The 57,671-nt window shown below is 38.6% G+C and carries 47 protein-coding genes and 1 other RNA gene (1 of these 48 running past the window's edge); 34 read left to right on the top strand and 14 right to left on the bottom strand.

Annotated features, from left to right (window positions below; genetic code table 11):
• Window positions 1-300, top strand: the 3' end of a protein-coding gene (locus FCS21_RS14330) for a DUF432 domain-containing protein (RefSeq protein WP_138624247.1). The gene continues 489 nt to the left of window position 1, outside the view; the window shows 300 of its 789 coding nt (coding positions 490-789); its start codon lies beyond the left edge, outside the window; its stop codon occupies window positions 298-300.
• 22 nt (window positions 301-322) lie between these two features.
• A complete protein-coding gene (locus FCS21_RS14325) occupies window positions 323-1,288 on the top strand; it encodes a mechanosensitive ion channel family protein (RefSeq protein ID WP_138624245.1) in 966 nt (321 codons plus the stop codon).
• A gap of 109 nt (window positions 1,289-1,397) precedes the next feature.
• On the opposite strand, the gene FCS21_RS14320 is transcribed toward FCS21_RS14325, so the two are convergent.
• Complete coding sequence (locus FCS21_RS14320) at window positions 1,398-2,252, bottom strand: universal stress protein (protein ID WP_138624244.1); 855 nt, start codon at window positions 2,250-2,252, stop codon at window positions 1,398-1,400.
• 255 nt (window positions 2,253-2,507) lie between these two features.
• Here FCS21_RS14320 and FCS21_RS14315 point away from each other — a divergent pair, with 255 nt between their 5' ends.
• From FCS21_RS14315 to FCS21_RS14305, 3 genes are all read left to right on the top strand, one after another.
• Entirely contained in the window at window positions 2,508-4,226 is a 1,719-nt protein-coding gene (locus tag FCS21_RS14315; RefSeq protein ID WP_246047272.1) for an autotransporter assembly complex protein TamA, read from the top strand.
• Window positions 4,223-8,149, top strand: coding sequence for a translocation/assembly module TamB domain-containing protein (locus FCS21_RS14310; RefSeq protein WP_138624240.1), 3,927 nt, complete (start codon window positions 4,223-4,225; stop codon window positions 8,147-8,149). The genes FCS21_RS14315 and FCS21_RS14310 overlap by 4 nt, the downstream gene beginning before the upstream one ends.
• Before the next feature lie 189 nt (window positions 8,150-8,338).
• Window positions 8,339-9,265 (top strand): bestrophin family protein, encoded by a 927-nt coding sequence (locus FCS21_RS14305; protein WP_138624239.1) that lies wholly within the window; start codon window positions 8,339-8,341, stop codon window positions 9,263-9,265.
• A gap of 385 nt (window positions 9,266-9,650) precedes the next feature.
• Here the strand turns inward: FCS21_RS14305 and FCS21_RS14300 are convergent, their stop codons facing one another.
• The 3 genes from FCS21_RS14300 to maoP all read right to left on the bottom strand — a co-directional run bounded on the left by FCS21_RS14300 (window position 9,651) and on the right by maoP (window position 11,956).
• Window positions 9,651-10,307, bottom strand: a complete 657-nt coding sequence (locus FCS21_RS14300; protein ID WP_138624237.1) for a glucosaminidase domain-containing protein — start codon at window positions 10,305-10,307, stop codon at window positions 9,651-9,653.
• Between the two features lie 187 nt (window positions 10,308-10,494).
• Window positions 10,495-11,604 (bottom strand): glutamate 5-kinase, encoded by a 1,110-nt coding sequence (proB, locus tag FCS21_RS14295; protein ID WP_138624236.1) that lies wholly within the window; start codon window positions 11,602-11,604, stop codon window positions 10,495-10,497.
• A 49-nt stretch (window positions 11,605-11,653) separates the two neighbouring features.
• Entirely contained in the window at window positions 11,654-11,956 is a 303-nt protein-coding gene (gene maoP / locus FCS21_RS14290; RefSeq protein ID WP_138624234.1) for a DUF413 domain-containing protein, read from the bottom strand.
• A gap of 106 nt (window positions 11,957-12,062) precedes the next feature.
• Between maoP and FCS21_RS14285 the strand changes: the two genes are divergently transcribed.
• The 4 genes from FCS21_RS14285 to FCS21_RS14270 all read left to right on the top strand — a co-directional run bounded on the left by FCS21_RS14285 (window position 12,063) and on the right by FCS21_RS14270 (window position 16,563).
• Window positions 12,063-12,935, top strand: coding sequence for a LysR family transcriptional regulator (locus FCS21_RS14285; RefSeq protein ID WP_138624232.1), 873 nt, complete (start codon window positions 12,063-12,065; stop codon window positions 12,933-12,935).
• Between the two features lie 160 nt (window positions 12,936-13,095).
• Window positions 13,096-13,347: a PA3496 family putative envelope integrity protein gene (locus tag FCS21_RS14280; protein WP_138624230.1), complete on the top strand. Its 252-nt coding sequence runs from the start codon at window positions 13,096-13,098 to the stop codon at window positions 13,345-13,347.
• Window positions 13,348-13,547: 200 nt separating this feature from the next.
• A complete protein-coding gene (locus FCS21_RS14275; RefSeq protein ID WP_138624229.1) occupies window positions 13,548-14,585 on the top strand; it encodes a glutathione synthase in 1,038 nt (345 codons plus the stop codon).
• Window positions 14,569-16,563 carry a flavohemoglobin expression-modulating QEGLA motif protein gene (locus FCS21_RS14270; protein ID WP_138624227.1) on the top strand — a complete coding sequence of 665 codons (1,995 nt, stop codon included), beginning with the start codon at window positions 14,569-14,571 and terminating at the stop codon, window positions 16,561-16,563. The genes FCS21_RS14275 and FCS21_RS14270 overlap by 17 nt, the downstream gene beginning before the upstream one ends.
• Window positions 16,564-16,923: 360 nt before the next feature.
• On the opposite strand, the gene FCS21_RS14260 is transcribed toward FCS21_RS14270, so the two are convergent.
• Window positions 16,924-17,799, bottom strand: a complete 876-nt coding sequence (locus FCS21_RS14260) for a LysR family transcriptional regulator (RefSeq protein WP_138624224.1) — start codon at window positions 17,797-17,799, stop codon at window positions 16,924-16,926.
• A 356-nt stretch (window positions 17,800-18,155) separates the two neighbouring features.
• On the opposite strand from FCS21_RS14260, the gene FCS21_RS14255 reads away from it, so the two are divergent.
• The 6 genes from FCS21_RS14255 (at window position 18,156) to FCS21_RS14230 (ending at window position 25,919) form a co-directional block, all read left to right on the top strand.
• A complete protein-coding gene (locus FCS21_RS14255) occupies window positions 18,156-19,286 on the top strand; it encodes an S-(hydroxymethyl)glutathione dehydrogenase/class III alcohol dehydrogenase (protein ID WP_138624222.1) in 1,131 nt (376 codons plus the stop codon).
• A 104-nt stretch (window positions 19,287-19,390) separates the two neighbouring features.
• Entirely contained in the window at window positions 19,391-20,239 is an 849-nt protein-coding gene (gene fghA, locus FCS21_RS14250; protein ID WP_138624221.1) for an S-formylglutathione hydrolase, read from the top strand.
• 383 nt (window positions 20,240-20,622) lie between these two features.
• Window positions 20,623-21,978, top strand: a complete 1,356-nt coding sequence (gene mgtE / locus FCS21_RS14245) for a magnesium transporter (RefSeq protein WP_138624219.1) — start codon at window positions 20,623-20,625, stop codon at window positions 21,976-21,978.
• Window positions 21,979-22,143: 165 nt separating this feature from the next.
• The gene (locus FCS21_RS16915; RefSeq protein WP_187695301.1) at window positions 22,144-22,497 is read left to right on the top strand and encodes a hypothetical protein; all 354 of its coding nucleotides are present in this window, start codon (window positions 22,144-22,146) and stop codon (window positions 22,495-22,497) included.
• 281 nt (window positions 22,498-22,778) lie between these two features.
• A complete protein-coding gene (locus FCS21_RS14235) occupies window positions 22,779-24,440 on the top strand; it encodes a diacylglycerol kinase family protein (RefSeq protein WP_138624217.1) in 1,662 nt (553 codons plus the stop codon).
• Between the two features lie 63 nt (window positions 24,441-24,503).
• Window positions 24,504-25,919, top strand: a complete 1,416-nt coding sequence (locus FCS21_RS14230) for a DUF2254 domain-containing protein (RefSeq protein WP_138624216.1) — start codon at window positions 24,504-24,506, stop codon at window positions 25,917-25,919.
• 62 nt (window positions 25,920-25,981) lie between these two features.
• Here FCS21_RS14230 and FCS21_RS14225 read toward each other — a convergent pair whose 3' ends face one another.
• From FCS21_RS14225 to smpB, 4 genes are all read right to left on the bottom strand, one after another.
• Complete coding sequence (locus tag FCS21_RS14225) at window positions 25,982-26,902, bottom strand: mechanosensitive ion channel family protein (protein ID WP_138624214.1); 921 nt, start codon at window positions 26,900-26,902, stop codon at window positions 25,982-25,984.
• Between the two features lie 12 nt (window positions 26,903-26,914).
• Window positions 26,915-29,350 carry a fatty acid cis/trans isomerase gene (locus tag FCS21_RS14220; protein WP_138624212.1) on the bottom strand — a complete coding sequence of 812 codons (2,436 nt, stop codon included), beginning with the start codon at window positions 29,348-29,350 and terminating at the stop codon, window positions 26,915-26,917.
• Between the two features lie 471 nt (window positions 29,351-29,821).
• Window positions 29,822-30,171: a transfer-messenger RNA gene (gene ssrA, locus FCS21_RS14215) on the bottom strand.
• Between the two features lie 167 nt (window positions 30,172-30,338).
• Complete coding sequence (gene smpB, locus FCS21_RS14210; RefSeq protein WP_138624269.1) at window positions 30,339-30,827, bottom strand: SsrA-binding protein SmpB; 489 nt, start codon at window positions 30,825-30,827, stop codon at window positions 30,339-30,341.
• A 208-nt stretch (window positions 30,828-31,035) separates the two neighbouring features.
• Between smpB and FCS21_RS14205 the strand changes: the two genes are divergently transcribed.
• Window positions 31,036-31,476, top strand: a complete 441-nt coding sequence (locus FCS21_RS14205; protein ID WP_138624210.1) for a type II toxin-antitoxin system RatA family toxin — start codon at window positions 31,036-31,038, stop codon at window positions 31,474-31,476.
• A 2-nt stretch (window positions 31,477-31,478) separates the two neighbouring features.
• Complete coding sequence (locus tag FCS21_RS14200; protein ID WP_371287247.1) at window positions 31,479-31,883, top strand: RnfH family protein; 405 nt, start codon at window positions 31,479-31,481, stop codon at window positions 31,881-31,883.
• 54 nt (window positions 31,884-31,937) lie between these two features.
• On the opposite strand, the gene FCS21_RS14195 is transcribed toward FCS21_RS14200, so the two are convergent.
• The 3 genes from FCS21_RS14195 to nadK form a co-directional block, all read right to left on the bottom strand.
• Entirely contained in the window at window positions 31,938-32,309 is a 372-nt protein-coding gene (locus FCS21_RS14195; RefSeq protein WP_138624207.1) for an outer membrane protein assembly factor BamE, read from the bottom strand.
• Between the two features lie 119 nt (window positions 32,310-32,428).
• Window positions 32,429-34,114: a DNA repair protein RecN gene (gene recN, locus FCS21_RS14190; RefSeq protein ID WP_138624205.1), complete on the bottom strand. Its 1,686-nt coding sequence runs from the start codon at window positions 34,112-34,114 to the stop codon at window positions 32,429-32,431.
• A gap of 152 nt (window positions 34,115-34,266) precedes the next feature.
• Complete coding sequence (nadK, locus tag FCS21_RS14185) at window positions 34,267-35,148, bottom strand: NAD(+) kinase (protein WP_138624203.1); 882 nt, start codon at window positions 35,146-35,148, stop codon at window positions 34,267-34,269.
• Between the two features lie 158 nt (window positions 35,149-35,306).
• Between nadK and grpE the strand changes: the two genes are divergently transcribed.
• The 4 genes from grpE to dnaJ all read left to right on the top strand — a co-directional run bounded on the left by grpE (window position 35,307) and on the right by dnaJ (window position 40,348).
• Window positions 35,307-35,942 carry a nucleotide exchange factor GrpE gene (gene grpE, locus FCS21_RS14180; RefSeq protein ID WP_138624201.1) on the top strand — a complete coding sequence of 212 codons (636 nt, stop codon included), beginning with the start codon at window positions 35,307-35,309 and terminating at the stop codon, window positions 35,940-35,942.
• A gap of 228 nt (window positions 35,943-36,170) precedes the next feature.
• Window positions 36,171-36,662, top strand: coding sequence for a TlpA disulfide reductase family protein (locus tag FCS21_RS14175; RefSeq protein ID WP_138624199.1), 492 nt, complete (start codon window positions 36,171-36,173; stop codon window positions 36,660-36,662).
• A gap of 388 nt (window positions 36,663-37,050) precedes the next feature.
• Window positions 37,051-38,970, top strand: coding sequence for a molecular chaperone DnaK (dnaK, locus tag FCS21_RS14170; protein WP_138624198.1), 1,920 nt, complete (start codon window positions 37,051-37,053; stop codon window positions 38,968-38,970).
• 250 nt (window positions 38,971-39,220) lie between these two features.
• On the top strand, window positions 39,221-40,348 hold the full coding sequence (gene dnaJ / locus FCS21_RS14165; protein ID WP_138624196.1) for a molecular chaperone DnaJ: 1,128 nt from the start codon (window positions 39,221-39,223) through the stop codon (window positions 40,346-40,348).
• A gap of 343 nt (window positions 40,349-40,691) precedes the next feature.
• Here the strand turns inward: dnaJ and FCS21_RS14160 are convergent, their stop codons facing one another.
• Complete coding sequence (locus tag FCS21_RS14160) at window positions 40,692-41,159, bottom strand: Lrp/AsnC family transcriptional regulator (protein ID WP_138624195.1); 468 nt, start codon at window positions 41,157-41,159, stop codon at window positions 40,692-40,694.
• Window positions 41,160-41,478: 319 nt separating this feature from the next.
• Here FCS21_RS14160 and FCS21_RS14155 point away from each other — a divergent pair, with 319 nt between their 5' ends.
• The 9 genes from FCS21_RS14155 to FCS21_RS14115 all read left to right on the top strand — a co-directional run bounded on the left by FCS21_RS14155 (window position 41,479) and on the right by FCS21_RS14115 (window position 49,603).
• Window positions 41,479-44,271: a monovalent cation/H+ antiporter subunit A gene (locus FCS21_RS14155; RefSeq protein ID WP_138624193.1), complete on the top strand. Its 2,793-nt coding sequence runs from the start codon at window positions 41,479-41,481 to the stop codon at window positions 44,269-44,271.
• Window positions 44,271-44,639 carry a Na+/H+ antiporter subunit C gene (locus tag FCS21_RS14150; protein WP_118056212.1) on the top strand — a complete coding sequence of 123 codons (369 nt, stop codon included), beginning with the start codon at window positions 44,271-44,273 and terminating at the stop codon, window positions 44,637-44,639. Before FCS21_RS14155 ends, FCS21_RS14150 begins: the two co-directional genes overlap by 1 nt.
• The gene (locus tag FCS21_RS14145) at window positions 44,636-46,153 is read left to right on the top strand and encodes a monovalent cation/H+ antiporter subunit D (protein ID WP_138624192.1); all 1,518 of its coding nucleotides are present in this window, start codon (window positions 44,636-44,638) and stop codon (window positions 46,151-46,153) included. Before FCS21_RS14150 ends, FCS21_RS14145 begins: the two co-directional genes overlap by 4 nt.
• Entirely contained in the window at window positions 46,153-46,689 is a 537-nt protein-coding gene (locus tag FCS21_RS14140; protein ID WP_138624191.1) for a Na+/H+ antiporter subunit E, read from the top strand. The genes FCS21_RS14145 and FCS21_RS14140 overlap by 1 nt, the downstream gene beginning before the upstream one ends.
• Window positions 46,683-46,952: a K+/H+ antiporter subunit F gene (locus FCS21_RS14135; RefSeq protein WP_138624190.1), complete on the top strand. Its 270-nt coding sequence runs from the start codon at window positions 46,683-46,685 to the stop codon at window positions 46,950-46,952. The genes FCS21_RS14140 and FCS21_RS14135 overlap by 7 nt, the downstream gene beginning before the upstream one ends.
• Window positions 46,953-46,958: 6 nt before the next feature.
• Window positions 46,959-47,294 (top strand): Na+/H+ antiporter subunit G, encoded by a 336-nt coding sequence (locus FCS21_RS14130; protein WP_171035716.1) that lies wholly within the window; start codon window positions 46,959-46,961, stop codon window positions 47,292-47,294.
• Window positions 47,295-47,466: 172 nt separating this feature from the next.
• Entirely contained in the window at window positions 47,467-48,066 is a 600-nt protein-coding gene (locus FCS21_RS14125; RefSeq protein ID WP_138624188.1) for an elongation factor P hydroxylase, read from the top strand.
• Window positions 48,053-49,213 (top strand): ATP-NAD kinase family protein, encoded by a 1,161-nt coding sequence (locus FCS21_RS14120; RefSeq protein WP_138624187.1) that lies wholly within the window; start codon window positions 48,053-48,055, stop codon window positions 49,211-49,213. The genes FCS21_RS14125 and FCS21_RS14120 overlap by 14 nt, the downstream gene beginning before the upstream one ends.
• 36 nt (window positions 49,214-49,249) lie before the next feature.
• On the top strand, window positions 49,250-49,603 hold the full coding sequence (locus FCS21_RS14115; protein WP_138624186.1) for a YfcL family protein: 354 nt from the start codon (window positions 49,250-49,252) through the stop codon (window positions 49,601-49,603).
• A gap of 43 nt (window positions 49,604-49,646) precedes the next feature.
• On the opposite strand, the gene mnmC1 is transcribed toward FCS21_RS14115, so the two are convergent.
• Complete coding sequence (gene mnmC1, locus FCS21_RS14110; protein WP_138624185.1) at window positions 49,647-50,987, bottom strand: FAD-dependent 5-carboxymethylaminomethyl-2-thiouridine(34) oxidoreductase MnmC1; 1,341 nt, start codon at window positions 50,985-50,987, stop codon at window positions 49,647-49,649.
• Window positions 50,988-51,249: 262 nt separating this feature from the next.
• Here mnmC1 and fabB point away from each other — a divergent pair, with 262 nt between their 5' ends.
• From fabB to FCS21_RS14090, 4 genes are all read left to right on the top strand, one after another.
• Complete coding sequence (gene fabB / locus FCS21_RS14105; RefSeq protein ID WP_138624184.1) at window positions 51,250-52,461, top strand: beta-ketoacyl-ACP synthase I; 1,212 nt, start codon at window positions 51,250-51,252, stop codon at window positions 52,459-52,461.
• 214 nt (window positions 52,462-52,675) lie between these two features.
• Window positions 52,676-53,872: a 4-phosphoerythronate dehydrogenase gene (locus FCS21_RS14100; protein ID WP_138624183.1), complete on the top strand. Its 1,197-nt coding sequence runs from the start codon at window positions 52,676-52,678 to the stop codon at window positions 53,870-53,872.
• A gap of 17 nt (window positions 53,873-53,889) precedes the next feature.
• A complete protein-coding gene (locus tag FCS21_RS14095; protein WP_138624182.1) occupies window positions 53,890-54,909 on the top strand; it encodes an aspartate-semialdehyde dehydrogenase in 1,020 nt (339 codons plus the stop codon).
• Window positions 54,910-55,559: 650 nt separating this feature from the next.
• Window positions 55,560-57,671, top strand: a 2,112-nt coding sequence (locus FCS21_RS14090) for a FimV/HubP family polar landmark protein (RefSeq protein WP_138624181.1), incomplete at its 3' end; no start/stop codon positions are given.

Here is a 57,671-nt window from a genome sequence, read left to right as displayed (position 1 = left end):
CTAGATTTACACAGCCATAAGGCGACAACGTCTATTATAGTGGTTAACAATCATGATCAACCCTTCACCATCAATAGAATTAACGTGCCGGTAAATCATTTACATTTATATAGTGATGAACAAAATAATTTATGGACTTCTCGGCTCACTATTGAAATAAAAAATGACTCAAGTGATGTCGAGTTAATTGTTGATAAAAGTGTGTCGTCTGAATTAGCACCATTAACGTTTATCAGTAGCCCGCGGGTATCGTTAGGTCATGGGAAGTTGATTCGTAGAATTAGTAACCTCCTTGGATAAATAACATTGGATAAATAGCAATATGGCAGTCATCACTGAGTTTTTTAATATTTTTATAACATCACATTTGTATACCCTGATACAGGCATTAATTTTATTTGTATCGGGTTACCTTATTGCCAAAGTCATCAGTAGTGCAGTGGCGAAAGTGGCAGAAAAAAAAGCGACCAAACACGGACTTTTCCTTTTAAAAAGAACCATTTTTTATACCCTGTTAGGCTTGTTTACTTTATCGGCATTAAAACATATTGGTGTTGATTTAACGATATTACTTGGCGCTGCTGGTATTTTCACAGTAGCGCTTGGCTTTGCTTCACAAACTTCTGCCTCTAACTTGATCAGTGGTTTGTTTTTGATGATCGAAAGACCTTTTTCTATTGGCGACTCTATTAAAGTTAACGATATTTTAGGGGAGGTTATTTCAATTGACTTATTATCAGTTAAATTAAGAACATTCGATAACTTATTTGTCAGAATACCCAATGAAAGCATGATAAAAAGCGCAGTAACCACCTTGACCAAGTTTCCTATTCGAAGAGCTGATTTAAAGTTTGGCATAGCTTACAAGGAAGATATTGAAACGGTCAGGACTGTTTTATTAAAAATAGCAGAGCAAAATGTTATTTGTTTAGAAGAGCCTGCGCCCCTTTTTATATTAACTGGTTTTGGTACTTCGTCTGTCGATATTCAATTCTCAGTGTGGTCAAAAAGAGAAAACTTTTTGATGCTTAAAAATCAAATGTATCAAGATATTAAAAAGACGTTTGATGAACAGGGTATTGAAATCCCATTTCCTCACGTTAGTCTTTATGCGGGGAGTCGAAGTAAACCTTTTGATGTCGTTAACATACCAGCACAAGCACCTGTGCCGATGGAGCAGACTTCAACAACCGCTAAAGTGGCGACACCGTCAGCCCCAGGTGCTTTAGCAACTGCCCCACCATCATCGCAGTCATCACAACACAGTGACGCTGATTCAGCAACATAACAGTTAACATAGCAGTTTATATAAGGGTCAATAAAAGGATTATTATTGACCCTTGTTGTTTATGGTCTAAGTCTAAGTTTAACTATTAGACATTCGGTAAGTTTTATTTTTACTGTTTAATCAGTAGTAAATCGCATGGCGGCTCATATAAAAAGTGTGAGGTAGTACTGCCGACCCAGAGTTTATCAAGCATACTCCTGTTAACTAAACCGATGCATAATATGTCGATATTGTTTTTGTTAATAAAAGCTTTTAACGCTTCTTCAGGCAAGCCTTCAAGTAAAATATATTGCGTTTTTTTGACAAGAAATTGTTCAGCAAACTCTTGTAAACCTTCTTTGTGCATTAACAATACTTTATTTTTATATTCATATAAAACCGATGAAATATAGCAACAATGTACCAGAGTCCACTGAGCTGACAATGCTTTATGCCAAGCTTTTAACTGCTTAACAATACTGTCATCAATGTGAGCTGGGCGATCATTTTCATGTAAAGGATCCACAGCGCCAATAATATTGAGTGGCTTTTTCCAAGGGCTATTACTTAATAACAATACTGGGGAATTGATTTCGGTAAGCGCTTGGAATAACGGGTGCCTTTTTTTCGGTGGCGTATCTTCTAAAATTAATAAACTATTATTTTTTTTGGCTAGTTCAGTATTGATGACGGTTATGTGATCAGCCGATTGCGTCACTATAACCTCAGCCTCAATTGCTTTTGTGGCTAACGCGTCCAGCAAATCTTGTTTTTTAGTGTTTATTGTTGCTAATTCTTTATTGACGCTACTTGTATCTTTATTTATGGAATGCCAATACCAGCGCTCTGTTGATTTGACACGAACATCAATAATTATTTTAAGCGGCTGCTGGTGAGCGGTAGCTAACGTTATTATTTTATCTAAAGTAATAGTATTATAAAAATAACGACCATCGATAAACCATACTAATTGCTCATTTATCATTTTTTATTCCTTATAAATTAATCCTAGGGGCATAGCAGCACATTGCTTTATAACACTATAGCTATTTATTTATTGATATAGTTTATTGATCATCATAAGCGCTATAGAATAACGTTTATCATGAAAAACTTAGCGTAGAGCACCCCTATTTACTGTTATGCTAGGGTTCTACTTTTTGATTCATCTATGTATTAATAATCTACCATAATGCAATATCGAGCCTTTCTACTACTTTTATTTTTTGTGATCTCTCCGATGGCGTTATCAGCGCCGCTGGTAGTAGTGCTTTCAGAAGGTTTACCGAAAGAAATAAAGCAAAATATACAGGCTCATTTAGGTGCATTACCTGATAATGATAGCGAACGTGCTGCCTTTATCTTGATGGCGAAAAAGAAGACCTTAAATGCGCTTAATGCCCTAGGGTACTATCGCGCTTCAGTGACTAGCTTAACCAGTGAACCGCGCGATAATAACGAAATAACGCTAACGATTAATGTGGTGTTAAATCAACCGACCCTAATCAATAAGGTTGATGTTGTGCTAGCCGGTGACGCTCTTAACGACAGTGCTTTTACTGAACTTATTAGTGACTTGGCTATTCGCTCTGGTGATATCTTACATCATGGTGCTTATGAGAAGCTTAAAATTGATTTAGCCTCGCTTGGCTTAGAGCGCGGATACTTTACTAATAAATTTACTAAAGCCACTATCGCTATTCATAGAAACCTAAAAACCGCTGATATTATTATTCATTATGATAGTGGTCCTCGTTATCAATTTGGCGAAATCACCTTTAATTACTTAGGCATTAACCCCAGTGTTCTAAAACCTTTAGTGCCTTTTAAAGTGGGGGATTTTTATCAACAACGTTTGCTACAAAATTTACAAAATGAACTAGATGAAACGCAATACTTTAGTAACGTTGTGGTGCGACCCAGCACTGAAAAAAGTACAGAAGCCAATAATGCTAGTATTTTAGCTATTGATATTTCATTAAAAAAAGCTAAAAGTCATCAATTAGATTTAGGGCTAGGTTATGCGACCGACACGAAAGAGAATTTTTCTTTAGTGTGGAAAACGCCAGCGGTAAACAACTATGGCCATAAGCAAGAAACCAGGTTGTCTTATTCAAAAATCAATCCTACTGGGAGTTTTGTTTACAGCATTCCATTAACGCATCCCAATAATGATATTTTCCAATTTAAAGCATTACTAGAAGAAAATGATTTTGCCGATTTAACCAGTAAGTTTACTTCTTTTCAAATGGGGCGTGTTTACTTAGAGGATGAAATTTTACGTCAACCTTATGTTCGATATCTTAACGAAAAGTGGGATGTCGATGGTGCTATGTATGATAATGCTAATTATTTTATTCCTGGCTTTACTTGGTCAGATAAAACTTGGCAAGGCTCAGTGTTAGATCCTAGTAATGGCTTTCGACAATATTATAATGTAGAGGGCAGTTATGAAGCGCTAAATTCTGAAACATCATTTTTACGCTTTAACGCTCGCTGGAAATACATTGCCTTAGTTGCCCCTAAACACCGTGTAGTGACCCGAGCGGAGTTAGGCTATATCATCACTAAAAATAATGTCGGTGCAGAGCTTTCGCCATCGCTTCGTTTTTATGCCGGAGGTGATCAAAGTATTCGAGGTTTTGCTTATCAATCAATTGGACCTAAAACTGAGCTTTTACATGGACCGAACCAAGGCGATGAGATTGTCACCGGTGGTACGAATATGATTGTTGCTAGTATTGAGTATCAATACTATTTTACTAATGAATGGCGCGGCGCACTCTTTAGTGATGGCGGGAGTGTTAACAATACCGACAAGCTAAACCTTGCTTACTCTGTTGGTACCGGTATTCACTATATTTCTCCTATTGGACCGATTCGATTTGCCTTAGGTTACCCGTTAAGTGAGCAAGATAAGTCATGGCGCATTCACTTTAGTATTGGAGCTGACCTATGAACTACAAAGGTGTGAGCTTAGGCGTATTAACTCTACTCACCAGCATATTGTGTTTCTTCACCCTATTACTGTCAACGCCGTGGGGGACTCAGCTCACTCTTTTCCTTATTAATGGTCAATCGTTACAGGTCGAATATCGAAGTGGCGCACTATTAAACGATTTACACCTAACAGAGTTAACCATTAAAAACGAGGCGTTAGTGGTTAAAGCAAATAATATAAAGCTACAACTGCATTTGCGCTGCCTGTGGAAAAAACAATTCTGTGTTGATACGTTACGTATTGACGCTTTGCATGTAGACATAAAAGATAACGGTGCTAGCTCTGCTGATGAGTTACTGGAAGAGGTAATGATTCCCGCGTTTTTACCTTTGCCTTTTGACCTTAACATGAAGCAATTTTCATTAGCAAAGGCACAGATACAAAATGATAATATCGCCATTTCGTTAGCGCACTTTTCAAGCGGGTTAATGATTAAAGATAACGTAATAACCATTGAAAAAGCACTATTAGCGAGTGCAACGATTACCTTAACGAAAAGTACGTTAGCGAACAGTGAAACACGGCAAACCCAGCCGATAAAAAAAACTAGCGAACCGTGGCCTTTAGCTACATTACCTAAGGTATCGCTACCTTTTAATTTAACGATAAAATCGTTTGCTGTTAAAGAGTTTATCCTTAATGAGCAGTCAGTTGAGAAAACTACTCAAGAAAAAGTCAAAAATAAAGCAAAAGCCGAGCAAGCTACTAAGGCAAACACAGCAAGTAACTCAGACTTTGTTGAAAAAATACCGCTGCTCGAGATAGAAAACCTCATCACTCGCTTATCTTGGTTTAAAACCAAACTGAGTATTGATACGTTGTCATCAACAGCAATAGCGGTGGGCGATTTTTCTTCACAGACGTTCTCTTTACACGCTATTTCTTTACAAGGTAACGTTGAACTACTAGCACCTTATAGTGTCGATTTAACCTTACTTAATACCATTCAAAGCAATGAAGTGTTACCTCAACTGAACGACTCTTCTCAAAAAATAGCCGTTAAAGGTGATTTATCACGCTTAGCCATTACTGCAAGTAGTGAAGGCGCTTTAGCGTTAACAACAGACGCATTAGTTGATATTACCAAAGCCAGTTTACCCTATAAAATAGCGGTTAATGTGAGTAAGTTAACCTTGGCGACTGAGGTTAGCCAAGTGCTTAATTCAACCAGCTTTTCATTAAAAAGTCAGGGCGATATTAGCCAACAAACGCTAGCGCTTAATACTCACTTTAGCGGTTTGGGCTATGACAATGTAGCACTAACTTTAGATGCTCAGCTTAGTGAACAGCCAAGCGAGCACTTAGATGAGCCACTGAGTGATCAGTTAAAGAGCAGAAGTATAAAAATAAACGCTTTGCAGTTAAAAGATGCCGCGGCAAAAAACGCTTTAAATATGGTGGGTAATATTAATATTGGCAATGAAATTTCTTGGGATGTTCAACTAGACTCTACTGGCATTACCTTACCTGAACTTAATCCAGATTTATCAGGTCGCCTGCAAGGTCGTGTGCAAAGTAAAGGCTTTTGGCATGATCAGCAATGGGCAATTAACTTGGTGAACTCCGCTGTTAGCGGTGAAATTAATGATAATACATTCTACGTCAGCGCTAATCTCGATGTTAACCATAAAGGAGAGTTAGCGCCAAGTGAGCTGCAAGTTAATTATGGTGATATAGGGCTTAGATTACAGGGCTATAGCGATAAAAATTGGCATGTTAATGGCACCATTAGTGTCGGTGATATCAACAGCTGGTTAAAAGATATTGAAGGATCTTTACAGGCAAAAATAGCTATCTCTGGCGCTATTAGCGACCCTAATATCAATGTTGCAGGCGAATTTAGCAAACTGTTCCTCTCAAACGTTGCTAACAATATTACCAGTGACGCCATTGGTTTTACTGCCAACTATCGACCACTGAGTAATCATCAACATCAACTAACGTTGACGAGTTTACTGGTCAATATCAATGAGCATACCATCAATAAGATAAAGCTATCGAGTCATGGTGATTTAGCTAAGCAACAAGTGGGCTTAACTTGGTTTGGTGATTCATCAGTTAATGTTTCGCTCGAGAGTCAATATAAGGCAAACGATAGCTTGTTGGATATAAAAACCAATAACGCTAGCTTTGCCATAGGTCAGCATGACTTTGAGGCAAGTGAGTCGGTGCATTTGCTTTATAACCTAGCGCAAAAAACGTTAGCGATTAACAAGCATTGTTGGTTAGGAAACGCTTCACAACTGTGTTTAAACGAAAATAGCCAGATAAGTGCTACTCAGGGAGAACTTTCCTTATCGACTAAGGTAAATACTGAGCTTTTAAGGTCTTTTATACCTAAAGAAATCTCGGTTGAGAGCACAATAGCCGGCAATATTACTCTGGGGTGGCAAGCCGATAAGCCGCCGGTTATTGATGCTAAATTAGCGCTAAGTGCTGGCGGTATAACCATTATCAAAGCAGGAGATATAAAAAAATTAATGACCTGGCAACAAGGTCAATTAACCCTTGCTATGACTAACAATAAGCTTAACGCTGATGTCGTTTTAATAGCGCCCGATGGTCGTGCTATTTTAACCGCTAAAACAGCTATTCCCTTAGTTAACAATAGTAACAATAGTAACAATAGTAATGTGCATAGCGTTATTCGCTTGAATGATTTTAGCTTAGCACCACTACAGGCTTTTGTGCCAGAGTTGTCTTTACTTGAGGGAATGTTAAATACTGAGCTGGCGATAGCAGGTGATATAAGTAAGCCGATAATCAATGGGCAAATGAGACTAACACAGGGGAAAGCTAAAGTATTAGGCGATATTAATACTGTAGAAAACATTACCATGGCTATTGAGCTTAATGGTCACAGCGCTACTATTTCTGGCGGGTTAAATATTAATAGTGGTCGGGCAGAATTAACGGGAAATATTGATTGGCAAAAGGATTTACACGGCAGTATTAACTTAGATGGCGAGTCGTTAAATTTTTCTGTTCCACCTGATTTAACCTTAACTATATCCCCTAAGCTTAACGCTCAGCTAACAGCATCTGAGCTTAAGTTATCTGGTCGTATTGAGGTGCTTGAAGGTAAGTTATCGGTTGATAAACTACCACAAGGCAGTGTCAGTTTAAGCCAAGATGTTATTATTGTTAATGATGCTGGCGAGCAAGTTATTAAAGAAAAACGTTTTAATATAGTCACCAATGTACGTGTGGTTATCGCCGATGTTTTTCAAATAGAAGGTCAAGGTTTTGTTGGGCTAATTGGCGGTGAATTACAAGTCAGTCAGCAGTCACAGCAACCTTTACAATTATTCGGTAGTTTAACAATACCCGAAGGGCGCTACCGTGCTTACGGGCAAGACTTATCTATGAGTAAAGGTAATATATCTTTTAACGGCCCGGTGAAAAACCCGTATGTATCAATGCAAGCAACCCGCACTATTGAAAAAGAAGATATTATTGTTGGTATTGAAGCGACAGGTCTTGCTAATAGCCTGCAAATTAAATTGTTTTCAAAACCTAGTTTGCAGCAAGCTGAAGTGTTGTCCTATTTAGTGAGAGGCCGAGGACTTGATGCTGAAACCAGTGGTAGTAATGCGGCATTGGGGTTAGCTTTAGGTACAGTGCTTACAAACTATTCAGGTGTGCTAACGCAAATAGAAAAGCTGCCATTATTGAATAGAATTGAAATCGATGGTGATGATGAAGAAGCCTCTATTGCCGGTTACATTGGTGAACAAGTCTATATCAAATATGGTATTGGCGTAGTTGATCCTATTAATGAGCTAACGGTTAGGTTTTATTTCTTTAGTCGATTATGGGTTGAAGCCGTGTCGGGCTTAGAGAGCTCAGCTAATCTTTATTATTCATTTGATATACAGTAAATTACCTAGCATCAAGCGCCGATAAAGTCTCGTTGATGTAACACTTAATATCGAGTTATACGCCTTACTGGTTAAGCATCGCATATTGATTGACATGCTTGGTTGTGCGCGTTATAAAACAATGTTTTTATTGGATCCTAGACAGTAATAACACACCCTCAACTTTCTATACTTTGTCGGAAAAAAATCATGATTGTTAGAAATAAACCCAACGCATTTAAAATACTTTTTACGCTTAGAGGCTCTGTGCTGCCGCTTGTTTTTCCACAAATAGCTTTTATGACTATGTTGGGTGTTGTTGTTGCCGCCATTCAATATTATTATCCCAATACTTTTCCAGATTTCACCTTAGCTCCGCTAGCGTTATTAGGTATGTCGCTGTCATTGTTTTTAGGTTTTAGAAATAATGCTTGTTATGATCGTTGGTGGGAAGCACGTAAACAATGGGGGCAATTAACGATTGATTCGCGTTGTTTATCTCGTCAGGTGACTTCTTATATCGATGGGCAAGTAGAAGATGGTGTTTTAGTACACCGAAGGATTCTTTATTTAACTATTGCTTTTAATCATGCCTTACGGCATCAATTAAGAGATTCTGATCCTTGGGAAGATATAGAAAGATACCTAGAGCCAAAAGATATTGAGCCTCTACGTAACACTCGAAATATACCCGATGCGTTGCTAAGATTAATCGCAAAAAAATTAGGCTCATGTCGTCATAAAGATTTATTATCAGACTTTTTAATCCAAAGCCTTGATGAACGTATGAGTTCAATGGCAGCAGTGCAGGGGGCATGTGAGCGCATTAAGAAAACCCCCTTACCATTTGCCTATTTATTATTGGTTCAGCGTACAGCCTACATTTACTGCTTGATATTACCTTTTGGTATTGTCGCTTCACAAGGACTGATTACACCATTATTTTGTGCCATAGTAACCTACACATTTTTTGGCTTAGATGCATTGAGTGAAGAGTTAGAAGAGCCTTTTGGCGTTGCGGAAAACGACTTAGCATTAACGACAATGTCTCGAACAATTGAAATTGATATATTAGAAATACTCGGTGAATCAGACTTACCTGAATGTATACAACCTATTAAACACCGCTTTGAATAGTAATACCCTATAGAATATTACTCCCTTTTTTAAGGGATAATTAATACCCATTTGGTTAAATTGAACGATGTGCGTGTGCATCGTTCAAGCTCGCAAAGGGGGAGTTCCTAATAAAAGGCAACGGCTCAGATGCGGCTTTATTGATTTTGACAAGGACGTTACACGGAGGTAGCATTATTAGATAATGCAGGACTTATTCTTCACAATAACCATTCTCTTCAATCAATGGCTTGCCTCTAAACCTTTAAATTATGACTAGTGGGAAAGAGCTTAACCAATTTACTATAACAATAAAAAAGACAACAAAGTTGGCATAGTAATAATTTTACTATGCCAATTATATTTGTAGGTTTATTTTCCATTGACAGAATGTTTATTTAGCCACTTAGTTTGCCGTGGTTTTAGCATCATATTGATCAAACTTATTGAATTTGATAATAGCGGTTAGCTCTTCACCGTACAGACTGCCTTTTTCAGAATAACGATCTAACTTAGTCACTAGCACAAAGGGATCGTTTGTTTTCATTTTGGCTTTTCTAAAATCATCAAACGCATGACTACGCGCTAGGGTGCGATAATAGTCGTAAACGGAGGCTTCGATTGAACTATATTTTTTAACCCAAATAGTTTTATCACCACGTTTTTGTAAGGCAGCAATACGGGGTTCATCTTCATCAAAAGACCAAACACCAAAGATGTTATAGGCTTTTTTAAAAAAACGAGACGTTGCCCAAGAACTTTCCATCGCGGCTTGTGCAATAGCAATACTTTTAGGGTGTGGTTTAAGCGCCATTAACAGCTCTTCATCAGTAGTCGCTTTATATTCTACTTTTAGCTTTTCAATGCTCTTATTCGTTTTACCTGCTGCTAAGGTGCTTTTAATATCACTATATTGCTTCATTAAATCAGCGTATACAGTATCAACCGCAGGAATAATTAATGACTTAAAACGTGCTTTCTTCTCTTGCACTGTCATCGGAGGGAGTTCGGTGTCTTTTGTCGTACTAGTAAAGTAATAACTGATAGCACCAGAAATGATCATGATGAGAACCAAAATGACGATTTTATTAGTAAATATTTTCAAAATAGAGAGTCCTTATTAATTTTTGATAAATTATTAACGCCTCTATAGTAACAAAAAATAACGTTAATAGCTGACTAGGCACATGAGTAAAATATTAATCCCTTTACTGTCGGTAATGCCTAGTCATTGCATAAAGTTATTAAGGTTACAGAATAACCATATCATCACGATGTACTACCACGCTGCCTTGATTATGCCCTAAAATACTGGCAATGCTGCCACTGTGTTGGCCCATAATGCGCGTTAAGTCACGTTGACTGTAAATACTAATTCCTTTCGCGATAATTTTGTTACTTTTTTCATCAATCAAATCGACAGAATCACCTTGCTGAAAGCTAAATTGACATTGTGATTGGACAGATTTTATGCCTTTTGGCAGTAACGATGCGCCTTCGTTTAATAACGCGTTGACGGCGCCTTCATCTAAAATAATTTGTCCTTGGCTTTTTAAGGTATGTTTAAGCCAATGCTTTTTAGCAGTAATAATATCTTTATGAGCAATAAAGTGTGTACCTGGATTTAGCTCTTTTAATAAAGCGTCAAAGACGTCATTACGCGTACCGTTAACAATATAAGTATTAATACCATGCTCAACCGCTTTTGCTGCCGCTTCAATTTTGCTGCGCATGCCGCCAGTACTATGCTTATTATTGTTTACCCCGGCCATTGCGTATATTTCATCGGTAACCTTATCTATTACCGGTACTAAGAGCGCATTAGTATTGGTTTTAGGGTCTTGAGTAAAAACACCGTCAACATCACCTAAAATAAACAAAGCATCGGCTTCACATACTTGGGCAACTAAAGCGGCAAGGTTGTCATTATCGCCTGCAGTAGCATCTTTACTAGCCACGGTGTCATTTTCATTAACAATAGGCAAAATACCATTAGCCAACTGAATGTTAATGGTGTGTTTAATGCTAATAAAGCGTTCTCTGTCGTTGAGATCTTGTTGAGTGATTAATAATTGGCTACAAGGAATATCAAAAAAACGCTGCCAATTAGCCATCATTTTCATTTGCCCAACAGAAGCCATCGCTTTTCGAGTGGCGACAGAGACATCGACAGAGCCATGATGAATAGAACTACGACCAGCAGCAATAGAGCCAGAAGACACCAGAATAATCTCTTTACCTTGTTGTTGGCATTGAGTAATAAATTGCGATATTGCTAAGGTATATTTACCACTACAGCCCTGGGCATTAGGAGCAACTAAAGCGCTACCTACTTTGATTACTGCTCGATTAAACTTCATGTTATTGCCTGATATTTAGTGTTTTGTACTGTTCTTTAGTTAACACGGCTTAATAAGTGTTGCCGCTTAAACAATGATATTGTTTGTGTCTAATTAAGTGTTTATACTTTTGCCATAAAAGCTGCACTTTACTTTCACACTCTGCCTTTATCTTGCATACGTGAACAAATTGCTCTTCTATTTGATTCTCGGGAGAACAAAGATTTTCTTCTAACATAAACAAGCGTTTACCAATACTGGTGAGTAACTCGGCCTCGGCAATGCTGAAGTCTCCGGTTTTTTTAAAGCCACGAGGAAAATTAGTATCGTCATAAAACTGTTCGGTACAAATAAAGCCATGTATTAATGTCATAATTTTCTCACGTTATCTCAGTCAACTGGTCATTGAGCCGAGTATGCGGATAACTCATCAAGCTGTAAAACAAATAATAATTATCGTATCGATAAGAGGTAACAGAATGGATATAGAGTTAATTAAAACCTTTTTAGAAGTGAAAGATTGTCGTCACTTTGGCAAAGCAGCAGAAAACTTATATCTAACACAGGCAGCTATTAGTACGAGGGTACGCCAGTTAGAGCGTTACTTTGGCGTAGCGCTATTTCACCGAGCAAGAAATAACATTCAACTTACCTTAGCGGGCGAACGCCTAGTCCCGCACGCAGAAAATATGCTTAATACCCTACGCATGGCTAAACAAGATGTTGCCCTAGCTGCCGAGCAAATAGCGCAAATATCAATTGCGGGCACGCCTAACACCTGGGATGTTTATATTCATGACGCCATCTCTAAAATATACTCTAATCAACCGCATATTAGTTTGATTGCTGAAATATTATCGCGCGAACAATTAACCAGAGGTCTACTTGAGCGTACCCTTGATGTTGCTATTTTATTTGATCCCCCCAAAGTGGAGGAGTTAAAGATAGAATCCTTGTATATGTTTAACTTAGTGCCGGTAACTACTTTTGATCATGAGGTAATAAGCCCAGCAGATGTTAAGCGTTATATTATGATTGATTGGGGCATGAGCTTTATTAATTGGCATGCCAAAGAGGTTAGCGGTATCTCTATTCCTGCCATGAGAACCTGTACGGCACGCATCGCGTTAGATTTAATGTTGCAATGTGGTGGTAGTGCCTATTTACCCGATATGCTAGCAAAACCATTTATAGAACAAGGCAAACTTTTTGCCATAGACAGTTTGCCCATTTTTGAGCGTGAATTATTCAGTGCATTTCATAAAGAAAATGAAAATGAAGCACGCATTATTGAAATTAAAAACTTACTGAGAAAAGAGGAGCCTGAAGCACCAGCGATTATTACTGGGTAAGTATCATGATGAAATCACCACACACTTATCATATTGCATCGCTAAATAACGTGTTACCAGTAAAATACTTTTATCGTTAAGCTAAAAATTTTTTGCTTTATTTATAAGGCTAAAAGATAGATTATCCGCTTTTAACATGATCGTCTTTTTGGTGAGAAAAATGACCCTTGATTCTAGTTATGAACTATCTTCTTCTGATAGCGTTGACGTAAATAGCGGCGAGCCTTTAAATAACGTTAATACTATGACTGACTTTACCCTAGACTTTTTATCTGACGAGGTATCTGACGAGGTGGTCAGTTCGAAACAACGTAATCGCCATAGTTTTCTAGTAAAGCAAAGAATTGAAGATTTACAGGAAGAGCGTCGATTAAGAAAATTTGATGAAGATTATTTTTCTGATTGGGATTAACTAACGCCCCCTAGACACTCATCATTATTTACCCCTTATCAAGGTAAATTCATGCTTAAAAAAAGGACTAATTTATTAGTCCTTTTTTTATCGTTACTTTTAAACTTTTTTAATTTTATGCTATCGCTTGATGGCGTATCATTTACCCTCTACTCATCTAAACATAAATAACTGCAAATAACTGCAAACAAAGGCAAATAATGAATATTCTTTTTTTAATGTACTCTTGGGATAAAATTGATCCAGAGACTGACTCTACTTTACGACTTATTCACGAGTGTGTGTCTCGAAATCATACAGTCGCGATTGCTACGCCGCACAATTTAACGATGAGAGATTCAGTGTCTAGCGCATTTTGTCAGGTCTTTAAAAAAGGTACAGCCACACCTGCCAGCATCATGTCATTTTATAAAAAAGCTGAGTTTAAAAAATCACAGCTGCCTTTGGCTGGGTTTGACATTATTATTATGCGCGCCAACCCCCCACTGGATCCTATTACTTTAAACTTTCTTGATTCAGTGCGTGAAGATGTTTTTATCATGAACGATATCGATGGCTTACGTATTGCTAACACCAAACTATATACAGCGTCGTTTGATGATCCGTGTAATCACTTTATTCCCGTTACGCACGTATCTAAAACACCAGAATACTTAGTTGACGTATTAAATCATTCTGAGTCAGGAAAAATGATCATGAAACCGCTCGACGGTTATGGTGGTCAGGGGGTGATTTTAGTAGATAAAAACGCACAAAAGAGTTTTCATTCTCTGTTAGAGTTTTATATTAACAGCGGTAAAGGTGGCAATTACGTTATTTTACAAGAATATGTTGAAGGTGCTGATGCCGGCGATGTGCGTATCTTAATGCTAAACGGTGAGCCTATTGGGGCCATGAAGCGCGTACCGGCTAGTAATGAAGTTCGCTCTAACGTACATGCAGGTGGTAGCGTTGTTAAGCATATCTTAACTAAAAATGAAAAAGCACTGTGTAAGCATATTGGTCCTAAATTGGTACGCGATGGTTTGTATTTTGTTGGTATTGATGTGATTAACGAAAAGTTAATTGAAGTGAATGTGCAAAGCCCTGGTGGCATTATGCGTATTAATAAGCTTAATAATGTCAAACTACAGAAGAAAGTTATCGACTTTGCAGAAGGCGTTATTCATGCTAAAGAGGCATTAGCACAACGTAGAAATGAATTTAGAAAGGCGATAGACGATGCTCACGTTATCTGAAAAAGAATGTATTGCGTTAATCAATAAAGGCAAGTGTTTTCATGCACAAGTAGAAGATGCTTCATTTATTATAAAAATAGATGAGTATAGTCCTGTGGTATGCGCTGCTATTCACAATGGTCATCAACTTAGAGATGAGTTGAAAAAAAACTGTTTATTAACCGACAAAGCCCGACATTATGAAGAGTCGCCTTACACTGCCGATTTAATTTCATCGTTTCCTATTGTGTTAATTGCTAACGATTCACGTTTTGAATATGATCTTAACAGAGCAAAAACGTTATCTACTGCTTTTAAAACGACTAAAAACAAACAGGTGTGGCAAAAGCCGTTAACGGTAAAGCAACGTAGTGTTAGCCATGCTAAGCATCAAGCTTTTTATAATGTTGTCGAAGCGTTAATCGCTAAGTTAGAGTTGTTATTTAAAAATACCATTATTTTTGATATGCACTCCTATAACTATCAGCATATTGATAAAGCGTCGCCGACCTTTAATATTGGCTCGTCGCAAATAGACATGCAGCGCTGGGGAGCAATCGCGACTAAATTTGAGCAACAGCTTAATAAAATAGATCTACCTAACATGGACGCTTACGCGGCAACCGATGAAGTGTTTCATGGCCGAGGCTACCTGATCACGCATATTAGTGCCCATTTTGACAATACACTAGTGCTGCCCATTGAAGTCAAAAAAGTCTTTATGGATGAAAAAAATGGTGAGCTTTTTCCGTTAGTATTGGAAGAGCTTAAAGCAGGTATTAAGCACGCTATTAGCGATACCTCAGCCTTTTTTATGCGCAAGTATAATAAGCAAAAGTTGGCTAAAAGTACCGACATGCTTACCTCATCATTGGCGCCTGAAATTATTACAGTTGATAAAAGACTGGTTGCGCTTTGTAAAAGTGTAGAAACGCTCAACTTTATTAACCCTATTAATATTGCTAGTGAGCGTAAAAAGTTTTTTTCAGCAAAAAGTACCGGTTCGCCAGACTTTCATTATAAACAGCTTAATATTGACCCGTACCAATTTAGAGAGCAACTCTATAAGTTACCAGTAAATGAAATTATGGATGCTGATATTCAGCAAATGTATCGCCATACTATTGATAACTTAGCTAATAAAATTGATTTGTTAACCTCAATTGGTACCGATGATTTTGTTTATAACTCATTACGTTATTATGGTGAACCTAACAGCCAAGATATTGCTAACGCAGAATTTATATTACGCGCCCCTGAAATAGAAGGTGAGTTTGAAGAATCAATTCACAATGCTGATTATGCGGTTGAATACTATAAAGAGCAGGCGAGCAAGTGGCAGTTAAACTGTCGTATTGAAAAGTCATCTCGACTGGTTGCTAAAGCCATGGTTAACAATGAAAAACGTTTATTGCTAATTAATAAAGATGCGCTTTTTACCCGCTCAGAATTGCAAGGTTATGCTTTTCATGAGCTAGGTATTCATATGCTTACCACCATCAATGCTAAAGAGTCGCAGTTAAAGGTGTTCTCCATTGGTCTTGCGGGTAATACTCATACGCAAGAAGGCATCGCGATTTTTAGTGAATATTGCTCGGGTAACTTAACGCTAGCGCGACTAAAAACCCTTGCTTTACGAGTGATTGCAGTAAAGTACATGCTTACTCATGGTGATTTTTCTAAAACTTATCAGATGCTAATGACTAACTATGGCGTGAGCTCTGCTAATGCTTTTACCTTAACCACACGAGTTTATAGGGGCGGTGGTTTTACTAAAGATCATCTTTATTTGAAAGGTTTTAGAGATATTCTTAACTTTAGAAAAACAGAAAGCCTTGAAAATTTATTGGTGGGTAAAACCGGCTTATTAGATTTTCCGGTTATCGCTGAAATGATCGAGCGTGGTCTTATTACTAAACCTAAATCGTTATTTCCTTTAGAGGTGAAATTAAATAAACCCATGAGTATTCTTGATTATTTGGTGAGTTCTATTAAATAGTTTTTAACAAATAAGCACAAGGTTCTTAATCCTAATAGCAGCTTATTGGGATTAAGAACACTATTAAGTTATCGTATTCTCTAGCTTAACATGTTAGGTGTAATTCCATTGTTTCGTATAAAGAAATGACCACTTAGAACGGCATGGGCGACATGAGCACAAATAAAATTTGTGAAGTTATCATGGTCCCATACGTTACTAGAGTCCGAGTTTAAACGCTTACATGCTGCGTTATTGATTTTGACAAGGGCGCTACACGCAGGTAACTTATTAGAGAATGCAGGAGCACACTCTCCTGAACAACCATTCTGTGTAATCAATGCTTTTAAGCCTTTAAATTCTCGTTAAGTGATCACTTTCTTATACGGATTGGTATAACTGCTCAGTTAGGTAGTCTACCAGTAGTCTTATTTTGGGCGATAAATGGCGATTTTGCGGGTAAACCGCCCAGATACCTTCATCTGGCGCCCGATAATTATCTAATAGGCTAACGAGTTCACCATTGTGTATATGCTGCTCAACATAATAATCGGGTAATTGAACTATCCCTAGCCCCTTTAGAGTCGCATCAGTCAAGCTATTACCATTGTTGTATTGCAACCTGCCGGTGACTCGAACACTCTTTTCTTTCCCTAACTCTCTAAAATGCCAGTAATCATTACTCCCGAGTAAACAGCTATGCTTATTTAGTTCTGAAATAGAGTGGGGCATACCGTGCTCTTCTATATAAAGTGGTGAGGCACAAAGGTAATTGGTTCTTTTACCTAATCTTTTAGCCATCATGGTAGAGTCACTTAACTTGCCAAGGCGGATCGCTAAATCATAGCCTTCTTCAACAATATCAATTTGACGGTTACTTAAATAAGCTGACACTTCAACATCACTGTATTGTTTAATAAAATTATTTACTAATGGTAATATTTGCCTTTCACCATAAGTTACTGGCGCGGTTAATTTAATTTTACCTTGGGGTTTAGATTGTAAGTTGGTAATGGCACGCTCTGCGGCATCTAACCCATCAAGTACACTGCGACAATGCTGATAAAAAACACGTCCCTCTTCGGTTAAAGAAACTTTACGCGTCGTGCGGTAAAATAATTTTATATTGAGTCGTTTTTCTAAGGCGCTTATCTGGCGGCTAACTTGCGCGGTAGATATTGCCATTTTTTTTGAAGCAAGTGTAAAGCTCTCATTTTCAGCAACATAAACAAATTCGCTGATACCATCCCACTGCATGATTGTTACCTATATGTATAAGTGGCCTTTAAGTAAGTAATATTATCACCTTTTAAGAGGTAAATGATAACGGCAGCAGCTTATCGCTGTAAGCTTTTAAGACAAATTCGCCAATAAACTATCAAATAAGCTACCAATAAAAGTTCAATGAGCAGGTAAATGAATATTTACTGTTAATTGTTACTAGTGAGTAAAAGTGAATTACGAGTTGGCAGTATTATCATCTATAAATGAATAGCGTAGACTAGCGTCAAAGGTCGCAAGTTCGTCTATGCTATAAAGTTACTAACAGTAAACTAATATTAACGTGAATAGATAGCACTAAAGCATCTACTAATTAACAAGTGAGAATAAGTATGTCAGATAAATTTATTAAATCAAAAGCCGCTATTGCGTGGGGACCTAAGCAGCCCTTATCAATCGAAGAAGTTGATGTGATGTTACCGCGCAAAGGCGAAGTCTTAGTCAAAGTTATTGCCTCCGGTGTCTGTCATACCGATGCGTTTACCTTATCAGGTGAAGATCCCGAAGGTATTTTCCCTGTTATTTTAGGTCACGAAGGCGGCGGTATTGTTGAGCAAGTTGGCGAAGGCGTTACCAGTGTGCAAGTTGGCGATCATGTTATTCCGTTATACACACCAGAGTGTGGCGAATGTAAATTTTGTTTATCGGGTAAAACTAACCTATGTCAAAAAATTCGTGAAACCCAAGGTAAGGGCTTAATGCCAGACGGCACTACCCGTTTTTATAAAGACGGTCAGCCAATTTTTCATTACATGGGCTGTTCAACCTTTTCTGAATACACAGTATTACCAGAAATTTCATTAGCAAAAGTTAATAAAGAAGCGCCATTAGAAGAAGTGTGTTTATTAGGCTGTGGTGTTACCACTGGCATGGGCGCAGTAATGAATACCGCGAAAGTTGAAGAGGGTGCAACTGTCGCTATCTTTGGTTTGGGTGGTATTGGGTTATCAGCGGTGATTGGTGCAACCATGGCTAAAGCCAGTCGTATTATTGCTATTGATATCAACGAAAGTAAATTCGAGTTAGCGAAAAAGCTAGGTGCGACTGATTGTATTAACCCGAAAAATTTCGACAAGCCTATTCAAGACGTGATTGTTGAATTAACTGATGGCGGCGTAGATTACTCGTTTGAATGTGTTGGTAACGTTAACCTGATGCGCTCGGCGTTAGAGTGCTGTCATAAAGGTTGGGGTGAATCTGTGGTTATTGGTGTTGCGGGTGCAGGTCAAGAAATATCAACTCGTCCGTTCCAATTGGTAACGGGTCGTGTATGGCGTGGATCAGCCTTTGGTGGCGTAAAAGGTCGTACTGAATTACCCGATTACGTAGAGCGTTACTTAGCCGGTGAATTTAAACTAAGCGACTTTATTACCCACACCATGGCGCTTGAAGATATTAATGAATCGTTTGATTTAATGCACAAAGGCGAAAGTATTCGCACCGTGATTCACTTTGATAAATAGTCACTTTGATAAATACATCATTCAATTATAATCGTTAGTCCGCTCCCCCCTATAACAACATATGCAAAATAAGTTATTAAGGGGGAGCTTTTTGAGGTTTTACCATGACAACTGACCATGTAATAGAAAACATAAGTGTCAATAAAAGTTTTGGTGGCTGGAATAAGCAATATAGTCACCAGTCTACAACGCTAAATTGCACCATGCGCTTTGCTATTTATTTGCCGCCGCAAGCATCAAAGAGTAATAAAGTTCCTGTGTTATATTGGCTTTCGGGCTTAACCTGCACCGATGAAAACTTTATGCATAAAGCCGCCGCACAACGTGTTGCTGCCGCTTTAGGTATGGCTATTGTTGCCCCTGATACTAGCCCGCGTGGCGAAGGTGTGGCCGATGATGAAGGCTATGACTTAGGCATGGGCGCAGGCTTTTATGTTAATGCTACTCAAGCACCTTGGAATCGTCATTACCATATGTACGATTACGTGGTTAACGAGTTACCTCGTTTAATTGAAGCAGCATTTCCTGTGTCAAATAAACGTGCTATTAGTGGTCATTCTATGGGCGGACATGGAGCATTAACCATTGCCATGCTTAATCCTGGGCGTTATAGATCAGTATCAGCGTTTAGCCCTATTTGTAATCCAATGACTGCGCCTTGGGGCAAAAAAGCCTTCACTGCTTATTTAGGCAAAGACCAAGCCGCGTGGCAAGCACATGATGCCAGTGAGTTGATGCGTCAATCCACTCAGTTTACCCCCGCGAGAGTTGATCAAGGTGGTGCTGATGACTTTTTAAAAGAGCAGCTCAAACCTGAAACACTAGAAGCTGCAGCAAAAGAGAGTAATTACCCACTCGACCTACGTATTCATGAAGGCTATGATCATAGTTACTTTTTTATCTCCTCATTCATTGAAGAGCACTTGCGTTTTCATGCTAGCCATTTAAGTTAACTTGCTCTGTTAATACCCGCGCTAACTGCTATTATAATGCTTATTAATAAAACAGCCGTTGAACCTACCAATGGCTGTTTTATTTTCAGATAAGCTTTTTTGCTAGTCATCACTATACGAATAGCTCAACCCTAGCACTTAGCCAGCCACTTTTAATACACTTGTAAGCCATGTATTAAAGCCCCTCATGGATCTTTAACCGTGGAAATAATCACAAGATCAGTAAAACTGTTATAGTATAATTCTTTGAATTAATATTCATTTCATTGGTTAGCAGACATGTACTGCTAATTAGTGAGCTTTATATAAGCTTAACGCCAGCTGATTAAGCAGGTATTCATTCACTTCTGCGATGCATAAAATCACCATAATAAGTAGGTCCTATGAGTAATGCTTTTATTAAGTTAGTAAGCAAATTAACCGACTCTTTAGAACAAAAAAACAACCAAGCTATATTGCGCGCTATTGAGCAGTCTCACCCCGCTGAATTAGGGCGATTAATTGAAGCACTACCGAATAAATACCGTGGTGATTTTTGGCGGGTTATCCCTGTTGCTTTTAAAGGGGAAATACTACTGTCGGTGCATCGAGAGTTGCGCCAGCTGCTTATTAAAAAAACCAGTGAAGCTGATTTACTGGTCTCGCTTTCTACGCTGCAAATGGATGAGTTGGCCGATATTGATGCCGATTTACCACTGACGGTAGTTGGCGCCATGGTTGAGGCCATGGATAGTCAGCGTAAGCAGCGTTATAGAACTGTCGCCTCTTTCCCTGATAACACCGCTGGTGGTTTAATGGATGTTGATGCGACAGCGGTCAGAAAAGACGTTAGCCTGAAAGCGGTTTATCGGTACTTATGTAAATTAAGAAAGAAAGAGGGCATGCTGCCAGAGCAACTCGATCAACTAGTGGTAGTCGATCGAGAAAATAAAGTGCAAGGCACTTTATATCTGAGTGATTTGGTGTCAATGGATAACAGCTTGTCAGTCGCAGATGTGATGAAAAATAATGTGCCATTAATTCATTCTTTACAATCAGCAAAAGAGGTTGCACAAATTTTCGAAGATCACGACTTAATCTCTGCACCTGTGGTCGACAAAAATAATTGCTTACTTGGACGAATAACTGTTGATGATGTTATTGATGTGTTGCAGCAAAACTCGGAGCAAACCTTATTAGCCTCAGGCGGGCTTAATAAAGAGCTCGATATGTTTGCCCCCATCGCGCATATTTCAGTAAACAGAGCTATTTGGTTGGGGGTTAATTTAATTACCGCCTTTGTAGCTGCTTGGGTTATTGGTTTTTTTGAATCTTCTATTGAACAATTAGTAGCATTGGCGGTACTAATGCCTGTTGTCGCAAGTATGGGGGGCGTTACTGGCAGCCAAACACTGACGGTTGTTACGCGAGGGATAGCGCGAGATTTAGTCAGCAGCGCTAATATTGTTTCACTGACTATTCATGAGTTAAAAGTATCATTCATTAATGGCTTATTGTGGGCTTCGGTGGTCTTTTTCATTACTATTTTATGGTATGGCGACTGGAAGTTAGGCAGTGTGTTCGCACTGGCACTGTTTGTGGTTAGCTTAACCGGCACCTTATCAGGCGCGCTTATTCCCATTATTTTGAAAAAACTCGGCGTAGACCCAGCAATCGCCGGTGGTGTTATTTTAACAACCATTACCGACGCCGTTGGTTTTTTAATCTTTTTAGGTACTGCAACCTACCTTTTAATTTAATAATACGGGTATTACAAAACGGTAAAGTTGACTGGGCGTTATCATTTTAGCTACTCTAACAAATCTTAATAGACAATTTATCAAGGCGCTGGGCTGTAGAGTACAGTGCTTAGTAAGCGTTTATTCGTTTATAAAAAACGCAACATGCACGTAACGGAGATACCTATGAATAAAATAAAACAGTTAACAACGGCGTTAATCGCGCTAACGGCAGTGTTTGCTTTATCGGCTTGTGAAGAAAAACCTAAAACCCCTGGTGAGAAAGTTGATGAAATGATAAAAAAAGTTGACCAAGCCGCTGAGAAAGCAGGTGATAAGGTGGATGAAATGGTAGAAGAAGCCGGTAAAGTCGCTGAAGAGGCGAGCGAAAAAATTGATGATATGGTAGATGAGGCTGGCAAAGCCGCTGAAAAGGCTGGTAAAAAAATTAACCAAGTGGCAACTGATACCAGTAAAGCGATTAAAGAGGCCTGTGAAAATGTAAAAAAAGGCGTTAACGCCAAAGATAACGACTGTTAAGTACAATTGTAATCCTAAGGTAGGTTATGAGTATCTTACTCTGACTATAAAAGGCATTAGTTAGCTCAACAGCAGACAATAGTCACCACAATTAACAAGATGACTAAAACAGAGTCAATTGATTGAATATAAGCTACCTACTTGGTGAACATTACGACGTTTTAGTACAATACTTTAATGATTAGGGGGATGCCTTAATTGATTACAACCGCAATCAGGAAAGAATTGGCCTGGACGTACAATTAACGTTTTTTTAGCGACGCGTAACGCAAAGGAAATATATGCCAATTACTTACTACTATCTTGCTGGCGCATGCTTGTCATTTGCCGCAGCAATCTACTCTCCCGGCTATTACTATACCTTAATTTTTTTTTGGATAGCTAGCTCGTTCTCACTGGTATCTGCAGCTTACCTATTAAAGAACCCCTACATTTTTAGAAAAAAACAAGATGGCACTATCCCTGTTTATATTCGCTGGTTATTTATTCCTTTTTTGCTTGGCGCGCAGTTATATAATGCCTGGGCTAGAAAAAACGATTCAGTGCAGGCAATACAAAAAATAGAGGATAATTTATTTTTGGCCTGTCGATTGTTTCCTTCCGACATGGTTGAACTAAAAGAAAGCGGTGTTCATGCAATTTTAGACGTAACCGCCGAGTTTGATGGCTTAGATTGGTCGGCAAATGGCGAAAACCTCTCGTATTTAAGTCTGCCAGTATTAGATCATCAAAGCCCGACAAACCAGCAGTTAGTGCAGGCTATTAACTGGGTAGACATGCATGTTGAGCAACACGGCGTGGTTATTCACTGTGCTTTAGGCCGAGGTCGTTCAGTATTTTTTATGGCGGCTTATTTATTAAGTAAAAATAAGCATTGGACCATAGAGCAAGCTCTTGAAGCGATATATGGCGTTAGAAAAACAGCAGGTTTAAATCGTCAGCAACTAAAAGCGCTAGTAAAAGCACATAAGTCAGGCATATTAGTCACTAAAGCACGATTAGCGCTAATTGCTAACCCCGTGTCGGGCGGCGGAAAATGGCCAGAAGCAAAAGATGACATTACTCAGCGGCTATCTGCGAAATATGCCGTCTCTATATATGAGACAACCGCTGAAATATCGGCTAAAACATTAGCTGAAAAAGCGCTTAAACAAGGCCACACCATATTGGTAGGATGCGGTGGGGATGGCACTATAGCAGAGGTTGCTGCCGTCTTAACTCATCGCAGGTTAGCCACTAATTCGGCTGATAAAAAAGCAACTAATGGCGATTTAACTCTAGGTATTATTCCTTTAGGTACCACTAATGCGTTAAGTCATGTTTTACATGGCGCAGGCACTAAAGTATTTCCTATTTCGGTGTGTTGCGATGTAATTCTTGAAGGCAAGACCTCGGTCATTGATACCGCAACGTGTAATGATGAATTGTTTTTATTGATCGCCAGTGTCGGCTTAAGTCAAAAAATGATTGAGTCAGCAGATAGGGAAGAAAAAAATGCAGGAGGGCAATTAGCTTACCTTAAAGGCTTATGGGATGCACTGTGTTTAAATGAAGCGATTACATTGACGATTACCCTTGATGAACAACCGCCTTTTACGGTAACCACAACTAGTTTTGTTGTCGCTAACGCTGCGCCATTTTCAACAATACTCGCTCAAGGCGGTGGCGGGCCTGATATAGCCGATGGACTACTTGATATTACTTGGTTACCTGATGAAACTATCGCTACAGAGCAAGCGCTTAATTTAACGGGGTTAGCAGCCAGTGGCTTAATAGGTAATGTCGTGGAGGTAGCGCCTAACGATACCATTGAGTTTAGGCAAGGTAAGTCCATTATGATTGAAGCGACATCGCCACTGAGCTATGTGATTGATGGTGAAAGCCGTGAGGCAGATAAAATTTTTATTACCATTGAACCGAGTTCGTTAACCGTGCTCAGTTAACTTATATGAGTACAGCTTATAGACTCTTTATAGTAATGCTAATGATGAACAGAAGGTAGTGCCTTGAAAATTAATTTGATCAAATACGCACCGATAATAGAAAAAGCTCGTACCAGCTTCTGGTTTATTCCCACCTTTATGGTGCTATCTTCTATTGTCTTAGTTATTTGTACTGTGTGTATTGATATTTTCTATATTAATAGTTTTTATCTTAATACTGTTGTATCTGATAGTAGCGAACAATTTATTCCACTAGTATATGCTATGGATATTGACGCTATCCGCTCCTTATTAGCCACTATTGCAGGCGCGATGATAACGGTAACCAGTATTGCTTTTTCTATCACTATTGTGGCGTTAACTTTAGCATCATCACAGTTTGGTCCGCGTTTACTGCGTAATTTTATGATGGATACTGGCACACAAATTGTTCTGGGTTTCTTTATTTCCAACTTTTTGTTTTGTATTTTAGTGTTTTGCGCTATCAGCTTTCAACAGCCTTACGTTTTCAAACCCGGCTTAACCATTATGCTTGCGGTGATGATGACCTGTATCAGTGTCGCAGTCTTAATTTACTTTATTCACCATGTTGCCAAATCTATTCAAGCTGATGTGGTTATTAATGATGTTTATCAAGAGCTGCAAACGAGTATTAGTCACTTATTCCCCCCTATTACCAAACTACAGTCGCCAGAGTTTTGTGTCGATAACTATGCGGGTAGCTATGCAGATAAAGGTGATAGCAACTTTAAACCGCGAATTAATCAAAACAATGTACTAGCAAAGTGCAGCGGTTATATTCAAACCATTGACCAAAAAAAGTTACTAGCACTTGCTAGTGAGTATGATGTACTTATTGAATGCTTATTTAGACCAGGAAATTTTGTCGTAAAAGGCGCTGTTATTGCGGTGGTACATGCCGATAATTTAATGACTAAAGACGTACTTAAAAAGACAGTAGATATAGTCATATTAGGTGCCTATAGAACCCCCGTGCAAGATCCTGAGTTTGCTATTCATCAAATCGTTGAAGTGGCTTTACGTGCACTTTCACCGGGTATTAATGACCCTTATACGGCAATTACCTGTGTTGATAAAATTAATTCAGCATTATGTGAGTTAACGACAAGAGAGTTTCCAGTAAGGCATCACTATGATCAAGCAGGTATGTTAAGAATGGTTAGCAAGGTATTAACCTTTACTTATATTGCTACGGCAGCCTTTGACCAAATCAGACAGCAAGCTAATAACAATGTTGCGGTAACCATTAGGTTACTAGAGTCATTACAGACCTTAATGGCGTTTGCACAAACACAAGAGCAAAGCCAATTTGTTATCAGCCAAACTAAAATGATAGCAGAGCAACAAGCTGAGCAGCCGTTAGCAGCCAATGATTTTAGCGATATTAATAAGCGAGTTGATATGATTTTCAAAGCCAGTAAAGATAAAGCATCACTAGCTAAAAATCATATTAGCTAAAGCTTATCGCTATTTCAACTCTCATCTTGAACGCTCTGTATTTGCTCTTACTCAGCTTTATTTTACTCCGTTTTACTTTGTTTAGTCTTAGTAGGCTTTGCTAACATAGTACTTAATTTCTCACCGCCTTTAGCATCAAAATCTAAAGTACGAATAGGAAAAGGTATAAGTATATCTGCGCTTTCAAGCGCTTTTTTCACTGCTATTACGCCTTGATGTCTTGCTTGCATAAAGCCGGTATCACCTGGGTAATCTATCCAAAACCACAGTAATAAATTAATGCTACTATCACCAAAATCTTTGGCAAATACCGCTGTTTCTTCTTTTTTTATCACAAAATCATAGCGGTTCATTTGCTCAACAATCACTTCTGCGGCTTGTTCAATATCGTCAGCATAAGAGATACCAACGGGAATTTCTATGCGCCTAACACCACTAGTCGAGTAATTGGTGAGTATGTTTCTAAACAGAATTTTATTGGGTATAATTTCCAACTGACCAAAAAATGTTTCAACTAGCGTATTTCTTAAGTTAATTGTTTTAACGGTGCCAAATACTTTGTCTGTTTCAACAATATCGCCAATTTGAAACGGTTTACGAATCCCCATGGCTATACCAGCGATCAGGTTTTCGGTCATATCTTGAAAAGCAAAACCAATCGCTAAACCGACAATACCTGCACCCGCTAACAACGAGGTTACCGTACCTTTTAACCCTAAAAAATCTAAAGCAACAAATATACCGGTAATCAATATACACATTTTAAAGATGGACGCTAACAAGTTAGCTATTTGTGCAGATTCTAAAGTTCTGTGTAAAACTTTTTTTATCGCTTTACCGACATAACGGGCGATAATGGAGAACAAAATGGTGATGAGTATAGCGACAACAAAATTAGGCAGATGCTTGATCAAAGCTTCAAGCCATAAAGTGAGTTTGTCGTTGATTAAAGGCCAAAATTTTTCAACTTTTAATAATTCCATCGAAATTCCTTATTATCTATTTTCTAGCCTATTAAAGTCGAGTAAGCCAAAGCCAATAGGGTTTTGTTGTTCAAAGTAGCGATGCATAGCATCTGCATAAGACCAAAAATTTTCAGCACTTCTATAAACACCGTACTTATCCCGTAGTGTTTTATAATCCTGCTCAGAGTTGATATTAGCTAAGGCATTAGCGAAATCATCAAGCTCAAGGTTTGTTAAAGTGAAAAAGGCATTAGGGTGAGAGGTCATTAAACCGGGCGCAATCGTCACGGTATCTTCTGCGGGCAGTCTTCGGTCTTCTTCGGCAAATAAGTGTGAAATATTACGATATGCGTTATTACGCAGCAGTGTATAAAATACCGTTGTTTCCCCAACGGTATCGGTTATTCTCACTATCGATGAATCAGGTATAAAAGAAGCGTTAGCGCCAACAATCGCATTAATTTTTTGTAACGCTTTTAGTGTAGCTTGATCATGGGTATTCGCTATTACTATGTGCTCTTGACTAGCAATAGTAGCAAATTTTTCTTTTATGTTACGGTATAACTCTGGCAATGGTTCATCGGTTTGATAATCAATAGCAGACGCTACCGACGTTTTATTAGCATCATATACGTATTTTTCAACTTTGCTAACCGAGCCTCTATACCAGTTTTTTCTCACCTGCTCTCGGTGAGTCAGCGGGATGAAATTAAGAAAATTGAATTCACCCTCCATACGTAAAAAGTCCATATAGAGCCTGCTATTTAGCTGGTGGCCAAGGTTACCATAAACATCATAGCCCGCAACAAGCAAATAATGTATGCGCTCAAACAGCGGGTATGTAAGTACCCAAGCCGTTTGTGGGGCATTTCCTACTAGCCCTTTAACAACGCTGGCAGCATCGTTATGCCTAAAAATGGTGAGCGTTGCATTATCGTTTACGCCATCACCATCCCATAAAAGGTCGAGTGTTACCGGTATTTTATTTTTTATCTCCTTTTCAATGAAAATTGACTTAGCTTTTAGGTATTTTTTCTCCATTGCTGCATAGGTCAACCACGACGTAGGTAGTGCATTACTTTGCGCCTCTGCTGGTAGTGCTATTTTTTGTCGTGCTTGTTGCATAAACTTATCGTTATTTTCTGCAAAGGCGAGATCAGGGGAGGCAAACATAACCCAAAAATGATCATTGATAACATTAAGCGCCATTTGGCCGCGACAAACGGGTCCTTTGATAAACTGCATAATGGTATTTTGTGCTTCATCTAACATGTACCTATATCGAGACTTTACCGGAATCTGTGCAAAGGTGATAAAAGGGTTAGATGCCTCTTCAGGTAAATAAGAAGGTAAGTGCTTCACCTGATAATCAGGTGTTAAAAACCATGAAGTCCAACGAGCCATGCGCGCTTGATCAAGTTTAATAGGCATATGTGATTTGTGCACTATGGTTGTTAACACCGGTTGAAAGCGATAATAAACACGCTTTACCTTAGGATCATCAAACGGTCTACGCGTAAAAATACCCTCAACAGGCTGACCTGGTGGCGTCGCTGATCTAACCAGTTTAAAATATTGTTTACTATTTTGCTCGTCAATGTTCTTGCTTGTGCTTTGGAGAGTATTTTTAGCTAAGTTATCGGTTAAGCTCTCATCAAAGTGAAGGTGTGCTAAAAATAAATGTTCAAATAGGTAACGTGCCATCAATTGTGACTTGTTACTTTTCTCGTTTAAAAAGTCTTCCCAGTGATTAATGCGCGCTTGTAATGCTTTCGTAATAGGTTTTCTTAACGGTTTAGCTGAGCCCTGAGCAATCCAATCTAATAGCAGCTGTTGCTCTGACGTTTCAATGGCTGGTAAGCCATAGGGCATACCAGATAAAGGAGTATTTGCCTTGTAATCCTCAAATTGCGCTATGGTTGGACATTGATAATCTTGATTTAATGTCATCGTTAATTCATCAGCAAGTGGCGTGTTTTTTGGTAAAGGGTTGGCACTTTTTAATAACAACATTTGCGCCAGTAAACTGTTTTGTACATTGTCGTCTAAAGGGTTTTGGTCAGTACTTACGGTATCTGAGATAACAGGGAAAAAGTTCTTTTTACGCCATTGCTCAGTGGTATGAGCATCTTCAAACAGTCGCGTTAACTGCGCTTCAAGCAATCGTTCACCATCATAAACTAGCGCTTTGTTTGCGCCTCGTGATAACCCTTCAAAAGAACCCAGCTTAAGTTGGCATGGCGCATCGTAACAGGCATGGCAAACCACACAGCGTTGCTCAAGAATAGGTTGAACATCACGCGAATAATAGGGTGATGAATTAACAATATGATTAGCTTGATGGCTAATAACGGTAGTAGTCGATACTTGAGACGCTAACTGAGACTGAGGTAGTAATTGAGTACTCGTTATAATAGCGATAATGAAAGCTACAGCTAAAATAAAGATAATTAAACGCGAATTCATACATAAACCTTAAAAATACAATCAAACAGACCTGGGCTTAAATAGCTTACATTTAAGTAGAATTGACATATCTATGATAATAAAAGAACTTATAGGTTTTATTGTGCATTTAAAGTGAAAGTTAATCTACCCTCTAGCTCTATAATTATTAATAGTACCAACTTCATTAATTCGAAATTTATTGCATACGCAGAGATAACGGTAAAGTACAAGGCACCTATTTAATCGTTATACCAATCCCAATAGCCTTGCCCTGATTTATTTTTTCTGTGCACAACAAGATCACAACATTATTGGGATTGGTATTAGTGGTTCTAATTATTCAATTAGCATTAATAGAGTTAGCGGATTTTATTGAATTTCAGACATAAAAAAACCGCAGTTAAGCGGTTTCTATCATAAATTATTACTAACTTATGGCCAAATCTAAAAGTTACTAGGTATAACTAATGGATTAAAAAGGTCTTAATTTGGTGGAGCGGGGGGGAATCGAACCCCCGTCCAAAAAGCCTACATCCTCGGTACTACATGCTTAGTCGCTTGTTTATTTAACCAATTGGACGCCAAGCGACAGGCTTCGTCATGGTGAGCTTGATACTATTTCGCGGTTCGGCCTCAAGCGTGCGTCCCTCGCTAACCTATTTGGGGTGACCATCAATCCTCTAACCAATAGGTGAGATTTCGAGGTGATGGCTAGCCTAAGCGGCTAGTGCGAACGTATCGTCGTTTGCAATTATAGTTTTGCGGCTTTTTACCAGGCAAACCGCCCCTGGGCATGCACCTTGGGTTTCATGAATCTTGTCGAATCCTAGATCCGCCCCAAAGTTTACTTCTTTCTGATCTTGTTCTAGTGTAAATATTTCTTTGTTAGTACTGCTATCTAGCTTATTTAGTACGACCATCTAGTATTAGCTAACAATTTATAGGTTCGATATACCTATAAGCTTTATTATACACGCTTATTTTAAATAGACAACGTGGTAATAAATTAACGGTCTAAATTTTTATTTTTCATTAAACGCCCTTTATCAACAGCCCATTCTCTGTCTTTGATAGCGCTTCGCTTGTCATGATCTTTTTTACCTTTACCGAGGTAAAATTCAAGTTTTACCCAACATTGTTTCCAATACATGGCTGTGGCAATTAAAGAGTAGCCGTCGCGATCAACAGCTGCTGAGAGTTTGTCTAGTTCTCTGCGGTTAAGTAATAGTTTTCTATCACGATTAGGATCGCACACCACATGACTAGAGGCGGCATTAAGGGGCATTATTTCGGCACCTAATAAATACGCTTCGTTGTCTTTAATATGTACGTAACAGTCAGAAATATTTACTTTACCACTGCGTATACTCTTAATTTCCCAACCTTGTAGGCTCATGCCGCCTTCAAACTTGTCTGTTAAGCTATAGTTGTGTCTCGCTTTTTTATTTAAAGCGATAGTATTACTGTTAGAACTTTTTGATTTTTTCTTAGCCATCTTTATCATCCATTTTTTTGCCGTTTGCTTTGTCGATTTCTTTAACGCTTTTATGTCGTCATAATCTGCAAACGCTGTGATTATACTGACAATAAACTTCTTTTGTATACTAAATTCATTTTTAAGATAAAATTTATCGATTGATGCGCTTTTTGTCATGTTTTGTTATCATGGCGGGCATTGAATGGGGGCTACCTGCGGAGTAATAATGCCAACCATAAGTCGTAGTGCGTTAGTTATGTACAGTGTTGATCAAATGTACCAGTTAATAAATGATATTCCAGCGTATCCTAAGTTCTTGCCAGACTGTAATGATAGTAAAGTGATAAGCCAAGATGAACAATCAGTGACGGCCGCTTTGCTTGTGTCGAAAGGCGGCTTAAGTAAGTGGTTTACTACTAAAAATACTTTAGTATCGAATGAAAAAATTCATTTATCGCTTGTTGATGGTCCCTTTAAAAAACTTGAAGGCTATTGGCTGTTAACGCCTTTATCTGACGAGGCTTGTAAAGTGAGTTTAGAATTGGAGTATGAGTTTTCAAATAAACTGGTCTCTTTAGCTTTTGGTAAAGTGTTTGGTCACTTTAGTAATAGCTTAGTACAGGTCTTTACCCAGCGAGCAAAACAAATTTATGGAGCTAATAGGTAATGGTGACGTTAACAAATAATGAGTTCACTCACTCTGATGATGTGACGGGCGATGAGCGAGTTGTCGATGAAAAAGTAACCGTAGAAGTAGTTTATGGTGTACCTCATAAGCAAAAAATATTAACGATATTAGTGACTGCGGATACTACAGTAGAGCAGGCTATTATGGCGTCAGGCATAATAGACTTATTTCCTGAGATTGATTTAAGTATTAATAAAGTAGGTATTTGGAATAGAGCGGTTAAACTTTCTGATGAAGTAAACGACCTTGATAGAATTGAAGTGTACCGACCGTTAATAGCTGATCCTAAAGATGTGCGCAAACGCCGTGCAGAAAAAGCTAAACTAGAAGGGCGGGCAGATAAAACAACCGGTGGTCGAGTAAACCCGTTAAGAGTTGATAAATAGCGACAACTTTTTTTTAATATCTTTTTTGACAATATAACTATTTTAATACGCTAGTTACTCATTATTATCTTCAGTGACAAGTGTATTGAAAGGTGTATTGAACTTATCTGATAATGTAAAGTCTCCAGACGCAGATATTAATAAGTCATTAGAAAACTTAATAATAAATTGTTTTCTCTGATCAAAAGATTTATCTCTGCCAGATTTTAGTCTGTAAACGTAATTCCAAGTGTCATCATCAAAGGTATCTACTATAACAGGGCTACCTAAAATAAATTTAACCTGCTCTTTAGTCATACCCACTTGTAGCTTATCAATACTTTTTTGTTCAAGGTAGTTACCTTGAGGAACATCGTAACGATAAACCCAGCTAGAGCAGGCAGACAAGGTTAGGGCGGTAATGATAATAGCAACACGAAAATACATAAAATTTATTTACCTTTAAATAGCTCAGAAAAACAGACTAAAAGTTTAAGCAGGGATGATACCCAAGCCTAGCTTGGATTCAAAGCTATTTATAGTGTCAGTTAAATTTTTTGATGAATTTAACTCGCTAATAGCTCTTGTGCGTTAGCTAAGCTGTACTGTGATATTTTATCGCCAGCGAGTAAACGGGCAATTTCTTTGACACGTTTTGATGCACTTAGTTCAGTTACTTGAGTTTCGGTCAGTTCACCATCAGTGGTTTTGCTAACAAAAAGTTGTTGATGCCCCTTACAAGCGACTTGAGGTAAATGGGTAACACAAATAACTTGGGTATTTTTAGACAGCTGCTTAAGTTTTTTACCTACCATTGCAGCTGTTGGGCCACTAATGCCAACATCAACTTCATCAAAGATGAGCGTTGGTGTAATTACTTTATCAGCTAAAATAACCTGCATTGCTAAACTAATACGCGATAACTCGCCTCCTGAGGCAACCTTATGCATGGCTTCTAGTGCTTGTCCTGGATTGATACTCACTTTAAAGCTGATGGTATCTACCCCATTGGTATTTACCGTTTCTTTGCCATTGCTTTGCTGCTTGTTATTTTCAACGGCAATAACAAACTGGCCATGAGGCATATTTAATTCTTGCATGCTTTTACTGATTAAATTGCTCAGTATTTTTGCTGACTTTTCTCTTGAACATGATAAGGCTGCCGCGCTTTCATTGTAGTGGAGCTTAGTCTGTTCTAACTCTTCAATAATGGTATTGATGCGGGTTTCGTCATCAGAGATTGAAGCAAGTTGTTGTTTTAATTCACTATGAAAATCAACCAAGTTTTCCGGTGAGAGTTGGTGTTTTTTTGCTAATTGTAAAGCAGTGGAATAGCGCTCTTCAATAATGGCGTAATTTTGTGGGTCTAATTCTAATTGCTGATAATAATGTTGTAAATCGCTGCTGGCTTCATCTAATTGAATTAATGAGTTTTCTAGTAATACAGCAACGTCGTTTAATTGTTTGTCAACACGTGCAATTGAGTTGATATTTTCACAGCATTCTCTTAATGAATCTAAAATATTAAAATTATCATTTTCAGATAATATTTGTAATGAACTCAGGGTAGAGTCAAGTAAATCTTGAGCATTACTGTGGCGTTTATAGTCTTGCTCTAACGTAGCAAACTCATCGGGTTGCAATGAAAATTCATCTAACTCAGTAACTTGGTACTGAATAAGTTGTTGCTCTGCTTCACGTTGTTGTTTATTTTTTTGTAGTATTTCTAGCTCTTTATTCAGCTTATTCCATTGCTGTGCATAATGCTTAACACCATTAAGTAAAGGGGTATGATTAGCGTAGTTATCAAGTAAGCGACATTGCTGATGGGCTTTAACAATCAGTTGGTGATCATGTTGACCGTGAATATTAATTAATAGTTGGCCAATTTCTTTTAATTGTACTAACGGTACTTGGCTGCCATTGATATACGATTTTGAGCGACCTTCAGCAGAAATAACGCGCCTTAGTATACATTCACTATCATGCTCGGCATCGAGCTCATGCTGTTTTAACCAAGCACGGGCTACTTTATTTTTTTTTGTTTCAAAGGTCGCTGCTAAGTCAGCTTTTTTGCAGTTAGGTCTGACAACGTTGCTAGTTGCTCGCTCGCCTAAGCATAAGCCCAGTGCGTCAATGGCAATTGACTTGCCTGCGCCAGTTTCACCGGTAATTGTGGTCATACCGGGTTGCCAATCTATATCTAATGAACGAACAATGGCAAAATTTTGAATGTTAAGCTGCAATAGCATAGTGAACCCTTAAGCATGAATAAAAAACCAGTAACTGTTAATTTATACAGGTATTGGTTTTTATTCAAGCTTATTTATCACAATTTGCTTCTTTTTTACTGGTGTTGTTGATACGTTATTCGTGATTCTTACGTAGTCGTTTTTGACAAATGTTAGTAAAGTTTATTACCCCAGCTGAGCTTGTTACGTAATACTTTAAAGTAATCATGATCTAAGGGGTGAATTAAACGAATACTGCAGTCACTTTTTTTGATAATAACCTCATCGCCAGGCATCACCGACAAAATAACATGACCATCACAACTTACTTGTAAGTGGTCGTGATTATCATGAGCAAGTATTAGCTTAATTTCACTATTACCGTCAACAACAATAGGGCGACTGCTTAACGTATGTGGAAACATAGGTACAAGCGATAGCGCATTTAAGTTTGGTGTTAAAATAGGACCGCCAGCAGACATTGAATAAGCAGTCGACCCTGTAGGGGTAGCAATAATTAAGCCGTCAGATCGTTGGCTAAACATAAAAGCGCCGTCTATATACACTTCAAATTCAATCATATTGGCGACTTTACCAGCATGAAGTACGGCTTCATTGACCGCACTGTTTGAGCTTTTGAGTTTGCCGTGGCGATATACTTCAGCTTCAATAATAAAGCGTTGTTCACTGCGCGATTTACCGGCTAATATTTGTTGTAATGGTTCAATGATATCAGTAGGCGATAGGTCAGTTAAAAAACCTAAATTACCGCGGTTTACGCCGATAACACCAATATCAAAACAAGCAAGCACGCGTGCTGCGCCAAGCATATAACCATCACCACCAATAACAATCGCAAGATCAGCTTGCTCGCCAATATCGGTTAAGGTACCCGTGGTCATTTTTTTTATATCGAGAGATTGCGCTGCTGAGAACTCAATAATAACTTGATAGTCATTGGCGACTAAATAGTCATGTAACGTTTTTATGGTAGCACTTGCGCCATCATGGTTGGGTTTGCCAATAAGGCCGATAGTTTTATAAAGTTGAGCCATAACGATAATTTACTTATTTTACTGGGGTTAAGGTCAGTTTCGCTTGATTCTTAGCTGTTGTAAAGTTCACTTTTTTATAAAATGTTTTTAAATCAAGCTTGAATCATTTTAGAGAATCCCCATACTATCACCATTAGTTCAAAAATTGAGGTTTTCCCATGACAACAGAGTCAACAAAAGATAATAACGAACAAGTGCTTACCCCTGAGCAATTGGCCGATGAAATTGTACAACAAGCAGAAGAGCAAGTTGAAGAGCAACATGAACATGCCCATGAGGTTATTAGTGCTGAGCAAGAGAAAATTAATGAGCTTGAATTAGCATTAGCTTCAGCGCAATCTACGGTTGCTGATCAAAAAGATTCAGTTATTCGTGCTAAAGCAGAAGTGGACAATATTCGCCGCCGTGCAGCTCAAGATGTCGATAAAGCACGTAAATTTGCCTTAGAAAAGTTTGCTGTTGAGATGTTAACAAGCGTTGATAACTTAGAACGCGCGCTTGAAAATATTGATAAAGATGATGAAAATAATAAAAGTATTGTTGAAGGTGTTGAGTTGACTTTACAAGGTTTGATTTCTTCATTAGAAAAATTTGCTATTAAAGCGATTAATCCGCAAGATGAACCTTTTAACCCTGAACTGCATCAAGCAATGTCTATGCAAGAAGTGCCAGGTGTAGCTGCTAATACGGTTATTGCAGTAATGCAAAAAGGTTACGAATTAAATGGTCGTTTAATTCGTCCTGCGATGGTGATGGTATCTAAAGCAGCACCAAGCGTTGATGCTACGGCGTAATTTTAGCTAGTTCTTTAAAACTAAATAGCTTTTACATAGCTGGTTTTAAGTAATGAGCTTGTAAATAAAACAGCAAAACTTCATAAAAAGTAAAGAGATTATCTCTTTACTTTTTTTTTGTCTTTATTTTGTTCCTATTGGTTTTATAGAGGTAATTTATCTAAGGATGAAAGTTGTTAGTAAAAATCAGGTCTTCTACAATACCACCTACTTACGCGCTTACTTATAATGAACACTCTTTTTAAAACGATATTTTTTGCAGGGGCTATGTTAATAGCAACATTGAGCACTAATACTTATGCGAATGAAGCCGCTAAACCTTGGCAGTTAACAACACAAAGCGGCGAGACTATTAGTTTAGGTCAGTACAAAAATAAGCCGGTTATTGTTCATTTTTGGGCAACGTGGTGTCCCTATTGTAAAAAAATACAACCTACCTTAGATGCCTTACAAAAAAAATATCAAGCACAAGGCGTAGTGTTGATAGCGATAAGTTTTAACGAAGATGAAGGTACATTACCTCAAGATGAAATTCAGCGCAGAGGATACGATTTTATAACAGCAGTTAACGGAGAAACCGTTGCCAAGCTTTATAAAGTTGCAGGAACACCAACAACATTTTTCATTAATAGACAACATGAAGTTATTTTCAAAACGTCTAGTTCAAATCCTGATGACCCTCGCTTTGACTTAGCATTACAAGAGATTACTAAAAGATAAACGCCATAATGTTGGTCTTTTTTGATTAGGTTTTGGGTAATATAAAATAGTGATAGTCATTAATACAGATTTATTGGGGTTAATTAACAACCAAGTAACCTTACGTTACGCTAATACTTATAACGTAAGGTTACTGTTTCTAATATTTTGACCAGATTTATCCACACTACCAATAAAAATAAATAGCGAACACTTCAAAAACACGCATTTCTTCCTGTTTTTTCGTTTAATCGTAACAAAAAGTAAAAAATATTAAATTTATCTATTGAAAAGCATTTTGCAGACCCCACTTCTAATTCAACAAACAATTTAATTAAAATAACTTTATTTAATTAGTAGTCTATTTAGGCTCTGTTTAAATAAAGACTTACGCATAGGAGCTCCCAAGATGGGCAAAATTATCGGTATTGACCTAGGAACAACTAACTCATGTGTTGCTGTATTAGACGGCGACAGTGTACGTGTTATTGAAAATGCTGAAGGTGATCGTACTACACCTTCAATTATTGGTTACACGGAAGATGGCGAAACGTTAGTAGGTCAACCTGCTAAGCGTCAATCAGTTACTAACCCAAAAAATACATTATTCGCGATCAAACGTTTAATTGGTCGTCGTTTTGATGACGAAGAAGTACAACGTGATATTAAAATAATGCCATTTGGTATTGTTAAAGCAGACAACGGCGATGCTTGGGTTACTGCACGTGACAAAAACGTATCTCCACCACAAGTTTCTGCTGAAGTTTTAAAGAAAATGAAAAAAACAGCTGAAGACTATTTAGGCGAGAAAGTAACTGAAGCGGTAATTACTGTGCCGGCATACTTTAACGACTCACAACGTCAAGCAACAAAAGATGCTGGTCGTATTGCGGGTCTTGATGTTAAACGTATTATTAACGAACCAACAGCTGCTGCCCTTGCTTATGGCATGGACAAAAAAGAAGGCGACAAAGTTGTTGCAGTCTACGATTTAGGTGGTGGTACATTCGATATTTCAATCATTGAAATTGACGAAGTTGATGGCGAGCATACCTTTGAAGTATTAGCGACTAATGGTGATACTCACTTAGGTGGTGAAGATTTTGATAACCGTTTAATTAACTACCTAGTAGCTGAGTTTAAGAAAGACCAAGGTATGGATTTAACCACTGATCCTTTAGCAATGCAGCGTTTAAAAGAAGCGGCAGAAAAAGCTAAATGTGAATTGTCTTCAGCACAACAAACAGATGTTAACTTACCTTACATCACTGCTGATGGTTCAGGTCCTAAGCACATGAACATTAAAGTGACACGTGCTAAGTTAGAATCTTTAGTTGAAGATATGGTTAAGGCAACTTTAGTACCACTTAAACAAGCACTTAAAGATGCAGACTTATCAGTAAGTGACGTGAATGACGTTATCTTAGTTGGTGGTCAGTCTCGTATGCCTATGGTACAAAAAGCGGTTACTGAATTCTTCGGTAAAGAACCACGTAAAGACGTTAACCCTGACGAAGCTGTAGCAGCAGGTGCAGCGATTCAAGCGGGTGTTCTTTCAGGTGATGTAACTGACGTTCTTTTATTAGACGTTACACCATTATCACTTGGTATTGAAACAATGGGCGGCGTGATGACGAAAGTTATCGACAAAAACACCACCATCCCTACTAAGCAATCACAAACGTTCTCTACAGCTGATGATAACCAATCAGCGGTAACGGTTCATGTTGTTCAAGGTGAGCGTAAGCAAGCGGCGGCAAATAAATCTTTAGGTCAATTTAACCTTGAAGGTATTGATGCAGCACCACGTGGTACGCCACAAATCGAAGTAACTTTCGATATTGATGCTGATGGTATCTTACATGTAACGGCTAAAGATAAAAATACCGGTAAAGAGCAAAAAATTACTATCAAAGCTTCTTCTGGTTTATCAGATGATGAAGTAGAACAAATGGTACGTGATGCTGAAGCTAATGCTGATGAAGATGCTAAGTTTGAAGAGTTAGTGCAAACACGTAACCAAGCTGATGGTATGATTCACTCTACTCGCAAGCAAGTTGAAGAAGCGGGCGATGAATTACCAAGCGAAGACAAAGAAAAAATTGAAACTGCATTAACTGAACTTGAAACAGCCATTAAAGGTCATGACAAAGAAGACATTGATGCTAAAACGCAAGCGCTTATGGAAGCTTCAGCTAAGTTAATGGAAATTGCTCAAGCTAAACAACAAGCTCAACAAGGCGCACCTGAAGGCTCTGCTGATGCCGACGCTGCTCCAGCTGATGATGTAGTTGACGCTGAATTTGAAGAAGTTAAAGACGACAAGTAACTTTTTGATTGGCTAAGGTTAACTGTTAATCTTAGCCGTTAAAAAGCTAAGCTATGTCTTAACTAATCTATGTTTCAATAAGAAAGGTTTTCATAGTAAAGCGTCGATATTTCTCGACGCTTTTTGCTTATAAATCAACCGTTAATTTTATTTGGTGTTGATTTTCTTGATTATTATCGTGATACCTTTTGCATTCATGGAGCAATGAAGAAAATTAGTCTCAATCAACTTGAAGTAAAGAAATATATTTATGTCAAAACGTGATTATTATGAAGTATTAGGGGTTAGCCAAGACGCCTCTGAAAAAGAAATTAAAAAAGCTTATAAAAAATTAGCCATGAAATTTCACCCTGACCGTACTCAAGGTGACAAGTCTAAAGAAGAAACGTTTAAAGAAGTTAAAGAGGCTTATGAAATCCTCAATGACGACCAAAAACGTGCTGCTTATGACCAATATGGTCATGCCGCGTTTGAGCAAGGTGGTCACGGCGGTGGCGGAGGTCACGGTGGTGGTTTTGGTCAAGATTTCGGCGACATTTTCGGTGATATTTTTGGCGGCGGCGGTCGCGGTCGCCAACGTCAACAACGTGGTTCAGATTTACGTTACAACGTTGAATTATCACTTGAAGATGCGGTTAAAGGCAAAAGCTTAGAAATTAAAGTACCTACCTATGTCAGTTGTGAGCCTTGTGATGGTTCAGGCGCTAAAAAAGGTACCTCGGCTAAAACTTGTAGCACTTGTCATGGTCATGGTCAGGTGCAAATGCGTCAAGGCTTATTTGCGGTACAACAAACTTGTCCTACTTGTAGTGGTAAAGGTAAAGTTATTACCGATAAGTGTACTTCATGTCGTGGTCAAGGCCGTGTTGAAAAAACGAAAACATTATCTGTTAAAATTCCTGCGGGCGTTGATACCGGCGATAGAATTCGTTTGTCAGGCGAAGGTGAAGCGGGTGAGCATGGCGCACCAACCGGTGATTTATATGTGCAAGTAAATGTGCGTGATCACGAGATTTTTGTTCGTGATGAAAACCATTTATATTGTGAAGTACCTATTAGCTTTGTTACCGCCTCGTTAGGTGGTGAAATTGAAGTACCAACACTTGGCGGAAAAGTTAAGCTGAAAGTACCTAAAGAAACACAAACAGGCAAAATGTTCCGCTTACGTGGCAAAGGTGTTAAATCGGTACGTAGTACTTCTACTGGTGATTTAATGTGTAAAGTGGTTATTGAAACACCGGTGAATTTATCAGGTGATCAAGCTGACTTGTTACGCCAGTTAGAAGAAAAAATGGCTAGTAGCAACAAAAAACACAGCCCTAAAGAAACTGGTTTTTTTGACGGGGTTAAGAAGTTTTTTGATGATCTTAAAGGTTAAAAGCTAAAAGGCTCAAACTGTTTGTTAATTATGGCTGATAGTCAGCTTGGTAGATAGTTTAGTTAATAAAAATCCCACTGTTATGTCACCATAACAGTGGGATTTTTTTATGCTTTCTCAATAGGTATGCTCGAGAACTTACTTTCACCGTCAATAGCTTGCTACCTAAGGTTATACCAATCTCATTAATTATCTGATCATTTCTACTGGTTAAAACAACCAACTACTGCGTTATTTATTTAATAAGTAGAACAACTAGTTATTAAAATAAATGCCTTATATTTGGTCGTTTTCCCTGCGTATAAAATAGACCACATAATTAATGAAACTGGTATTAGACACGTTACTTTTTAAAGTTAGGCAGTATGCCACTGCGACTATGATCAAACACTAGCGATGTTTCTACGGTAGTGACTTCATCGCGCGAGGTAATGTTCTTAAAGACAAATTGACGTAAATGCTCACTGTCTTTGACCGACATATGAATATAGTAGTCATAACTCCCCCCCATATGATACAAGTTGAGTATTTCCGGATAGGTTAATAAGTCATCACGTAATTTATTAACAATTTCTTCAGAGTATGGCTGTAAACGAATCGCAGCAATCGCTTCTATATTACCGCCAATGGTTTTTAAATTAACATCAATAAAAGCGCCTTTAATGACACCATTAACTTTTAAGCGCTTTACGCGCTCTAAACAGGTAGAAGGGGCAATGCCAATTTTAGCGGCTAGTTCTTTATTGGTAATATCTGCATCATCATAGAGTATAGATAATACTTGTAAATCGATGCTATCGAGCTTCTTCATTTGTCACCTGTAAATTTAATAGGTTTTAATACATTTTGTTACGTTTAGTCAGATAAATATTATACTTAATATACAAAGTGAGACTAGTTAAATAGTTTATTATTTGAATTTTTGACGTAAATAATCTTATTATCCGAATTATTTTGAGTATTTCGATGTGAAAACTGTGTGATGTCGTGGTAAAGTTAGTATGAAAAATCATGCTAATAATGTTTGCCAGTGCTAGCCATTGTGACATATTATGGCTTAGTTATATCTCTCTCGATATCATTACTTCTAGCTAAAAAAATAATTATAAAAATAACAAAAGGTTTACTCTATGACTTTGCTTTGGATACCCTTGCTATCCTTATTTGGCAGTATTATTTCTTCAATGACGGGAAAGCTAACACGTAATCAATCAACGGCATTGACGCTGTTAACACCTATTATTGCATTATTAATAACGATTAGCTTAGCACCAGCGGTATTCTCGGGTGACGTTATTCGTGACACCATATCTTGGATCCCATTGCTGGGCATCGATATCGCGTTTCGTTTAGATGGTTTAGCGCTGTTGTTTGTCTTTATGATCTTAGGGATTGGTATATTAGTTATTTTTTATGCCCGTTATTACTTAAGTAGTAATGACTCTATGCCTAAGCTTTACGCTTATTTGATGTTATTTATGACAGCAATGTTAGGCATTGTTATGTCGAATAATATTATTCAGCTATGGTTTTTTTGGGAACTGACCAGCATTAGCTCGTTTTTGTTAATCAGCTATTGGTGGCATAAAGCTGAAGCACGCAAAGGCGCAGTAATGGCGTTAACTATTACCGGTGGTGGTGGTTTAGCTTTACTTGCCGGCTTGCTGTTATTAGGTAATATTGTCGGTAGTTATAACTTAGATGTTATTTTAGCTAGTCGAGATATTATTCAAGCACATGCTTGGTATGAAGTTACCTTGATTTTAATTCTACTGGGTGCTTTTACTAAATCGGCACAATTTCCTTTTCATTTTTGGTTACCCCACGCTATGGCGGCGCCAACACCAGTCAGTGCCTATCTACATTCAGCGACTATGGTTAAAGCTGGTATTTTTTTATTAGCCCGTTTTTATCCAGCGTTGGCGGGCACTGATATATGGTTTATTACGGTGAGTTTAACCGGGCTTGCTACTTTGTTATTTGGCGCGTATGTCGCGTTATTTAAGCATGATCTAAAGGGGTTGTTAGCTTATTCAACTATCAGTCATTTAGGCTTAATTACCTTGTTGTTTGGCTTAAATACTGAGCTTGCTGCGGTTGCCGCTATTTTCCATATAATTAACCACGCTACTTTTAAAGCTTCTTTGTTTATGGCCACGGGTATTATTGACCATGAAACAGGTACGCGGGATATGCGAAAGCTTAACGGTATGTGGCGATTTATGCCCTACACCGCAACCTTGGCCATGGTTGCCGCAGCAGCGATGGCTGGCGTACCATTACTAAACGGCTTCTTATCTAAAGAAATGTTTTTTGCCGAAACCTTACATCAACAGTTACTTGGCTCTATGTCTTGGCTTATCCCTGTATTAGCAACTATTGCTGGTGGTTTAGCCGTGGCTTATTCAGCACGCTTTATTCATGATGTATTCTTTAATGGCGATCCTATCAACTTACCAAAACAACCCAGTGAACCACCGCGCTATATGCGAGTGCCGATTGAAATATTAGTTGCGCTGTGTTTACTTGTTGGTATTTTCCCTAACTTTGTTATTGACGATATTTTAAAGGCGGCTTCTTTTGCAGTATTAGGTGGTTATGTGCCTGAGTTTAAAGTGTCTTTATGGCATGGATTTAACTTACCGTTATTGATGAGTGCCATTGCCGTTGGCGGCGGATTATTACTCTATACACAACGTCGTTACTTATTTCAATTTCAAGCGTCACTCCCTTCATTAAATGCTAAAAAAGGCTTTGATGAAACCATCTATGCGATGACTAAGTGGTCTCAGCGAAAAATTAACGCGATAGAAAATGGTTCACTTCAACGTTACTTAATGCTGATGTTTGTGGTGGTATTACTTGTAGCGGGCTGGCCATTGTTTGAAATGAATCAGTTGGTTGGACAAAAACAACCTACGCCTATTGATGTTCATAATGCCATGGGGGCAGCATTACTGATGATTGGTGCTGTTTGTACCGTCATTTGGTATCGCACACGTGTGGTGTCATTGTTAATGCTTTCGGTGGTTGGCTTAATGGTATCTGTTGCTTTTACCCGTTTTTCAGCGCCCGATTTAGCCTTAACGCAATTAACCGTGGAAGTAGTAACCATTATTTTGTTGATGTTAGCGCTGTTTTTCTTACCGCAACACTCGCCAAAAGAGTCTAGCTCTATGCGAGTGTTACGCGACCTAGCTATATCGGGTGCTTTGGGTGTTGTTGTTGCAAGTATTTGCTATGCCTTAATTACTCGTCCATTAGATACTATTTCTGAGTTTTTCTTAGCCAATGCTAAAACAGGCGGCGGTGGTACTAACGTAGTCAATGTCATATTGGTTGATTTTCGTGGTTTTGATACCTTAGGCGAAATTAGTGTCTTGGGTATTGCCGCATTAGGTATTTATAAATTGTTACTTAACTTACCTTTATTTATGCCAACCAGTGATAGTGAAGGGCGACCTTGGGCGAAAGAGCGTTACCCTGTTTTATTAGCGAGTATCTCGCAGTCATTATTGCCACTGGCATTACTGGTATCATTTTATATCTTCTTGCGTGGTCATAACTTGCCAGGTGGTGGCTTTATCGCAGGGTTAGTGACTGCAGTTGCCTTTATTTTGCAATATATAGCACATGGTTCACATTGGATTGCTGAGCGTTTAACCATTAATTATCGCAAAATTATAGCTGCGGGTATTGCTATTGCCTTATTTACGGGTGTTGGGAGTTGGTTCTTTAATCGACCCTTCATGACCACGTGGTTTGATTATTTTGATATTCCTTTTATTGGTGAAATTGAACTTGCCAGTGCCTTAGTATTTGATTTAGGTGTTTATATTACGGTAGTAGGAGCAACATTAATGATTTTGGCAAGTCTGGGTAAATTAACGACAAATACGCCTACAGAAGAGGTGAAGGTTTAATGGAATTACTTTATGCATCCTGCGTTGGGGTTTTAGTATTTTGTGGCGTTTTTCTTATATTACGTTCACGCACTTTTCCGGTGGTTTTAGGACTTACCATGTTGTCTTATGCAGTTAACTTGTTTTTGTTTTCTTCTGGACGTCTTAGCTTTAATCAGGCGGCAGTATTGGGCACGGGCACCGAGTATGCTGATCCGTTACCGCAAGCGTTTGTGTTAACCGCGATTGTTATCGGTTTTGCCATGACCGCTTTTGTGGTGGTATTAGCCATTAGAGGACGTTCAGATTTAGGTAGTGATCATGTTGATGGTGAATTTCCTATCACTAATAACAATAATAACGATAAGAATAAAAAGGTCAAAGTATGAACCAGCATTTGACATTTTTACCGGTGTTATTACCAATGTTGGCCGGTGTGGTTTTATTGGTATCTCCCTTTGGTAAAACGAAAACTAGCCGAAGGGTTACCTCGGTAACACTCAGTGTAGTCACCCTCTTAGTATCCTTACTGTTGTTACTCAAAGTACAAGCACAAGGCCCACAAATTTACGCTATTGGTGACTGGAGTGCACCTTTTGGCATTGTACTAGTGGCCGATCAGCTATCAATATTGTTAGTGTGTTTAACGGCATTGCTAGGGGTTGTTTGTACCTTATACGCCAGTGCTGGTGATGATCACAAGGGTAGCTTTTTTCATCCATTAATCCATTTTTTAATCTTAGGGGTAAATGGTGCGTTTTTAACGGGCGATGCCTTTAACCTGTTTGTGTTTTTTGAAGTGTTATTGATTGCCTCTTATGCTTTATTAATGCATGGCGGCGATAAGAAAAATACCCGAGCAGCTTTGCAATATGTCATTTTAAACCTTGTTGGCTCGGCTATTTTCTTAATTGCCTTAGGCGTTTTATACGGTGTATTAGGTACGCTGAATATGGCCGATATGGCAGAAAAAGTAACACACCTGCAAGGAGATGATGTTTACCTTGCTAAAATTGGTGGCTTGTTACTGTTGGTAGTCTTTGCGTTAAAAGGAGCTTTATTGCCGTTGCATTTATGGTTACCTAATACTTATGCTACCGCTATACCTGTTGTTGCGGCGCTATTTGCCATTATGACTAAAGTTGGCGTCTATTCAATGATGCGTGTTTATACGTTAATTTTTGGCGATGAAGCGGGTGAATTAAGTCATATGGCACAAACCTGGTTATGGTGGTTAGCCATTGCCACTATTGCCATGGGCGCTATAGGTGTGCTCGCCAGCAAAGATTTACGAAAATTAGCCGCTAATTTGGTGATTGTATCGGTAGGCACTTTAGTTGCACTTATTGCGGTGCAAACCGTTGAGGCAAGTTCAGCGGCTATTTATTATATTGTTCATTCAACCTTAGTTACGGCAGCGCTGTTTCTGTTAGCGGACTTAATTGGTCGTCAACGTGGAAAAGTTGCTGACCGTATTAGTGCCGGCCCAGGGGTTGCTCAACCTAAGCTACTTGGTGCTTGTTTTGTTATTGCTGCTGTGGCGGTTATTGGCATGCCGCCATTGTCTGGTTTTATTGGCAAAGTGTGGTTACTTAAAGCGACTTTAGATACTGAGTTTATTGTTGTTTTTTGGCCAGTGTACTTATTTGCTAGCTTAGCGGTACTGTTTAGCGTGTCTAAAGCAGGTAGCGCTGTTTTCTGGCACCATCAAGGAAAACCGTTAACAGAGGCAGAACAAGAACGTGTTCATCCTACGCAGCTGATAGCCTTACTTATTCTTATTGCTAGTGCGCCATTAATGAGTATATTTGCTGGCCCATTAAGTGAATACGCTATTGGTGCAGCTACTCAACTGCATGATTTTAACAGTAACATTAATATTATTCTGTCAGGAGGCCAATAATGCGGCTAGAAGCGAGGTTTAAGTGGCTCCCCACGCCTTTTTTAAGTCTTTTATTATTTATCGTGTGGTTATTGTTGAATAATAGTGTTTCAACAGGTCATATTTTATTAGCGGTTATTTTAGCAATTGTTATCCCATTAGCCACTAGCCCTTTTAGAACAAAACAGCCCTTAATCATAAAGCCTGGCTTGGCATTACGTCATTTAATGCTAGTGCTATATGATATTATTACCGCTAATATTGAAGTGGCTATTTTAATCTTAGGCCCAACTAAAAGGTTAACACCAGGTTTTGTCAAAGTGCCGTTAGATCTAACACATACTATGCCCATTACTATTTTGGCAAGTACGGTATCATTAACCCCAGGTACAGTTAGCGCTGAGGTATACCCTTGGCATGAAAATTTAAAAAAAGGTGAACAGCCAGAGCAACGATTTTTACTGATACATGTGCTAAACCTTACCGATGAGCAGGCCTTAATAGATACCATTAAGCAACGTTATGAAGCGCCGCTTAAGGAGATATTTCAATGTTAGAAACGGTGATTTTAATTGTATTTGCCATGATAGGCTTATCGCTATTACTCAATGTATGGCGGCTATTAATAGGACCTTCAGTACCTGATAGAATACTGGCTCTTGATACTATGTATATCAATACTATTGCCTTGATTATTTTATACGGTATGAGTATGGGTACTACCTTATATTTTGAAGCAGCACTGTTAATAGCTATGTTAGGTTTTGTAAGTACCGTTGCTGTATGTAAGTACTTACTTCGTGGCGACATTATAGAATAAGGGTAAATGATGACTGAATGGATTATTTCAATATTATTATTAATTGGCGGCTCTTTTGTACTGATAGGCTCTATCGGTTTAGTAAAAATGCCTGATTTTTTTATGCGCTTACATGGACCCACTAAAGCAACAACACTGGGCATGGCAGCATTATTAACTGCGGCTATAATTTTTTTTAGTACTTCATACGAGGGGATGAGTGTAAAAGAAGTGCTTATTTCGCTGTTCTTATTACTCACGGCACCGATCAGTGCTTATATGATGATTAAGTCTGCTATTCATCATAAGCTTGAGAGTGTAGAACGCACTAAAGGTAAAAAAAATGTCGAGGATGCCGCTTAGTATTTAACGGTGCTTTACGAGTAATCTCTATAGCACCGTAAGTAGCACTGTGAGTGTTTTTTGAGAAAGCTATGTTTAAAAAGCACGTTTAAAGCTAACTCGCTTATAAACAAATCATACAAGCTATATCAACCCTACAAAGTTATACGTTATTAGAACATAGACCCACTATATGCAGCACAATTATCAAGATCTTATTGCTTTATTCGAGCAAGTATTTTTTCAGCAATACAATACCAAGTTAGTCAGAGGCGACGATGAACCCTTATATGCACCTGCAGACGCTAACTGTGCCCATCATCAAATAATTTTTGCCCACGGCTATTATGAAAGTGCTTTGCATGAAATTGCCCATTGGTGTTATGCCGGAGCACAAAGGCGTTTATTAGAAGACTTCGGCTACTGGTATATTCCTGATGGCCGTAATGAGAAACAACAACAGAAATTTGAGCAGGTTGAAGTGATCCCACAAGCCATTGAATGGGCTTTTAACGTTGCTGTACAAAAACAATTTAATACCTCAGCAGATAATCTTAATGGTTACCTTGGCGATACCAATGGTTTTAAAGTAAAAGTGCACCAACAAGTGTTAGCTTTTATTGAAACAGGTTTTCCGCCGCGCGCACAGCAGTTCATTGATGCGCTAATACATTTTTATCAAAGCAGCTCACCTTTAACGGCAGAGCAATTTAGTGTTGATGTGCAGCGTCATAATAAAGCTAACAAATCGTTTGATTTGACTGAAAAGGAATATCTACATGAAGTGTTTTAAGCTCGGGTTTATCATCAACCCTATTGCTGGCATTGGTGGTAGTGTTGCGCTTAAAGGCAGCGACGGTATGGTAATGCATGCTTTAGCCTTGGGTGCTAAGCCACAAGCTAATATTAGAGCTACTTTGGCGCTAGAGGTTTTATTACCTTATAAAGATAACATTGTCATTTATACCGCCAGTGGCTTGATGGGGGAGCAATGTGCAACGGACCTTGGTTTTAACGTAGAAGTAATCTATCAAGCTACAAATGAGCAGACTGATAGTCAAGATAGCCAATTAGCAGCACAGGCTTTGTTAGCACAGGGCGTTGATATTATATTATTTGCTGGTGGTGATGGCACCGCTAGAGATATCGCCAACGTGGTTGCTAATGATGATTACCAAGCTGTGCCAGTGTTAGGTATTCCAGCTGGTTGTAAAATACACTCGGGCGTTTATGCTATTACGCCTAAAGCGGCAGGTCGTATCATTGAATTAATGGTCACCAAGGAGTTAGTAACGTTAACGACGGGTGATGTTATGGATATAGACGAGCGCTTATTCAGGCAGGGGATCGTTAAAGCTAAGCGCTACAGTGAGATGAAAATTCCAAGTGAGTTACGTTATGTGCAAGCGGTTAAGTCTGGCGGCATAGAAAGTGATGATCTGGTTTTACAAGATATTGCCGCTAATGTTATTGAAGAAATGAACGACCACGGCGAGCGACAATTTATTATTGGCTCTGGCTCTACTACCGCTTTTTTAATGAGTGAATTAGGGCTAGCTAACACCTTGCTCGGCGTTGATATTGTTAGGGAACAAACACTGATTACCAGTGATGTAACCGAAGCTGCGCTTTATCAAGCGATAACAGACCACTCAGGTTTAAGTCAGTTAGTTATTACTTTAATTGGCGGGCAAGGGCATGTTTTTGGCCGAGGTAATCAACAATTAAGTCCTCGTATTATTCGCGCTATTTTAGCGCAGTCTGGTGGTCGTGATAATATTATTATTTTGGCGACTAAGGCTAAGTTAGCGGCGCTAGGCAATAAACCTTTGCTCAGTGATACGGGTGATATAGAGCTTGATCAGCAGTTATCTGGCTTTATGACTATTACCACTGGCTATAAAGACCAAGTGCTTTATCCGCTTGCTAGTCCGCAATAATTAACGATGACCAACTAAAAACTTAAAGTGATTTATATGACAACTAATACAACTAATACAGCGAATACAACTCCAACTAGCGCAACTAACGAAAGCACTGCTGATATTGCCACAAAACCGTTAATCACCGTTGCCGATTTTTATCACTATTTAGACGCGTTATTTGAGCTTGACTCTGATAGTGATACCTTATTTGCAGGCGGTTACTTACGTGGCTTCTTTTCTTTAGTTGCGACTGATTTTGGCGACGAGAGTCAAGTCATTTCAGCAGCGCTAGTTGAGGCGGTGACCGAAAAAGCCAAGCAAGCAAAGTTAGAGTTATCGCCACAAGATTACGCCATTGTGACTAACTTTTGGTTAGCAACTCAACAAAGAATAGTGCTGCAATAAGATAAAATAACCTTTACTCAAACTACTGCTTTATCTGAAGGTATTAACTGATTTTTTGTTTAATGATGTCCCTAATAATAAAGCGATTAGGGCTTAAACTAAATAACATGTCGTTATCCACGGGGTAGGGCGTGTTAGTTAATTCTGCGACTAAAATATCTGCTGCTAATGGCGCTGAACACAAACCCCGCGCGCCTAATCCAATAAGCATATACAAGTTGTTTATACTTGGTGCTACTTGGCTATACTTCCAGTTTTTATCTTTAGCTAAATGTGCATAAGCTTTTTTATGTTCGCTAATATTAGGCATTGCACCGACAAGTGGTAAGTGATCTTGTGACATACAACGTAGTCTTGCTTTACTCGATGAAATATCTTGCTCTTGCCAGTTAATGTTTGCCGATAATTCAGGCAAGCACTTAGCTAACATGGCTAAATTATAGTGATCATCAGCTTTATTGGTGTTTAGGTTCGTGTCATTTATTTGAAACGTAGCCCCAATACAATGAATACCGTTATGTGCAGGCGTTAAATAGCCTTTATGGCAAATGACTGTAGCCAGCTTACTTATTTTTTTGTTACTGTTCATGCTGGTTATTTGGCCACGGGTCGCGGTAATAGGGAGTGTTTTAAGCTGCTCTATTTCAATAGCATCAGCGCCTGCGCATATAACCAGTGTGCTAGCGCTATATTCACCTTGGTTAGTATATAAGCGCCAAGCACGGTTACTGTTACTTTCTTTGGTTGTCACCGAGGTCTCGGCATCGGCTATTTGTTGTATTTTGCTTACCTGAGTGTCGGTCACTATTGTTAAGTATTTAGTTGCTTCTGCCGCCTTAAAAATACTATGTACTAGTTCTTTTGGCGCTATCCAGCCAGCATTTGGCATGAAAAGTCCGCCATAAGGGATAGCTATATTAGCCAACTCACTGGCTTGTTTAGCATCAACGCTATGGATTAGGTCTTTTGACCAACTATTAAAGTGTGCAAAGGCTTTTTGCTTGTTAATGAGTGTTTCTTTATAAGAAACTTCGAGTAAACCACACCACTGATGGGCAAAAGAATAACCTTGTTCGGCAATTTCACTATAAAGTGCTTTAGCGCGCCAAAATGCCTGTTGATAAAATAAGCTTATACTATCAGCTTGTTTATATAACAAAGGATATACAGCCCCAATCGCATTACTAGAAGCGCCTTGAGCCAATGTTGAGTCTTTACAATACAAGGTTACCTTGATACCTAGTTTTGTTAAGCCATAAGCAAGACAAGCTGAGGCAATACCGCCGCCAATAATACTAACGTGTTGTACCTTGGTAACGTTTGCTCTTAACTGATAACCTTTTGTCGTTAAAGGGCTATTGTTTTTTTTATCTGCATTGTTCATTGAAGGGACTTTAGATTGTTGTTAAGTTATCTAGACATTTCAAACTCTATAATTCAGGCTAGCTATTTTACCCGAAATATTGATGTTGATCAGAAAATAACGACAGATAAGTAAAATATCGTAGATATATTAGCATGGATATCATATTATAGAGTACAAGTGTACGCTGGTTTTTGTTGTGATAAGCAACTCGTAATACCAGTTCAATCGCTATTACGAGTATAATAGCTCAAAATTTTTATAATTATAGATGGTTAGCTAAATGAAACGTGTTGTAATAACAGGCTTAGGTATAGTCTCAAGTATTGGTAATAATGCTGAAGAAGTATTAGCCTCATTAAAAGCCGGTAAATCAGGCATTTCACACTCTGAAAGTTTTGCAGAGCAAGGTCTTCGTAGCCAAGTGTGGGGTAAACCCGCTATTGATATTAAAGATCATATTGACCGTAAAGCTATTCGTTTTATGGGGGATGCCGCTGGTTATGCTTACATAGCCATGGATCAAGCGATTAAAGATGCAAAATTAACACAAGAGCAAGTATCGAATGTTCGCACAGGTATTGTTGCTGGCTCTGGTGGCGCATCCTCTGAAAATATTGTTGCTTCAACCGATACACTTCGCAGCCGCGGTATTCGCCGTGTAGGTCCTTATGCAGTGCCAAAAACTATGGGTAGCACTGTGTCTGCTTGTTTAGCTACACCATTTAAAATTAAAGGTGTTAACTATTCAATTAGCTCAGCTTGCGCAACTAGTGCTCACTGTATTGGTAACGCGATGGAGCTTATCCAGTTAGGTAAACAAGATGTTGTTTTTGCCGGTGGCGGTGAGGAAGTTCATTGGTCACTAGCGATGATGTTTGATGGCATGGGTGCATTATCAGCAGGTCGTAATGATACACCTGAACTAGCCTCGCGTACTTATGATGCGGATCGTGACGGTTTTGTTATTTCTGGCGGTGGCGGTATGGTTGTCGTTGAAGAGTTAGAACATGCTTTAGCGCGTGGTGCTCATATTTACGCCGAACTTGTTGGCTATGGCGCAACTTCAGATGGTTATGACATGGTAGCGCCAAGTGGCGAAGGCGCTGTTCGTTGTATGCAACAAGCAATGCAAGGTGTTGAAGGTAAAGTTGATTACTTAAATACACACGGTACTTCTACCCCAGTAGGTGATGTAAAAGAATTAGGTGCTATTCAAGAATTATTTGGTGAAGACTCACCAGCAATTAGTGCGACTAAAGCAATGACTGGTCATGCACTTGGCGCCGCGGGTGTTCACGAAGCTATTTACTCAATTTTAATGATGGAAAACAACTTTGTAGCACCATCAATTAACATTGATAACTTAGATGAGCAAGCACAAGGTTTAGATATTGTTACTGACAAACGTGATGTTGAGCTAAATCTTGTGATGTCAAATAGCTTTGGCTTTGGTGGTACTAATGCTACTTTGGTTATGCAAAAATATAAATAACTTAGCAAGCTACTTTGTAAGTTAACTTGCCCTTATAAATCACGCTAAATAAAAAATTAACCACGTTAAGTCATCTTAAACGTGGTTTTTTTATAGCTTAAATTTGATAGACTCCATTATAACAATCTCATTAATTATCTGATTAATGAAACTGGTATTAGCAATGCCAGCCCTTTATAGCGCTTGAACGCTTTTAGTAAAGTGATGATAACGAATGAAAATATACTATGATGAAAACATGCCATTTGCTAAAGAGTTCTTTAGTGAACTTTGTCAGCTTGATAGAGGGACTAATGGTCATGAACAAGGTGAACTAGTTGCCTTTTCCGGACGAGCTTTAACCGCTGAGCAAGTCGCTGATGCTGATGTACTTTTAGTACGCTCAATTACCGAGGTTAATGAGCAACTATTACATCTTAACGAGAAAATTTCTTTTGTTGGTAGTGCCACTATTGGTACCGATCACGTTGATTTAACTTATCTTGAAAAACGTAATATAACTTTTCATTCAGCCCCAGGTTGTAATGCTATTTCAGTAGCTGAATACGTATTAAGTGCCTTAGTGGTATTAGCCGAGCGTTATTTATTTGATTTATCATCACTCACGGTAGGTATTGTTGGTGGTGGTAATACGGGTACTCGTTTAAGTGAAAAGTTAGCCGCTTTGGGCATTCGTTATAAAATATGTGATCCCTTATTAGAGAAAAAACAAGCGGAGCAAAGCACTGTTAATACCACTGATGGCTCTGTTGATAATAGAGCGTATGTACCACTAAGCGATGTGCTAGCTTGTGATGTTATTTCATTGCATGTGCCTAAAGTTGAAGGTGGCGAACACCCTACCTATAAGTTACTCAATGCAGAAAATCTTGCTTTACTGCGCGATGATCAAATATTGATCAGTGCTTGTCGCGGAGATGTGATAGATAATCATGCTTTACTGGCACTTAAAAAAGCAGGTCATGGCGTAAAAGTGGTATTAGATGTTTGGCAAGGTGAGCCAAATGTGCTTGAATCCTTAATTTCCTACACCGAAATAGCAACAGCGCACATTGCTGGTTATAGCTTAGAAGGAAAAGCCCGTGGTAGTGAAATGCTCTATCAGGCATTATGTCAGCAGTTAGTGATTCCACCAAAATATCAGCTAACTGATTTTTTACCATCGGCAAGTATCCCTGCAATTGAAATTAATCAAGATTTTAACCAAATACTACTAAACCAGTTGGTGAAAATGGTTTACGATGTCAGACGAGACGATGCAATATTTCGTCAGCAATTATTTGTACAAGGTTTCGATAATTTACGCAAGAATTACCCAGTTCGTCGGGAATTTTCTGCGGTTACCGTTACCTTGTTATCCAATACCTTCAGTGATGTGCCACATCGCTTAGGCTTTAGCAAAAACGTTTAATTAGAAGAGAGAGGATCATGGCACAGAAATTCGATGTTTGTATACTTGGCGCAACTGGATTAGTTGGCAAAACCATTATGGAAATCTTAGAAGAAAGAGATTTTCCTATTAATAAACTTTACCCGCTAGCAAGTGCTCGCTCTGCCGGTGAGATAATTGAATTTAAAGGCGAAAGTATTGAAGTACTTGATGCTGACCATTTTGATTTTAGCAAAGCACAAATTGGCTTTTTCTCTGCTGGTGGTGCAATTTCTGCTAAGTTTGCGCCAATAGCCGGTGAAGCAGGTTGTATCGTTATTGATAACACTTCTGAGTTTCGTTACGAGGCAGATATTCCGCTGGTGGTACCAGAAGTTAATCCTGAAGCACTGGGTGAATACCGTAACCGAAATATCATCGCCAATCCTAACTGTTCAACTATTCAAATGATGGTGGCGTTAAAGCCTATTCATGATGCGGTAGGTATTAGCCGTGTTAACGTTTGTACTTATCAGTCAGTGTCTGGTGGCGGTAAAGAGTCTATGGATGAATTAGCCAAGCAAACAGCTGATTTACTTAGTGGCAAGCCTGTAGAAAGTAAAAACTTTTCACGTCAAATAGCATTTAATGTTATCCCGCAAATTGATGTTTTCTTAGAAAATGGTTACACCAAAGAAGAAATGAAAATGGTGTGGGAAACGAAGAAAATCTTAGCCGATGACAATGTATTAGTTAACCCTACTGCAGTACGTGTGCCGGTATTCTTTGGTCATGGTGAAGCGTTGCACATTGAAACTAATTCACCTATATCAGCTGAAGAAGTTAAAGACTTATTAGAGAAAGCACCAGGTGTTGTTGTTTGTCGTAATGATGAAGACTTCCCCACTCAAATTGGTGATGCTAGCGGTAAAGATGAAACCTATATTGGCCGTATTCGTGAAGATATTAGCCATAACTGTGGTATTAATATGTGGATTGTGGCGGATAATGTCCGCAAAGGTGCGGCAACTAATAGCGTACAAATAGCTGAATTATTGATAAAAGATCATTTAAGCTAAGCTTTCTACGTTAATATTTTTATTAGAGTAATGCAATTACCGTATTATCATTATAAAAGTTAACATCCTAAAACTCGTCAGTTAATCGAAATTATATGGTTAGCTGGCGAGTTTTTTGTTTTAGTGTTAGTTTCTTAGTTGCTAAGCTCGCTAATACAGCGATAACCTAATACCAACCTGTATAAGAAAGCTCGCCATCTGGGAACGCATGGTCACCATGATAACTTCACAAATTTTATTTGTGCTAATGTCGTCAATGCCGTTCTAAGTGGTCACTTTTTTATACACAATGGTATAATCAATAAATGAATCCGTTGCTATTAAACCAAAACAGCATGTGGTTTACCTCAGCGTTACAAAAACAGAAGACTTATTGACAGAGTTTGTTATTATCTGATGAATGACTATTTTGTTAGTTAATCTTTTTATGGAACAAACATTGCAGGTGCAATAGTACTAACAAATATTGCAATAGTATTTTAAACCAGCTCAGACTAGTTAATATCTAGTCGTTAAGTATTTACTAAGCTTTAACTCGACATTAACTAGACAAAATGCGCTATTTTTTTGGCGTTACCATGTACTAATACCAATGTCGTTTATTAGCTAGCTTGGTATAAACTTAAATACGTTAAATTAGGAACCTCTTCATGCAAAAATTTTTACGTCTGTGCCTATGGCAGGCGATTATTATTGGCATACTTACAGTCCATTTCCCTGTCAGTGCTGAAGAAGAAGGTGGCATTCGTCTACGAGGTCCTAAAAGTATTGATGTTTCCCCTTATAATCAATATGGCCCTATTACCGGGAAAGACACCTTGTGGAACATTGCTACTCGGGTTCGTCCTGATAAACGCTTAAGTGTCTACCAAGTAATGCAGGCGTTATATCAAGAAAACCCTCAGGCATTTCTTGATAACAATATCAATCACCTAGTTGAAGGCCAAACGTTAAATATTCCATCGTTTAGTAAAATGATGGCAATAAATACTAATACCGCTAAGCAAAAGTCGTTAGATGACGAAAAAGCTTGGGAAAAAATACAGCCTAAACCGGTTGAGAAAATTATTTCGAAAGAGCCTAGTATTCAGAAAAAAGACTTAGAGACAGTTAAAACCGAAATTAATGATCAATTACAAAAAATTGACGGTCAGCAGCAACAACGTTTAGCGACTATTCAAAATGATATCTCAGACTCTATTGATGGTTTACAAGCCATTTTAAAAGAGAATGATAACTTACGTCAGCGTCTCAATGTCTTTAATGACAAGCTTAGTGTTATGCAAGATGAAGTAGCAAAAGCTAAAGAAATAAAGTTGCAAATGAACGATATGATCACATTGCAGCAGGCACTCTTAGCTAAAGCGGAAGCCCGAGAAAAAGAGCTGTTACTAGAGAAGCAACAAGCAGAGCTCGCAGAGCAAAGTATGACTTCAAGTTTATGGTTTAAAATAGTAATGGGCACTATGCCAGCAGCGCTAATACTCTCATTATTAGCGTTGTTGTTTAAACGTAGAAAGCAAGCCTCAGATGAAGTTTTCTTTAATGAATTAGACACTAAAAAAGAGCCCGCTAAAGCAACGAAGGACAGTGCAGCTGAAGAATTATCTCTGGCTGATGAGCTTGATTTATCAATCGATGATGAATTGAGTTTAGATGATGAACTTGATTTGTCGCTTGATGATGAAGTCTCGCTTGAAGATGAGTTAGGCCTAGAAGATGACTTAGCAATTGATAATGACATCTTGGTCGATGACGATGTTATTCATTTAGATGACGACGATGACTTAAATGATCTTGAAGACATTTTATTAGATGATGATAGTGAACCTCTTGAAGGCGGAGAATTAGATCAAGATGATCTAGACTCGTTGTTATCAGGTTTAGATGAAGAGACAGACAAAACACAATCACCAGTTAGTGAAGAGCTTGAAGGAGGTGAATTAAATCAAGATGATTTAAATGAGCTACTTAATGGTTTAGATGATATCGATGATGATGACCTCGCTTTTGAAGAGCCGGCTAAAAGTAACAATGAAGCTAAAAGTGAAACAAAAAATGAAGTAACAGAAAAGGCCGCAGAGCCTTTAGCAGCAAAACCCGACGGTAGTAATAACGATGATGCTAACACAGACGATACTAATACTGAGCTAAGCGATCCTGATGATATTGATGCTTTACTTGAGTCAATGTCAGGTGAAACGCCAGCGGCAGAAACAGCACCGGCGGTAGAAAAACCTGTTGCAGACGAGGCTAATAAGGTTGAGCGAGCAGCAAAACCAGACGATAGTAATAACGATGATGCTAACACAGACGATGCTAATACTGAGCTAAGCGATCCTGATGACATTGATGCTTTACTTGAGTCAATGTCAGGTAAAACGCCAGCGGCAGAAACAGCACCGGCGGTAGAAAAACCTGTTGCAGACGAGGCTAATAAGGTTGAGCGAGCAGCAAAACCAGACGATAGTAATAACGATGATGCTAACACAGACGATGCTAATACTGAGCTAAGCGATCCTGATGACATTGATGCCTTACTTGAGTCAATGTCAGGTGAAAAACCAGCGGCAGACGATGGTAATACTGAGCTAAGCGATCCTGATGACATTGATGCCTTACTTGAGTCAATGTCAGGTGAAAAACCAGCGGCAGACGATGGCAATATTGAGCTAAGCGATCCTGATGATATTGATGCCTTACTTGAGTCAATGTCAGGTGAAACACCAGCGGCAGACGATGGCAATACTGAGCTAAGCGAT

It is taken from the genome of Colwellia ponticola (assembly GCF_005885605.1).
Lineage (GTDB): Bacteria > Pseudomonadota > Gammaproteobacteria > Enterobacterales > Alteromonadaceae > Colwellia > Colwellia ponticola.
Note: the sequence above shows the minus strand (reverse complement) of the source record. Positions and strands in the feature narration are given on the sequence as shown.

Bases quoted from the DNA above. Each gene is read 5' to 3' on its own strand.
- FCS21_RS14280 (WP_138624230.1), top strand. From the start codon at position 13,096: ATGACCCTTGATTCTAGTTATGAACTATCTTCTTCTGATAGCGTTGAC.
- FCS21_RS14160 (WP_138624195.1), bottom strand. From the start codon at position 41,159: ATGAAGAAGCTCGATAGCATCGATTTACAAGTATTATCTATACTCTAT.
- FCS21_RS14225 (WP_138624214.1), bottom strand. From the start codon at position 26,902: ATGGAATTATTAAAAGTTGAAAAATTTTGGCCTTTAATCAACGACAAA.
- FCS21_RS16915 (WP_187695301.1), top strand. From the start codon at position 22,144: ATGAATAAAATAAAACAGTTAACAACGGCGTTAATCGCGCTAACGGCA.
- FCS21_RS14155 (WP_138624193.1), top strand. From the start codon at position 41,479: ATGACTTTGCTTTGGATACCCTTGCTATCCTTATTTGGCAGTATTATT.
- FCS21_RS14260 (WP_138624224.1), bottom strand. From the start codon at position 17,799: ATGCAGTGGGATGGTATCAGCGAATTTGTTTATGTTGCTGAAAATGAG.
- FCS21_RS14150 (WP_118056212.1), top strand. From the start codon at position 44,271: ATGGAATTACTTTATGCATCCTGCGTTGGGGTTTTAGTATTTTGTGGC.
- FCS21_RS14270 (WP_138624227.1), top strand. From the start codon at position 14,569: ATGCTCACGTTATCTGAAAAAGAATGTATTGCGTTAATCAATAAAGGC.
- FCS21_RS14120 (WP_138624187.1), top strand. From the start codon at position 48,053: ATGAAGTGTTTTAAGCTCGGGTTTATCATCAACCCTATTGCTGGCATT.
- FCS21_RS14135 (WP_138624190.1), top strand. From the start codon at position 46,683: ATGTTAGAAACGGTGATTTTAATTGTATTTGCCATGATAGGCTTATCG.
- fabB (WP_138624184.1), top strand. From the start codon at position 51,250: ATGAAACGTGTTGTAATAACAGGCTTAGGTATAGTCTCAAGTATTGGT.
- FCS21_RS14100 (WP_138624183.1), top strand. From the start codon at position 52,676: ATGAAAATATACTATGATGAAAACATGCCATTTGCTAAAGAGTTCTTT.
- nadK (WP_138624203.1), bottom strand. From the start codon at position 35,148: ATGGCTCAACTTTATAAAACTATCGGCCTTATTGGCAAACCCAACCAT.
- proB (WP_138624236.1), bottom strand. From the start codon at position 11,604: ATGAAGTTTAATCGAGCAGTAATCAAAGTAGGTAGCGCTTTAGTTGCT.
- FCS21_RS14305 (WP_138624239.1), top strand. From the start codon at position 8,339: ATGATTGTTAGAAATAAACCCAACGCATTTAAAATACTTTTTACGCTT.
- mnmC1 (WP_138624185.1), bottom strand. From the start codon at position 50,987: ATGAACAATGCAGATAAAAAAAACAATAGCCCTTTAACGACAAAAGGT.
- FCS21_RS14255 (WP_138624222.1), top strand. From the start codon at position 18,156: ATGTCAGATAAATTTATTAAATCAAAAGCCGCTATTGCGTGGGGACCT.
- smpB (WP_138624269.1), bottom strand. From the start codon at position 30,827: ATGGCTAAGAAAAAATCAAAAAGTTCTAACAGTAATACTATCGCTTTA.
- FCS21_RS14325 (WP_138624245.1), top strand. From the start codon at position 323: ATGGCAGTCATCACTGAGTTTTTTAATATTTTTATAACATCACATTTG.
- FCS21_RS14320 (WP_138624244.1), bottom strand. From the start codon at position 2,252: ATGATAAATGAGCAATTAGTATGGTTTATCGATGGTCGTTATTTTTAT.
- FCS21_RS14095 (WP_138624182.1), top strand. From the start codon at position 53,890: ATGGCACAGAAATTCGATGTTTGTATACTTGGCGCAACTGGATTAGTT.
- dnaK (WP_138624198.1), top strand. From the start codon at position 37,051: ATGGGCAAAATTATCGGTATTGACCTAGGAACAACTAACTCATGTGTT.
- FCS21_RS14300 (WP_138624237.1), bottom strand. From the start codon at position 10,307: ATGATCATTTCTGGTGCTATCAGTTATTACTTTACTAGTACGACAAAA.
- maoP (WP_138624234.1), bottom strand. From the start codon at position 11,956: ATGACATTAATACATGGCTTTATTTGTACCGAACAGTTTTATGACGAT.
- FCS21_RS14195 (WP_138624207.1), bottom strand. From the start codon at position 32,309: ATGTATTTTCGTGTTGCTATTATCATTACCGCCCTAACCTTGTCTGCC.
- FCS21_RS14235 (WP_138624217.1), top strand. From the start codon at position 22,779: ATGCCAATTACTTACTACTATCTTGCTGGCGCATGCTTGTCATTTGCC.
- FCS21_RS14145 (WP_138624192.1), top strand. From the start codon at position 44,636: ATGAACCAGCATTTGACATTTTTACCGGTGTTATTACCAATGTTGGCC.
- grpE (WP_138624201.1), top strand. From the start codon at position 35,307: ATGACAACAGAGTCAACAAAAGATAATAACGAACAAGTGCTTACCCCT.
- FCS21_RS14130 (WP_171035716.1), top strand. From the start codon at position 46,959: ATGATGACTGAATGGATTATTTCAATATTATTATTAATTGGCGGCTCT.
- dnaJ (WP_138624196.1), top strand. From the start codon at position 39,221: ATGTCAAAACGTGATTATTATGAAGTATTAGGGGTTAGCCAAGACGCC.
- FCS21_RS14175 (WP_138624199.1), top strand. From the start codon at position 36,171: ATGAACACTCTTTTTAAAACGATATTTTTTGCAGGGGCTATGTTAATA.
- recN (WP_138624205.1), bottom strand. From the start codon at position 34,114: ATGCTATTGCAGCTTAACATTCAAAATTTTGCCATTGTTCGTTCATTA.
- FCS21_RS14310 (WP_138624240.1), top strand. From the start codon at position 4,223: ATGAACTACAAAGGTGTGAGCTTAGGCGTATTAACTCTACTCACCAGC.
- FCS21_RS14275 (WP_138624229.1), top strand. From the start codon at position 13,548: ATGAATATTCTTTTTTTAATGTACTCTTGGGATAAAATTGATCCAGAG.
- fghA (WP_138624221.1), top strand. From the start codon at position 19,391: ATGACAACTGACCATGTAATAGAAAACATAAGTGTCAATAAAAGTTTT.
- mgtE (WP_138624219.1), top strand. From the start codon at position 20,623: ATGAGTAATGCTTTTATTAAGTTAGTAAGCAAATTAACCGACTCTTTA.
- FCS21_RS14315 (WP_246047272.1), top strand. From the start codon at position 2,508: ATGGCGTTATCAGCGCCGCTGGTAGTAGTGCTTTCAGAAGGTTTACCG.
- FCS21_RS14115 (WP_138624186.1), top strand. From the start codon at position 49,250: ATGACAACTAATACAACTAATACAGCGAATACAACTCCAACTAGCGCA.
- FCS21_RS14220 (WP_138624212.1), bottom strand. From the start codon at position 29,350: ATGAATTCGCGTTTAATTATCTTTATTTTAGCTGTAGCTTTCATTATC.
- FCS21_RS14205 (WP_138624210.1), top strand. From the start codon at position 31,036: ATGCCAACCATAAGTCGTAGTGCGTTAGTTATGTACAGTGTTGATCAA.
- FCS21_RS14285 (WP_138624232.1), top strand. From the start codon at position 12,063: ATGGATATAGAGTTAATTAAAACCTTTTTAGAAGTGAAAGATTGTCGT.
- FCS21_RS14140 (WP_138624191.1), top strand. From the start codon at position 46,153: ATGCGGCTAGAAGCGAGGTTTAAGTGGCTCCCCACGCCTTTTTTAAGT.
- FCS21_RS14125 (WP_138624188.1), top strand. From the start codon at position 47,467: ATGCAGCACAATTATCAAGATCTTATTGCTTTATTCGAGCAAGTATTT.